The organism is Pseudomonas sp. DWP2-2, from assembly GCF_049897065.1.
Lineage (GTDB): Bacteria > Pseudomonadota > Gammaproteobacteria > Pseudomonadales > Pseudomonadaceae > Aquipseudomonas > Aquipseudomonas paracarnis.
Genome location: NZ_JAFCVN010000005.1, coordinates 391331 through 449001 on the forward strand (window position 1 = coordinate 391331; position 57671 = coordinate 449001).

The 57671-nt window shown below is 60.5% G+C and carries 43 protein-coding genes (2 of these 43 running past the window's edge); 24 read left to right on the plus strand and 19 right to left on the minus strand.

What is annotated here, in order from left to right:
• From pstA to ACP7CZ_RS14525, 4 genes are all read right to left on the minus strand, one after another.
• On the minus strand, positions 1 to 53 hold the beginning of the coding sequence (gene pstA, locus ACP7CZ_RS14510; RefSeq protein WP_034129126.1) for a phosphate ABC transporter permease PstA. It extends 1618 nt beyond the left edge of the window; 53 of the gene's 1671 nt are visible here — the first part of the coding sequence; its start codon is at positions 51 to 53; its stop codon lies off the left edge, out of view.
• A 15-nt stretch (positions 54 to 68) separates the two neighbouring features.
• Positions 69 to 2102, minus strand: coding sequence for an ABC transporter permease subunit (locus ACP7CZ_RS14515; protein ID WP_169918798.1), 2034 nt, complete (start codon positions 2100 to 2102; stop codon positions 69 to 71).
• Between the two features lie 483 nt (positions 2103 to 2585).
• A complete protein-coding gene (locus tag ACP7CZ_RS14520) occupies positions 2586 to 3572 on the minus strand; it encodes a phosphate ABC transporter substrate-binding protein PstS (RefSeq protein ID WP_003195633.1) in 987 nt (328 codons plus the stop codon).
• Between the two features lie 119 nt (positions 3573 to 3691).
• A complete protein-coding gene (locus ACP7CZ_RS14525; protein ID WP_034129128.1) occupies positions 3692 to 4981 on the minus strand; it encodes an MFS transporter in 1290 nt (429 codons plus the stop codon).
• 406 nt (positions 4982 to 5387) lie between these two features.
• On the opposite strand from ACP7CZ_RS14525, the gene ACP7CZ_RS14530 reads away from it, so the two are divergent.
• Positions 5388 to 5792 (plus strand): acyl-CoA thioesterase, encoded by a 405-nt coding sequence (locus ACP7CZ_RS14530; RefSeq protein ID WP_003176975.1) that lies wholly within the window; start codon positions 5388 to 5390, stop codon positions 5790 to 5792.
• A 58-nt stretch (positions 5793 to 5850) separates the two neighbouring features.
• Positions 5851 to 6750, plus strand: a complete 900-nt coding sequence (locus tag ACP7CZ_RS14535) for a D-hexose-6-phosphate mutarotase (protein ID WP_054896062.1) — start codon at positions 5851 to 5853, stop codon at positions 6748 to 6750.
• A 114-nt stretch (positions 6751 to 6864) separates the two neighbouring features.
• Here the strand turns inward: ACP7CZ_RS14535 and ACP7CZ_RS14540 are convergent, their stop codons facing one another.
• The 5 genes from ACP7CZ_RS14540 to ACP7CZ_RS14560 form a co-directional block, all read right to left on the minus strand.
• The gene (locus ACP7CZ_RS14540; protein ID WP_294188471.1) at positions 6865 to 7401 is read right to left on the minus strand and encodes a DUF3299 domain-containing protein; all 537 of its coding nucleotides are present in this window, start codon (positions 7399 to 7401) and stop codon (positions 6865 to 6867) included.
• Positions 7402 to 7478: 77 nt separating this feature from the next.
• Positions 7479 to 7724, minus strand: coding sequence for a GlsB/YeaQ/YmgE family stress response membrane protein (locus ACP7CZ_RS14545; protein ID WP_005792540.1), 246 nt, complete (start codon positions 7722 to 7724; stop codon positions 7479 to 7481).
• A gap of 105 nt (positions 7725 to 7829) precedes the next feature.
• Complete coding sequence (locus ACP7CZ_RS14550; protein ID WP_054896064.1) at positions 7830 to 8915, minus strand: 5-(carboxyamino)imidazole ribonucleotide synthase; 1086 nt, start codon at positions 8913 to 8915, stop codon at positions 7830 to 7832.
• Between the two features lie 11 nt (positions 8916 to 8926).
• Entirely contained in the window at positions 8927 to 9418 is a 492-nt protein-coding gene (gene purE / locus ACP7CZ_RS14555; RefSeq protein ID WP_003195648.1) for a 5-(carboxyamino)imidazole ribonucleotide mutase, read from the minus strand.
• Between the two features lie 333 nt (positions 9419 to 9751).
• Positions 9752 to 10660 (minus strand): LysR substrate-binding domain-containing protein, encoded by a 909-nt coding sequence (locus tag ACP7CZ_RS14560; RefSeq protein ID WP_019818139.1) that lies wholly within the window; start codon positions 10658 to 10660, stop codon positions 9752 to 9754.
• A gap of 181 nt (positions 10661 to 10841) precedes the next feature.
• On the opposite strand from ACP7CZ_RS14560, the gene aspA reads away from it, so the two are divergent.
• From aspA to ACP7CZ_RS14600, 8 genes are all read left to right on the plus strand, one after another.
• The gene (gene aspA, locus ACP7CZ_RS14565) at positions 10842 to 12266 is read left to right on the plus strand and encodes an aspartate ammonia-lyase (protein ID WP_003195657.1); all 1425 of its coding nucleotides are present in this window, start codon (positions 10842 to 10844) and stop codon (positions 12264 to 12266) included.
• A 392-nt stretch (positions 12267 to 12658) separates the two neighbouring features.
• Entirely contained in the window at positions 12659 to 14104 is a 1446-nt protein-coding gene (locus ACP7CZ_RS14570; protein ID WP_054916993.1) for an alanine/glycine:cation symporter family protein, read from the plus strand.
• Between the two features lie 76 nt (positions 14105 to 14180).
• Positions 14181 to 15158 carry an asparaginase gene (locus tag ACP7CZ_RS14575; protein WP_072445656.1) on the plus strand — a complete coding sequence of 326 codons (978 nt, stop codon included), beginning with the start codon at positions 14181 to 14183 and terminating at the stop codon, positions 15156 to 15158.
• A gap of 115 nt (positions 15159 to 15273) precedes the next feature.
• The gene (locus tag ACP7CZ_RS14580) at positions 15274 to 19911 is read left to right on the plus strand and encodes a hypothetical protein (protein ID WP_294188499.1); all 4638 of its coding nucleotides are present in this window, start codon (positions 15274 to 15276) and stop codon (positions 19909 to 19911) included.
• A 63-nt stretch (positions 19912 to 19974) separates the two neighbouring features.
• Complete coding sequence (locus ACP7CZ_RS14585) at positions 19975 to 20967, plus strand: AraC family transcriptional regulator (RefSeq protein ID WP_197900109.1); 993 nt, start codon at positions 19975 to 19977, stop codon at positions 20965 to 20967.
• A 127-nt stretch (positions 20968 to 21094) separates the two neighbouring features.
• Positions 21095 to 22129 carry a histone deacetylase family protein gene (locus ACP7CZ_RS14590; RefSeq protein WP_057975234.1) on the plus strand — a complete coding sequence of 345 codons (1035 nt, stop codon included), beginning with the start codon at positions 21095 to 21097 and terminating at the stop codon, positions 22127 to 22129.
• A complete protein-coding gene (locus ACP7CZ_RS14595) occupies positions 22126 to 23217 on the plus strand; it encodes a polyamine ABC transporter substrate-binding protein (RefSeq protein WP_054896069.1) in 1092 nt (363 codons plus the stop codon). The genes ACP7CZ_RS14590 and ACP7CZ_RS14595 overlap by 4 nt, the downstream gene beginning before the upstream one ends.
• A 115-nt stretch (positions 23218 to 23332) precedes the next feature.
• A complete protein-coding gene (locus ACP7CZ_RS14600; protein WP_252949192.1) occupies positions 23333 to 27943 on the plus strand; it encodes a dermonecrotic toxin domain-containing protein in 4611 nt (1536 codons plus the stop codon).
• 5 nt (positions 27944 to 27948) lie between these two features.
• Here the strand turns inward: ACP7CZ_RS14600 and ACP7CZ_RS14605 are convergent, their stop codons facing one another.
• On the minus strand, positions 27949 to 29487 hold the full coding sequence (locus ACP7CZ_RS14605; RefSeq protein ID WP_197900107.1) for a PLP-dependent aminotransferase family protein: 1539 nt from the start codon (positions 29485 to 29487) through the stop codon (positions 27949 to 27951).
• A gap of 87 nt (positions 29488 to 29574) precedes the next feature.
• Here ACP7CZ_RS14605 and ACP7CZ_RS14610 point away from each other — a divergent pair, with 87 nt between their 5' ends.
• The 3 genes from ACP7CZ_RS14610 to ACP7CZ_RS14620 are packed head-to-tail and all read left to right on the plus strand — an operon-like array spanning position 29575 to position 31338.
• Entirely contained in the window at positions 29575 to 30213 is a 639-nt protein-coding gene (locus ACP7CZ_RS14610; RefSeq protein ID WP_034129141.1) for an FMN-binding negative transcriptional regulator, read from the plus strand.
• Positions 30210 to 30656 carry a GNAT family N-acetyltransferase gene (locus tag ACP7CZ_RS14615; RefSeq protein ID WP_057975231.1) on the plus strand — a complete coding sequence of 149 codons (447 nt, stop codon included), beginning with the start codon at positions 30210 to 30212 and terminating at the stop codon, positions 30654 to 30656. The genes ACP7CZ_RS14610 and ACP7CZ_RS14615 overlap by 4 nt, the downstream gene beginning before the upstream one ends.
• Positions 30657 to 30666: 10 nt before the next feature.
• Positions 30667 to 31338, plus strand: coding sequence for a GNAT family N-acetyltransferase (locus ACP7CZ_RS14620; protein ID WP_054916941.1), 672 nt, complete (start codon positions 30667 to 30669; stop codon positions 31336 to 31338).
• Between the two features lie 126 nt (positions 31339 to 31464).
• On the opposite strand, the gene ACP7CZ_RS14625 is transcribed toward ACP7CZ_RS14620, so the two are convergent.
• The gene (locus tag ACP7CZ_RS14625; RefSeq protein WP_034129144.1) at positions 31465 to 32367 is read right to left on the minus strand and encodes a homocysteine S-methyltransferase family protein; all 903 of its coding nucleotides are present in this window, start codon (positions 32365 to 32367) and stop codon (positions 31465 to 31467) included.
• Positions 32368 to 32481: 114 nt separating this feature from the next.
• On the opposite strand from ACP7CZ_RS14625, the gene ACP7CZ_RS14630 reads away from it, so the two are divergent.
• The 5 genes from ACP7CZ_RS14630 to ACP7CZ_RS14650 all read left to right on the plus strand — a co-directional run bounded on the left by ACP7CZ_RS14630 (position 32482) and on the right by ACP7CZ_RS14650 (position 39901).
• Positions 32482 to 33303, plus strand: a complete 822-nt coding sequence (locus ACP7CZ_RS14630) for an ABC transporter substrate-binding protein (protein WP_034129145.1) — start codon at positions 32482 to 32484, stop codon at positions 33301 to 33303.
• Positions 33300 to 34070: an amino acid ABC transporter permease gene (locus ACP7CZ_RS14635; RefSeq protein ID WP_014720547.1), complete on the plus strand. Its 771-nt coding sequence runs from the start codon at positions 33300 to 33302 to the stop codon at positions 34068 to 34070. The genes ACP7CZ_RS14630 and ACP7CZ_RS14635 overlap by 4 nt, the downstream gene beginning before the upstream one ends.
• Positions 34071 to 34225: 155 nt before the next feature.
• Complete coding sequence (locus ACP7CZ_RS14640) at positions 34226 to 37192, plus strand: autotransporter outer membrane beta-barrel domain-containing protein (RefSeq protein WP_294188521.1); 2967 nt, start codon at positions 34226 to 34228, stop codon at positions 37190 to 37192.
• A 144-nt stretch (positions 37193 to 37336) separates the two neighbouring features.
• On the plus strand, positions 37337 to 38632 hold the full coding sequence (locus tag ACP7CZ_RS14645) for an autotransporter outer membrane beta-barrel domain-containing protein (RefSeq protein ID WP_426174548.1): 1296 nt from the start codon (positions 37337 to 37339) through the stop codon (positions 38630 to 38632).
• A gap of 333 nt (positions 38633 to 38965) precedes the next feature.
• Positions 38966 to 39901 carry a hypothetical protein gene (locus tag ACP7CZ_RS14650; protein WP_197900104.1) on the plus strand — a complete coding sequence of 312 codons (936 nt, stop codon included), beginning with the start codon at positions 38966 to 38968 and terminating at the stop codon, positions 39899 to 39901.
• Between the two features lie 74 nt (positions 39902 to 39975).
• On the opposite strand, the gene oadA is transcribed toward ACP7CZ_RS14650, so the two are convergent.
• Both oadA and ACP7CZ_RS14660 read right to left on the minus strand, forming a co-directional pair.
• Entirely contained in the window at positions 39976 to 41784 is a 1809-nt protein-coding gene (oadA, locus tag ACP7CZ_RS14655) for a sodium-extruding oxaloacetate decarboxylase subunit alpha (RefSeq protein WP_034129149.1), read from the minus strand.
• An 11-nt stretch (positions 41785 to 41795) separates the two neighbouring features.
• A complete protein-coding gene (locus tag ACP7CZ_RS14660) occupies positions 41796 to 43211 on the minus strand; it encodes an acetyl-CoA carboxylase biotin carboxylase subunit (protein WP_003195732.1) in 1416 nt (471 codons plus the stop codon).
• A gap of 194 nt (positions 43212 to 43405) precedes the next feature.
• On the opposite strand from ACP7CZ_RS14660, the gene ACP7CZ_RS14665 reads away from it, so the two are divergent.
• On the plus strand, positions 43406 to 44380 hold the full coding sequence (locus ACP7CZ_RS14665; protein ID WP_034129151.1) for a LysR family transcriptional regulator: 975 nt from the start codon (positions 43406 to 43408) through the stop codon (positions 44378 to 44380).
• On the opposite strand, the gene ACP7CZ_RS14670 is transcribed toward ACP7CZ_RS14665, so the two are convergent.
• The 3 genes from ACP7CZ_RS14670 to ACP7CZ_RS14680 form a co-directional block, all read right to left on the minus strand.
• Positions 44310 to 44507 carry a PA3496 family putative envelope integrity protein gene (locus ACP7CZ_RS14670; RefSeq protein ID WP_073526287.1) on the minus strand — a complete coding sequence of 66 codons (198 nt, stop codon included), beginning with the start codon at positions 44505 to 44507 and terminating at the stop codon, positions 44310 to 44312. The genes ACP7CZ_RS14665 and ACP7CZ_RS14670 overlap by 71 nt on opposite strands.
• Positions 44508 to 44769: 262 nt before the next feature.
• Entirely contained in the window at positions 44770 to 45636 is an 867-nt protein-coding gene (gene hexR / locus ACP7CZ_RS14675; protein ID WP_003177007.1) for a transcriptional regulator HexR, read from the minus strand.
• A 162-nt stretch (positions 45637 to 45798) separates the two neighbouring features.
• Positions 45799 to 48672, minus strand: a complete 2874-nt coding sequence (locus ACP7CZ_RS14680; protein ID WP_294188557.1) for a putative bifunctional diguanylate cyclase/phosphodiesterase — start codon at positions 48670 to 48672, stop codon at positions 45799 to 45801.
• A 277-nt stretch (positions 48673 to 48949) separates the two neighbouring features.
• Here ACP7CZ_RS14680 and uvrD point away from each other — a divergent pair, with 277 nt between their 5' ends.
• From uvrD to ACP7CZ_RS14695, 3 genes are all read left to right on the plus strand, one after another.
• Positions 48950 to 51133, plus strand: a complete 2184-nt coding sequence (uvrD, locus tag ACP7CZ_RS14685; RefSeq protein ID WP_014720554.1) for a DNA helicase II — start codon at positions 48950 to 48952, stop codon at positions 51131 to 51133.
• Positions 51134 to 51439: 306 nt separating this feature from the next.
• A complete protein-coding gene (locus ACP7CZ_RS14690) occupies positions 51440 to 52306 on the plus strand; it encodes a Tim44 domain-containing protein (protein WP_003195740.1) in 867 nt (288 codons plus the stop codon).
• Positions 52307 to 52441: 135 nt separating this feature from the next.
• A complete protein-coding gene (locus ACP7CZ_RS14695; protein WP_034129154.1) occupies positions 52442 to 52849 on the plus strand; it encodes an SMI1/KNR4 family protein in 408 nt (135 codons plus the stop codon).
• Positions 52850 to 52931: 82 nt separating this feature from the next.
• Here the strand turns inward: ACP7CZ_RS14695 and ACP7CZ_RS14700 are convergent, their stop codons facing one another.
• Positions 52932 to 54692 carry a cation:proton antiporter gene (locus ACP7CZ_RS14700; RefSeq protein ID WP_054896081.1) on the minus strand — a complete coding sequence of 587 codons (1761 nt, stop codon included), beginning with the start codon at positions 54690 to 54692 and terminating at the stop codon, positions 52932 to 52934.
• A 282-nt stretch (positions 54693 to 54974) separates the two neighbouring features.
• On the opposite strand from ACP7CZ_RS14700, the gene ACP7CZ_RS14705 reads away from it, so the two are divergent.
• Positions 54975 to 55460 (plus strand): acyl-CoA thioesterase, encoded by a 486-nt coding sequence (locus tag ACP7CZ_RS14705; RefSeq protein WP_003195747.1) that lies wholly within the window; start codon positions 54975 to 54977, stop codon positions 55458 to 55460.
• A gap of 133 nt (positions 55461 to 55593) precedes the next feature.
• On the opposite strand, the gene pdxY is transcribed toward ACP7CZ_RS14705, so the two are convergent.
• The gene (gene pdxY / locus ACP7CZ_RS14710; protein WP_003195749.1) at positions 55594 to 56466 is read right to left on the minus strand and encodes a pyridoxal kinase PdxY; all 873 of its coding nucleotides are present in this window, start codon (positions 56464 to 56466) and stop codon (positions 55594 to 55596) included.
• Between the two features lie 117 nt (positions 56467 to 56583).
• On the opposite strand from pdxY, the gene ACP7CZ_RS14715 reads away from it, so the two are divergent.
• Positions 56584 to 56979 (plus strand): DUF3301 domain-containing protein, encoded by a 396-nt coding sequence (locus tag ACP7CZ_RS14715; protein WP_003195752.1) that lies wholly within the window; start codon positions 56584 to 56586, stop codon positions 56977 to 56979.
• Here the strand turns inward: ACP7CZ_RS14715 and ACP7CZ_RS14720 are convergent.
• Positions 56973 to 57671, minus strand: the 3' portion of a protein-coding gene (locus ACP7CZ_RS14720; protein WP_054896082.1) for a CobW family GTP-binding protein. The gene runs 264 nt beyond the window's last position; only the last 699 of its 963 coding nucleotides appear in the window; its start codon lies off the right edge, out of view — the gene reads right to left on this strand; its stop codon occupies positions 56973 to 56975. The genes ACP7CZ_RS14715 and ACP7CZ_RS14720 overlap by 7 nt on opposite strands.

The following is a 57671-nucleotide window of genomic DNA, read 5'->3' on the forward strand; positions in this document are numbered from 1 at the left end:
CAGACGCCGGGGGCGCCGCTCTTGAACCATCCATTCAGGGAGTTCTGTTTCACAGACTTCTACCTTTCTTAAAGCGACGAGTATTTCTTGCGCAGACGCTGACGAATCAGCTCGGCGAGGGTGTTCATGATGAAGGTGAACAACAGCAGCACCAGCGCCGAGAGGAACAGCACGCGGTAATGACTGCCGCCCACTTCCGACTCGGGCATCTCCACCGCAACGTTGGCCGCCAGGGTGCGCAGGCCCTCGAACAGGTTCATCTCCATCACCGGGGTGTTACCGGTAGCCATCAGTACGATCATGGTCTCGCCCACGGCGCGGCCCATGCCGATCATCAGCGCCGAGAAGATGCCCGGGCTGGCGGTGAGGATGACCACGCGGGTCATGGTCTGCCACGGCGTGGCGCCCAGGGCCAGGGAACCCAGAGTCAGGCCGCGTGGCACGCTGAACACGGCGTCTTCGGCGATGGAGTAGATGTTCGGGATCACCGCAAAACCCATGGCCAGGCCGACCACCAACGCGTTGCGCTGGTCGTAGGTAATGCCCAGATCGTGGGAGATCCACATGCGCATGTCACCGCCGAAGAACCAGGTTTCCAGGTACGGGCTCATGTACAGCGAGAGCCAGCCCACCAACAGGATCACAGGAATCAGGATCGCGCTTTCCCAACCATCGGGAACGCGCAGGCGGATCGACTCAGGCAAGCGGCTGAAGACAAAGCCGGCGACCAGGATGCCAATCGGCAACAGCATCAACAGGCTGAAAATGCCCGGCAGGTGCCCTTCCACATACGGCGCCAGGAACAGGCCGGCGAAGAATCCGAGGATCACCGTCGGCATGGCTTCCATCAGCTCGATCACCGGCTTGACCTTGCGGCGCAGGCTCGGCGCCATGAAGTAAGCGGTGTAGATCGCTGCAGCAACCGCCAGTGGCGCCGCCAGCAACATGGCGTAGAACGCGGCCTTCAAGGTACCGAAGGTCAGCGGGGCCAGGCTCATCTTGGGTTCGAAGTCAGTGTTGGCGGCCGTGGATTGCCAGACGTATTTAGGCTCGTCGTAGTTCTCGTACCAGACCTTGCTCCACAACGCGCTCCACGACACTTCCGGATGCGGGTTGTCGAGCAACAACGGTTGCAGCTTGCCACCCGCCTCGACAATCACACGGTTGGCCCGTGGCGACATGCCGAACAGACCCTGGCCGTCGACCACCGGGTCCACCAGCAAGGTGCGGTGGGCAGTGCTGTGGAACACGCCGAACTGGCCAGCAGCATCCAGGGCGGTGAAGCCTTTGCGGCGCTCTTCAGCGCTGATTTCGACGATGGGCGCGGTGCCCATCTGGAAGGTGCGGATCTGCTTCAGGCGCTGTTCGCCATCGGGGTCGCGGGCCATGAACCACTGGGCCAGGCCGCCTTTGGAGTTACCTAGGATCAGCGAGATACCGCCGACCAACTGGGTGCTGGCGGTGATTTCCGTGTCGGCGTCTTCCAACAGTTTGTAGCGACCGTTGAGGCTCTTGTCGCGCAGGCTGAACACGTCGGCCAGGGCACGACCGTTGATCACATACAACCACTGCTGGCGTGGGTCGATGAAGATCGCCTTCACCGGCTCGGTCATCTGCGGCAGCTCGACGCGCTTCTGCTCGCTGGTGACCTCACCGGTCATCATGTTTTCTTCACGGCTCAGGGTCAGCACGTTCAAGTGCGAACCGGCGGAACCTGCCACCACCAGGGAGGTATCGGTGGCGTTGAGCGCAACGTGTTCCAAGGGACGACCGGTGTCATCCAGCACGATCGGCGTTTCGCCGTAGGGGTACTCGATCGCTGGGGTGATGGTTTTCTTGCCGTCCGGGTACGACACCTTATAGGTGTGGCGAAACACCAAAGACTGGCCATTGGACAAGCCGAGAATCACCAGCGGGCTGCCCGGCTGATCTTCACCAATGGAAGCAACGCTGGTACCGGCCGGAATCGGCAGGTCGACACGCTTGAGCTCGGCACCGGTGTCCACGGCAAAGAACAGCGCCTGGCCCTTGTCGGAAACCCGCATGGCGACCTGGTTCTGTTCTTCGAGGGAGATCATCAACGGCTTGCCGGCGTCCTGCATCCAAGCGGGCGTCAACGCGTCTTCCTTGGTCAACGAGGCGCCCTGGAACAATGGCGCAACCACATAGGCGAGGAAGAAGAAGATCAGGGTAATGGCGGCCAGCACGGCGAGGCCGCCGACCAGCACATACCAACGGGTGAAGCGATCCTTGAGCGCGCGGATGCGGCGCTTGCGTTGCAGCTCAGGCGTATTGAAATCAATGCGCTTGGGAGGGGAAGTCGTCGTCATGGTGGAATTGGCCAGATCATTCATGCGCACACCCTAGCGATCCTGTATGACAGAAAGATGACAGTGCAGTGACGCAACAAATCCGCCGCGAAGCAGGGCTGGCAGCGGATAAAAATTAGGGATGCAGACTGCTTATGTGGGAGCGGGCTTGCCCGCGATGCCATCAACACGATTTCAACGCTAAACCGCGTCGCCAGCATCGCGGGCAAGCCCGCTCCCACAGAAAAGCATGCGTCTACATCAGGTATCGCAGGCTTAGTTGCCTTCTTTCAGACCCAGGTCAGCCAGGGCCTTGGCGGCGACTTTGGCTGGCAGCGGGATGTAGCCGTCTTTGACCACCACTTCCTGGCCCTGCTTGGACAGCACCAGTTTCACGAACTCAGCTTCCAGCGGCGCCAGTGGCTTGTTCGGGGCTTTGTTGACATACACGTAGAGGAAACGCGACAGCGGATACTTGCCGTTCAGGGCGTTTTCTTCGGAGTCTTCGATGTAGTCAGTGCTGCCTTTCTTGGCCAATGGCACGGTCTTCACGCTGGCGGTCTTGTAGCCGATGCCCGAGTAACCGATGCCGTTCAGCGAGGAGCTGATCGACTGCACGACCGAAGCCGAGCCCGGTTGTTCGTTCACGTTTGGCTTGTAGTCGCCTTTGCACAGGGCTTCTTCCTTGAAGTAGCCGTAGGTGCCGGATACCGAGTTACGCCCGAACAGTTGCACTGGCTTGTTGGCCAGGTCGCCGGTCACGCCCAGGTCACCCCAGGTTTTCACATCGGCTTTGGCGCCGCACAGACGCGTCGAGGAGAAGATCGCATCGACCTGTTCCATGGTCAGGTGCTGGATCGGGTTGTCCTTGTGCACAAATACCGCCAGGGCATCCACGGCAACCGGGATAGCGGTTGGCTTGTAGCCATACTTCTGCTCGAAGGCCGCCAGTTCGGTGTCCTTCATCTTGCGGCTCATCGGGCCCAGGTTGGAGGTGCCTTCAGTCAGCGCAGGTGGCGCAGTAGCGGAGCCAGCAGCTTGAATCTGGATGTTGACGTTCGGGTATTCCTTTTTATAACCCTCGGCCCACAGGGTCATCAGGTTAGCCAAGGTATCGGAGCCGACGCTGGACAGGTTGCCCGACACACCAGTGGTCTTGACGTAAGCCGGGATTGCCGGATCGACACCAGCGGCCACCGCGTTGGCGGTCGCAACGCCAGCAGCGACAAAAGTCATTGCCGCCATCAAACGTTTCAGTTTCATGCCTTGCTCCTAGCAGATAGGGATAATTGGATCGGGGCCAAGTATCGGCAGGCCGTGTGAACACTCTATGTCTGAAATATGACAATTAGATGAAAGGCCACTATCTGAATGTGCAGGCTTCAGCGGCCGCGTTTCCACAGATACCCGCCCACCAGCATCCCCATCACACACAGGACGGCCACATAGTAAGCCGGGCCCATCGGGCTCTCCTTCATCAGCAGCGACACCGCCAATGGCGTCAACCCGCCGAACACGGCATAAGCAACGTTGTAGGAAAACGACAGACCGCTGAAGCGCACCACCGGCGGGAAGGCTTTGACCATCACGTAGGGCACCACGCCGATGGTACCGACAAACAGACCCGTCAAGGCATACAACGGGAACAGCCAGTCGGGGTGGGCCATCAGGCTGTGATACAGCGTCCAGGAAGTCGCCAGCAGCAGTGCGCAACCTGTGACCAGCACGCGACCGGCGCCAAAACGGTCGGCCAGCGCACCCGAGGCGATGCAACCCAGGCTCAGGGTCACGATGGCCAGACTATTGGCTTGCAGCGCAACCGTAGGGCTGAAGTGGTAGATGGTTTGCAGCACGGTCGGGGTCATCAGGATGACTACCACCACGCCGGCCGACAATAGCCAGGTCAGCAGCATCGACAGCACAATGGCGCCACGGTGATCGCGCAACACGGCGCGCAACGGCAGTTCAGCGGCCAGGCTCTTGCGTTGCTGCATCTCGGCGAAGATCGGGGTTTCATGCAGCCAACGACGCAGGTACACCGACAGCAGGCCGAATACGCCGCCGAGCAGGAAAGGAATCCGCCAGGCGTAATCAGAGACCTGTTCCGGTGTATAGGCGCTATTGATGGCGGTAGCCACCAACGAGCCCAGCAGAATACCGGCGGTGAGGCCGCTGGTCAGGGTGCCGCAGGCGTAGCCGATGTGGCGCGGCGGGACGTGCTCGGAGACGAACACCCAGGCGCCCGGTACTTCGCCGCCGATCGCCGCGCCCTGGATGATGCGCATCAGTAGCAACAGGACCGGCGCCCACAGGCCGATCTGCGCGTAGGTGGGCAGCAGCCCCATGATCAGGGTGGGTACGGCCATCATGAAGATGCTCAGGGTGAACATCTTCTTGCGCCCCAGCAGGTCACCAAAGTGCGCCATGATGATGCCGCCCAAGGGGCGCGCCAGGTAGCCGGCGGCGAAGATGCCGAAGGTCTGCATCATGCGCAGCCATTCGGGCATGTCCACAGGGAAGAACAGTTTCCCGACCACGGTGGCGAAAAACACAAAGATGATGAAGTCGTAGAACTCCAGCGCTCCACCCAGGGCAGACAGCGACAGGGTTTTGTAGTCGTTGCGGGTCAGCGGGCGCGAGGGTTGCGCACTGCTTGCGGGCACGGAGGACATGGCAAGGCTTCTCTTATAGTAATCATCGTAAAGGACTGCACGCCCGTGACTTGCGGCGGGTTTGGCAAGATAGCAAATCGCCCGAAAAAGCACAGCGCCAGGAGCACAGTTGCGCGCAAAAGCCCCGATACAGCATCTATTTACCGACCAAATGAGCGTCGGGAGGTCGTCGTGGCGCCAGGGTCTCGATATACTCGCCGGTGCAAGCGCCAGACCCGCTGTCTTGAGGGGCTGCTGTGCCAAAACGTTGTTGGGTGCCGTCCAGCCGGTTTGGCAGAGTTTCCCTTTAGTTCGCCTTACGAGAAACGCATCGAGCGGTGTATGTTGGTGCTGAAACGTTTTTCTGAGAAGACGGCTATCCACTTGAAATACCCATGAAGCGTCACGGGTCAGAGGCACCCTCGGCATGATCGAACTCGAACAAGAAGATCCTATCCCGCAAGGCGATCTCGCCCTGCAAATCACCGCGCTCCCGCGTGAAACCAACGGTTTTGGCGATATCTTCGGCGGCTGGCTGGTCGCGCAGATGGACCTCGCCGGCACGGCAATGGCCAGCAAGGTCGCCGGTGGGCGCGTGGCCACCGTGGCCATTGATCGCATGGCGTTTCTGGTGCCGGTGGCCGTGGGTGCGCAGCTTTCCTTCTATACCCAGGCCCTGGAAATCGGCCGCAGTTCGATCCAGATGATGGTCGAAGTGTGGAGCGACGATCCGTTGTCCAGCGAATGGCGCAAGGTGACCGAAGCCGTATTCGTGTTCGTCGCCATCGATGGCAGCGGCCGCACGCGCTCGGTACCGTCACGGGCGCGTTAAACCTCGCCGGGTTTTAACGGTCAATTGCCCCATTGCCTGCCACTAAGAGAGCTTTGTCATGCCTACGCCCCACGTTGAGACGGTAAAAATCGACGAGCTGGACTGCTGGCGCATCCGCCACAACGGCGCCGAGCTGATGGTGGCCCAACAGGGTGCGCATATCTTCAGTTACCAGCGCGAGGGCGAACAGCCGCTGATCTGGCCGAACCCTGAGGCAGTGTTCAAGCAGGGCAAAGGCATTCGTACCGGCGTACCGGTGTGCTGGCCGTGGTTCGGGGTGTTCGACCGCAACCCGCAAAGCGTCAAAGCCATGCGCCAGAGTGATCAGCCTGCCGGCGCCCACGGTTTTGTGCGCACCGCCCGCTGGGAACTGGCCACCACCGAACTCGACGGCCAGACGCTGCGAGTGGACTTGGTATTGCCGGTGCCGGCTGGCGGCTTTCCAGGCTGGCCCCATCAGGTAGACCTGACGCTGAGCCTGCTGTTGGATGACCAACTGCACATCCGCCTGACCAGCCACAACCGCGGCGCCGACACCGTGACCCTCAGCCAGGCATTGCACACCTACTTCGCCGTGAGCGATGTGCGCAAAGTGCAGGTCGAGGGGCTGGATGGCGTGGCCTACATCGATACCGCCGACGGGTGGACCGAGAAACAGCAAGCCGGGCTGCTGCACTTCAGCGCCGAAACAGACCGCATTTACCTGAATACGCCGGCCCAGTTGACCATCGTCGATAGCGATTGGCAGCGCCGTATCCAGCTCACCAGCGAAGGCTCGAAATCCACCGTGGTCTGGAACCCCTGGACCGAACGCGCCAAGGCTTTCGACGATATGGCCGATGACGGCTGGCAGAGTATGTTGTGCATCGAGACGGCCAACGTGCTGGACGATGTTGTGAACCTGGCGCCCGGCGAAAGCCACACTCTAGGCGTGAGCATCACGGCACTGGCCTTGTAAACCCAATCAAATGTGGGAGCCGGCTTGCCTGCGATGCAGGCAACTGGGTGTATCAGGAACACCGAGGCGTTGCTATCGCAGGCAAGCCAGCTCCCACAGATTATGCTCTGAGCTTTAGAGATCAGACTCCTTCACCACCCGCACCTTCCCCGCCTCCAGCGCATACGCGGCATCTGCCAAGTCGTTATTGACCGTCTCCACCTTCAGCGTGCCCCTGACCCACAGCGGCGTGTAGATATCATCCAGCTTCAACCCCTTGGGATAGCGCACCAGCACGAGTTGATTAGGCGGCGGTGGCGGCACGTGTATGCAGGCGCCCGGGTAAGGCACGAGGAAGAACAATGTGCTGCGGCCCTTGGCGTCCGTTTCAAGCGGCACCGGATAGCCGCCAATGCGGATATTCTTGCCGTTCATGGCCGCTACGGTCTTGGTGGAATACATCACCGCAGGCAGGCCCTTGCTCTGCTTCAAGCCACCCTTTTCGGTGAACGTGCCTTGAGCTTCGGGGGAGTTGTGGTCGATCTCGGGCATGGCTTCGAGAGCTTTCTGATCCGACAGCGGCATCAGGTCGAGCCAGTCGGTTTCCGGCAGTTCGCCAGCGTGCGCCAGGCCAGAGCCCAGCAGAAGAAGCGTTAACAGAAGACGGCGCATGGAGAGGCTCGGCAAATACAAGTGCCGAGCATTCTAGCCCTCTGCGCCTGCGCAGCGCAGAGGACTTTGTCGGCTGATTACTTCTTTTTGATCAGGCCGTAGATCACCAGCAACACGATGGCACCCACCAGCGCGCCGATGAAACCTGCGCCCTGGCCTGCCTGGTAGATCCCCAGGGCCTGACCGCCGTAGGTCGCGGCCAGGGAACCGGCGATACCCAGCAGGATGGTCATGATCCAGCCCATGCTGTCGTCGCCAGGCTTGAGGAAGCGCGCCAGCAGGCCGACGATCAAGCCGATAAAGATGGTTCCGATGATACCCATGGCATTTCCCTCTGATTGGTATGAGTCATGCCAAAGCCTAGTCAGGCTTTGGCATCCTGCAATCAGAGAGACGCAGAACCCCAATGGTTCCCGCCGTAGCCAGGCTTATTGTTCGGCGATCAGTGCTTCAACCTTGAGGATCTGCGCCTGCAGCGTCGCACGGTCCTTGCAACGCAGGTTGGCGTGGCCGACCTTGCGCCCGGCCTTGAAGGCCTTGCCGTAGTGATGCACGTGACAATCGTCGATCGCCATCACACGCTCCACCGGCGGTACAGAGCCGATGAAGTTGAGCATGGCGCTCTCGCCGACCTTGGCCGTGGAGCCCAACGGCAAGCCCGCCACCGCCCGCAGGTGGTTTTCGAACTGGCTGCACTCGGCGCCTTCGGTGGTCCAGTGCCCGGAGTTGTGCACACGCGGGGCGATTTCGTTGGCCTTGAGGCCACCGTCGACCTCAAAGAACTCGAACGCCATCACGCCAACATAATCCAGTTGCTTGAGGACGCGGCTGGAATAATCTTCGGCCAGGGCCTGCAACGGGTGGTCGGTGCTGGCCACGGAGAGCTTGAGAATGCCGCTGTCGTGGGTGTTGTGCACCAACGGGTAAAAGCGGGTTTCGCCATCACGGGCGCGTACGGCAATCAGCGAGACTTCGCCAGTGAACGGCACGAAGCCTTCCAGCAGGCAGGCAACGCTGCCCAGCTCGGCAAAAGTGCCGACCACATCGGCCGCGGTGCGCAGGACTTTCTGGCCCTTGCCGTCGTAGCCCAGGGTGCGGGTTTTCAACACCGCCGGCAGGCCGATGCTGGCGACCGCCGCGTCCAGGTCCGCCTGGGACTGGATATCGGCGAAGGCCGGGGTCGGAATGCCCAGGTCCTTGAACATGCTCTTTTCGAACCAGCGGTCGCGAGCGATGCGCAAGGCTTCGGCGCTCGGGTACACCGGCACGAACTGCGACAGGAAGGCCACGGTTTCGGCCGGGACGCTTTCGAATTCGAAGGTCACAAGGTCAACTTCATCGGCCAGTTGGCGCAGGTGGTCCGGGTCGCTGTAGTCAGCGCGCAGGTGTTCACCCAGAGCTGCAGCGCAGGCGTCCGGCGCCGGGTCCAGGAAAGCGAAGTTCATCCCCAGCGGCGTACCCGCCAAAGCCAGCATGCGGCCCAGTTGGCCGCCACCGATTACACCGATTTTCATCGTCAACAACCTCAGGCGATGCGTGGGTCTGGATTGTCCAGCACGCTGTCTGTCTGCTCAGCACGGAATTTTTTCAGCACCGCATGAAACTGCGGGTGCTTGGCGCCCAGGATGCTGGCGGACAGCAAGGCTGCGTTGATCGCGCCGGCCTTGCCGATCGCCAGGGTTGCCACCGGAATGCCAGCCGGCATCTGCACGATGGACAACAGCGAATCCACGCCCGAGAGCATCGACGACTGCACCGGCACGCCAAGCACGGGCAGGTGAGTCTTGGCCGCGCACATGCCAGGCAAGTGCGCCGCGCCGCCGGCACCGGCGATGATCACCTCGATGCCACGGGATTCTGCTTCATCGGCATACTGGAACAGCAAATCCGGGGTGCGGTGGGCGGAGACCACCTTCACTTCGTACGGAATGCCGAGTTTTTCCAGCATATCGGCGGTGTGGCTAAGGGTGGACCAATCGGACTTGGAGCCCATGATCACGCCAACCAATGCACTCATCGTCGTGCCTCTTCTCTCTGGGCGCCCGCAGGCGCGTCAAAAAACAACAAGCCACGCGGGAAATCCAGCGTGGCTTGGTGTACGAATTAAGGCCGGTTTGGACCGGCCGAAGGCCGCGCAGTATACCGTAATAATCCAGATAAACAGCCCCTGGGATGACCATCTGTCTAGCGGCGCAAAGTGGCTGTTTTATTGACTTAAGAGTCAGCGAATACACCACGAAATCCTGTGGGAGCTGGCTTGCCTGCGATAGCAGTGGATCAGAGCCAAATAGGTTGGCTGACACACCGCTATCGCAGGCAAGCCAGCTCCCACATGTGTTATGCGCTGGGCTCAAGCGCTTTGCGCTGCCCCACCTTCCAGCTTCCTCCACAACAACCGCACATTCGCCTTGCGCACCAACGCGCAGCGATACAAGCGAATCTCCAGCGGCACATGCCATTGCGGCCCGCCGCACACCACCAGTTCGCCACGTGCCAACTCTGCACGTACGCTCAACTGCGGCACCCAGGCGATCCCCAAGCCTTCGAGCGCCATGCTCTTGAGGCTGTCGGCCATGGCGGTTTCATAGATGGTGGTAAAGCGCAGAGCCCTCTGGCGCAGCAGCAAATTCACCGAGCGGCCCAGGAACGCGCCGGCGCTGTAGGCCAGCAGCGGCACGCTGCCCTCGCCCTCCAGGTCGAACAGCGGCTTGCCCTCGGCATCGGCGGCGCACACCGGGAGCATTTCGGTGTTGCCCAGATGCAGCGACGGGAAAATCTCGGCGTCCATTTGCATCGCCGCGTCCGGGTCGTAGAACGCCAGCATCAGGTCGCAACCGCCTTCGCGCAGGGCGTGCACGGCGTCGCCGACGTTGGTGGCCACCAGCCGCGTGGCGATATTCAAGCCCTCGTTGCGCAACTGCGCGATCCACCGCGGGAAGAACCCCAAGGCCAGGGAGTGCGCGGCCGCCACTTGCATGACTTCGCCCTGCCCGCCTTCCAGGTGATGCAAATGGCGCAGTACTTCACCGAGCTGTTCGACCACGGTGCGCGCCGTCACCAGAAACAACTGCCCGGCCGCCGTCAGCTCCACCGGCGTACGTGAACGGTTGACCAGCGTCAGCCCCAGCGCGGCTTCCAGGCTGCGGATACGCCGACTGAACGCCGGCTGGGTGACAAAGCGCCGCTCAGCCGCCTGGGAAAAACTACGCGTCGCCGCCAGGGCGCTGAAGTCTTCCAACCACTTGCTCTCAAGGTTCATCACTGCCTCCCACGGAATGCACCATTTTGGCACACACGCCCGCCAAGATAACCGGGTCACATCCACATTATGCCGTTTGTGCATAGGCCAGTGTTTAACAGCATTGGCCCAAAAAGTTCTACAAGCCTAGCATTCGCAGCGTTCCGGCCAGTTCCGGGTCCATATTGAGATGATTTCCGTCATGTCCTCTGCTGCATCATTCCGTACCGAAAAAGACCTGCTTGGCGTACTCGAAGTACCGGCTCAAGCGTATTACGGCATCCAGACCCTGCGAGCGGTGAATAACTTCCGCCTCTCGGGCGTTCCGATTTCGCATTACCCGAAATTGGTGGTCGGTCTGGCAATGGTCAAGCAAGCGGCCGCTGACGCCAACCGCGAGTTGGGCCAGCTCAGCGAAGCCAAGCACGCTGCCATCAGCGAAGCCTGTGCTCGTCTGATCCGCGGCGATTTCCACGAAGAGTTCGTGGTGGACATGATTCAAGGCGGCGCCGGCACTTCAACCAACATGAATGCCAACGAAGTCATCGCCAACATCGCGCTGGAGGCCATGGGTCACCAGAAGGGCGAATACCAGTACCTGCACCCCAACAACGACGTGAACATGGCGCAGTCGACCAACGACGCCTACCCGACCGCGATCCGCCTGGGTCTGCTGTTGGGCCATGACGCGCTGCTGGCCAGCCTCGACAGCCTGATCCAGGCGTTCGCCGCCAAAGGCGCCGAGTTCAGCCATGTGCTGAAAATGGGCCGCACCCAGTTACAAGACGCCGTGCCGATGACCCTCGGCCAGGAATTCCGCGCTTTCGCCACTACCCTGGGCGAAGACCTGGCGCGCCTGAAGACCCTGGCACCGGAGCTGCTCACCGAAGTGAACCTGGGCGGCACCGCCATCGGCACCGGCATCAACGCCGACCCACGTTACCAGGCCCTGGCCGTACAACGCCTGGCCACCATCAGCGGCCAGCCGCTGGTACCGGCGGCCGACTTGATCGAAGCCACCTCCGACATGGGCGCCTTTGTACTGTTCTCCGGCATGCTCAAGCGTACCGCCGTGAAGCTGTCCAAGATCTGCAACGACTTGCGCCTGCTGTCCAGCGGCCCACGCACCGGCATCAACGAGATCAACCTGCCGGCACGCCAGCCAGGCAGCTCGATCATGCCCGGCAAGGTCAACCCGGTGATTCCGGAAGCGGTTAACCAGGTGGCATTCCAGGTGATCGGTAACGACCTGGCCCTGACCATGGCAGCCGAAGGCGGACAATTGCAGTTGAACGTGATGGAGCCGCTGATCGCCTTCAAGATCTTCGACTCGATCCGCCTGCTGCAACGCGCCATGGACATGCTGCGCGAGCACTGCATCGTCGGCATCACCGCCAACGAAGCACGCTGCCGCGAACTGGTGGAGCATTCCATCGGCCTGGTCACCGCGCTGAACCCGTACATCGGCTATGAAAACGCCACCCGCATTGCGCGTATCGCTCTTGAAAGCGGGCGCGGCGTGCTGGAACTGGTGCGTGAAGAAGGCTTGCTCGACGACGCCATGCTCGACGACATCCTGCGCCCGGAAAACATGATCGCTCCACGCTTGGTCCCGCTGAAGGCCTAAGCGTTTGTTGCACCGCTCACCAGGTTGAGGGACTAGACACCTCTCACCTTTTGAGGGCCTGAAGGCTCGTTCTTCAGGCCCTTTTTTTTGCCTTGAGGTTGCTCCATGACGCCCATAAAAAATCTAATATCGCACCGCAAACCTTCCTCCCCTTCCGCGACCGCGCTGAAACCTTTAATCGCCCCGTGCAGACGGATCACGCTCGCCTAGGTATAGTGCCGCCCCTCTTCGCGTCTGCGGCTGTCGGTAACGAGGCCCGGGAACCACGCGAAAGCGCATGAATAACAACACCCGCAAAAGGATGGGGATCGAGCGTCGTGCACTGCCTGGTGCCGAGCGATGCGTCGGACCGTCCTGCGTTTGCCATTAGAAAAATCAGCGAGGAACACTCCATGCTCGAAGTCATCAACGACTTCCTCTCAGGGAAAGTACTGATCGTGCTCATAGTCGGGCTCGGCGGTTATTTCACGATCCGCTCGCGTTTCGTGCAGTTGCGTCACTTTTTCCACATGTTCTCGGTGTTTAAAGACAGCCTCAAGAGCAGCGCCGGCCAACTCAGCTCGTTCCAGGCGCTGATGCTCAGCCTGGCCGGCCGCGTGGGTGCCGGTAACATCGCCGGTGTCGGCATTGCCGTGACGTTGGGTGGCCCGGGTGCCGTGTTCTGGATGTGGGTCACCGCGCTGGTGGGCATGTCTTCGAGCTTTATCGAGTGCTCCCTCGGCCAGTTGTACAAGCGCACCGACGCTGAAGGCACCTACCGTGGCGGCCCGGCGTATTACATCCAGCACGGCCTGCACAAGCGCTGGCTGGGGATGGTCATGGCGTTCCTGCTGCTGGTGACCTTCGGCTTTGCCTTCAACGGCCTGCAAGCACACGCTGTCACCCACTCGCTGAACAACGCCTTCGGCCTCGACACCACCTACACCGGCCTCGCGCTGGCGGTGTTGCTGGGCCTGGTGTTCATCGGCGGGATCAAGCGTATCGCCTCGATCGCCGACCTGCTGGTGCCGGTCAAGACCCTGGTCTACATCGCCGTGACCCTGTACGTGATCGTGCTGCAATTCGACCACGTACCGGCCATGCTCGCGACCATCGTCAAGAGCGCGTTCGGCCTCGACCAAGCCTTCGGTGGCCTGGTGGGCAGCGCGATCATCATGGGTGTAAAGCGCGGCGTGTTCGCCAACGAAGCAGGCTTGGGCAGTGCGCCTAACGTGGCGGCAGTGGCGTCGGTAGAACACCCTATCGCCCAAGGCGTGGTGCAAGCGTTCAGCGTGTTCCTCGACACCTTCGTGATCTGCACCTGTACTGCGTTGCTGATCCTGCTGTCGGGTTTCTACACCCCAGGCTTTGAAGGCGACGGCATTGCCCTGACCCAGAACTCCCTGGCGGCAGTAGTGGGTGACTGGGGCCGCATGTTCATCTCGGTGGCCCTGGCGTTGTTCGTGTTCACGTCGATCATGTACAACTACTACTTGGGCGAGAGCAACCTGCGCTTCCTGGTCGGCAACAACCGCAAGGTGCTGATGGGTTATCGCGCTTTGGTGCTGGTGCTGATTTTCTGGGGCTCCATCGAGAACTTGAGCACGGTGTTTGCCTTCGCCGACATCACCATGACCATGCTCGCGTTCGTCAACCTGTTCGCGCTGGCGTTCCTGTTCAAGATTGCCATGCGCATCCTCAACGACTACGACAACCAGCGCGCGGCGGGTATCAAGACCCCGGTGTTCGATTCCAGCCAGTTCCCCGACCTGGACCTGGACCGCAAGGCCTGGCCGGCCAACCCGGTGAAAACCGAAGCGGCCCCGGCAGTTGAACTGAGCGCTCAAGCGCAACGTTAATCACGGCTAGATGACACGCCGCCCGGCCTTGGGCATGCTCTGGGCCCGGCGGCGTTTTTCGTTCAGGAGATTTTCGATGCAATCAGCTAATAACGTGATGGTGCTCTATACCGGCGGCACCATTGGCATGCAGGCCAGCGCCAATGGCCTGGCACCCGCGTCTGGTTTTGAAGTACGCATGCGTGAACAGTTCGCCGACGCCGACCTGCCCGCGTGGCGCTTCCGGGAAATGTCACCACTGATCGACAGCGCCAACATGAACCCCGCTTACTGGCAGCGCCTGCGCAGCGCCGTGGTCGAGGCGGTAGACGCCGGCTGCGATGCCGTGCTGATCCTGCACGGCACCGACACCCTGGCCTACAGCGCGGCGGCCATGAGCTTCCAACTGCTGGGCCTGCCGGCACCGGTGGTGTTCACCGGTTCGATGCTGCCCGCCGGTGTGCCCGACAGCGATGCCTGGGAAAACGTCAGCGGTGCGTTGACAGCCTTGGCCGAAGGGTTGGAGCCGGGTGTGCACCTGTACTTCCACGGCGCGCTGATGGCACCGACCCGCTGCGCGAAGATTCGCAGTTTTGGGCGCAATCCGTTTGCGGCCTTGCAACGCAAGGATGACTTCGCCCGTGCCGAAACCCTGCCGGCAGCGCTGGATTACCGTCAGCCCAAAGCCTTGGCGAACGTCGGCGTACTGCCGCTGATACCCGGTTTCGACGCTGCACAGCTAGACGCAATCATCAGCAGCGGCATTCAGGGCTTGGTGCTGGAGTGCTTCGGCAGCGGCACCGGGCCGAGCGATAATCCGCAGTTCCTCGCCAGCTTGCAGCGTGCGCAAGATCAAGGTGTGGTGGTGGTCGCCATCACTCAGTGCCATGAAGGCGGTGTAGAGCTGGATGTCTACGAGGCCGGCAGCCGCTTGCGGGGCGCCGGCGTGTTGTCCGGCGCAGGCATGACCCGCGAAGCCGCGTTCGGCAAGTTGCACGCCCTGCTCGGTGCCGGCCTTGCCGTCGAGGAAGTGCGGCGCCTGGTAGAGTTGGACCTGCGTACCAACCCAGCTTGAACGCCCAAGACAGCCCTACATAAGCACTGCTATTCCCTGCTTGCTGATACCTAACATGGAAAACCCGAGCCTGCTCTCGGCTTTTTCCATTGATCGGCAAGACAGGGATGCCCGCATGACAACCTCCAGCTCCACACCCTCGCAGCAAACGCCTCCAGACACTGAAACACACAAACTGGCCACTCAACTGTCCGTCGGACCTTCGTTCCGTGAAGCCGCTCGCGAACTGCTGCGCCAGTCTTTACTGGAGAAATACCCAGACCTGGACATCGACCCGGCCATGACACTGATGGGCACTCCTACCTGGGAGCTCATCGATGACCAGATCGTGCCAGGGCCAACACGCTATGAAACCTTGAGCAGCATCCTGGCCCGGCAGGCCATCCTCAAGGTGCCGACGCTGTGCGTCGAGGGCAATCACTTCCTGACCCTGAAGCCGTTGACCACCCCCCCGCTTCATTTACCCGTGCGTATTGTCGAAATCGCCAATCTGATCAATACCCTGGCGCCGGTGGTCTACCGGGCCTTTCAGGAACAGCTGGTAACGTTCTGGAACCAGAGCAACGGCAACGGTCCTCGCTGGCAAACACTCACCCAGAGCCTGCGCGGGGCCTGGAATGTGCAACACGTCGATGCCTGGACCGACGAAGACTGCACGATGGCCCGAACGCTGTTTCATGCACCCACCCGCTCCGCTCGCCAAGGCAATAACCCTTATGGCAGCCGCGCTTATCTGATTGATGCCGACCTGGTAAAAGGTTCCAAGACGCAGCACACCGACCAAGTATTCATGACCGTGCTCGAGGGCAAATCCGAAGACAAAACCCTGATCCTCTGTTACTCACCCTTCAAGGGATACGAGAAATACGACACCTACCAACAGCTAGGCGATTCGTTGAAGGATCACCTGGAGCAACCGGAGGCTTTTGATCGCCTGGAGTGGCGCCTTTATGAACCTGACGGCGATTTTTTCGAGCACGCTGCCTGCAAGCTGATCGCCCTGCAACTTGAGACTGTGGAAAACCTCAAAACCGGGGATTACAAACAGCCCAGCGCGAAACACCCGCCCCTGCAAACACTCCCGATGCCTGCCGAAAAAGCCATCGCCAAAGGGCCGGGCCCAGGCTGGTATCAAACCCAACTGCCGGACTGGCTGACCGATGCCTCTGCCAGCGATCAGTCGCTTTATTCACGCCACCTCAAGGACTTGGCCTCGCTCAATAGCCTGAATGCCGGCAAGACCTACGATGACGGTATTCCCAGCATTCATCAGTTCGCCTTGGACCAGTTGAAAATCGAGCTGCTCAAGGACCACCCGACGCTGCATTACCTGAAGCTCGACAAGCTGAAAATCCAGGTCAAGAGCCTGGTGGTATGGGGCCTTTTCACCGTGCCCGGGCAGTTCGAAACCACCACGTTCAGCCTTGCCGAACTGGCCCTGCAAAACCTGATTGCACTGCCCACCGGTAATAAAACGTTGCTGAGCGACATCCGCCAATCCATACCGGATCGGATAACCGTGGCTTACCTCGAAACACTGATCAGCCGCTGTAATATCGGTGTCACGTACCCTGCATTGATCCGCAGCAAACTGCTGGATGACCCGGCCGAGGCGTCACGTCGCAAAAAACTGTACCGCGATCACCTGCGAGTCCAATTGCCGATGCTGGCCTTACAGCACAAGATTCGCCGCATGGGCGGGATTGACGAGCGCGGCTACCGCTACGTTGTGGCTGTGATGCAGCCTGAAAGCGGCGACCATTACGTCGACGGCAAAGCCATCATGGTGCGACGCCTGAGCTTCAACCCCAAGCGCCGGCTCATCAACGGCAACGATGACGTCACCAATATGTACATCATCGGCCCAGAAAATGCTCAAGACGGCCCTTGCCTGCTATACCGCCCGTTGTTTGAACCCGCGTTGCTGCAATACCCATCACCGGCAAACTTGCTGTATGCCATCAGCCAGTCGCGCACGTTGCGCGATTCGGTGATTAGCTGGCTACCGGACGCGGTGCGTAACCACTACGCCAATTATGTCTTTACCAGTCATTGGCCGTCGCCGTGGGTCATCGCCGACTTTCTGGTAAACCCCATCGAGCTATGGACCTATAGCGGTCCCGTGAGTCTTGGTGAGGAGAGCCTCAACGGGGATATGTTCAAGACGCTGTTCGAGAGCAACGCCAAAGCGCTGATTGAACTGGCGGACCGCCAATCGGTATCGAATGCCGAAAGCCGCTGGGACACGCTAAAGCAGGCCGGTTGGGTGCTCTTCAATGCCGCACTGCCCTTTATGGGGCGCGTCGCAAGCACTAGCGCGTGGATCTGGCAAATCGTCGAACAGCTGGAAACTTTTGCCCAGGCCCATGAGGAGGGCGACAAGCCTGCACAATGGTCTGCGCTGACCGATGTGCTGCTTAACCTGGGTATGGCGATCACCTTACACAGCGCACAGCGCAGCAGACCTAAGTTCGAGCCGGCCAGGATCGAGCCCACCAAAGTCAAGACGACCGAGCTTGCGCCTGAAACGCCGGGCCCCTCCAGCACGATAAGCTTCACCGTCGAGCAACTGCCTGAGCGAACCTCGCTGGCCCCGCCTCCCGATCACGAGATCGCACTGAACACGAGCGGCGCAATCAACCGCACGCCAGCGCTGGAAACCTCGATGCTTGAAAGCTTTAAAACAGAAAAGCCCGCTGACCTCGGCGCCGTCATAGACCAGCCGGCTGCTGACCGCTACCTGTATCAGTCAGGAGAGCAGCACTACGCTCCCGTCGGCGAAAACTGGTTCATGGTGAAAGTGGACGACGATAAAAACATTGTTGTCATTGACCCCAACCAGGCCAACCGCATCGGCCCCATACTGATTCACAACGCTCAGGGCGAATGGTCCGTCGACCACCGGGTGCGCCTGCGCAAACCCAGTACCGATCGGTTGAAAAATACCGCCAAGGACCTTGCGATCACCGAAGCCGACGCATCGCGCAGTAAATTGAAAGCGTTTGAAAGCGCGAAGAAAACCCAGCAGCGCCTACTGCAAGAAACCCGCAAAGCAATGGACGAGGCCCCCAGTACCAGTGCCCAAGCCAAACGCCAGGCCTACCTGGACACGCTCGATGGCCAATCGGAAGACTACGAACAAGCACGGCAACACCTGATGACCATCGCCGTCTTCACCTCGGAGCCTGAATTCCAAGTAAAAGCCATTGGCTATCTACAGGCCCAACTGGCGCTCAATGAAGCAGGGGTAAACGAAGAACTCGTCCCCTTTACTTCAAAACTTTCGCCCGTTCTGGAACAGCTCCCAATCCATGCACCGCCACCTCATACCAGCGATATCGCGGACTACCAGCAGATCGTCGAGATGAGCGACAGCATGATCAAACGCCTGGATTACGCTCAGTCACGCTTCACCGAACTACGCAAATTCGGCCCGGCCGGATTCGACGTGATGAGGGAGAGCAAGCGCAAACTGCCCCGCTATATGAGCGACGATCTCAGGGCCCTGCAGGTGACGTTGGCGCGTCACTTGTGCCTGACCCCTGAATCCCTCGCAACCGAACCCCATGCCTGGGAGATGCTCAACAACACGCTCGACAGTGCCGACGTCGCGGTACAGACCCTGCGTGACACCCTGGATGAGCGAAGCGAATATCGCCTGGACGAGCGTATCGATGCCTTGAGCAATCTAGTGGAGCAGTTCAAGTTCATCGATGAGCGCTTGAAGGACTTTTCTCAAGAGTTCTCCGAACAGATCCAGGCCCAACCCCTGGAGCGCCTGAGTCGATCGCTGCAAGGGTTCGCCAACCGCGCCAAGGCGGCACTTGTCCCTCTGCACGAAGAACAGAAACTGACGCGAATCAGGCCCACCCCTCCCCCTGCGCTACCCAGGCCGCTGAAAAAATTTATCCAGACACGCTACAACGGCGTGTTGATTGGCGAACCCCGCTTGGACCCCATAGGGACCGTATCAAGGTTCGTTGATATCAAGACCCCGATAACCGGCCAGGTCCTGGCCACCTTTCATGAGAAGACTCCGGGTATGTGGGTCGAACACATCGAAACGCCCACGGCACAGGCCACATCCACAACGCTCACGCTCCACGACGCCACCACCGCGGGCGAGAAACTACTCGCCCAATTGCCGAAGTTTCAAGAACGCGCCAGCCAACAAGCCAACGATACCTCGCGCACGGCCATCGGCATCGAGTACATGTTTCACCAGCACGCCTGGTTGCTCGAGCGCAGCGAGCAAGATATTGACGAGGCATTGATCAAAGCCAAAGTCACGGCACAAACCAAGCAATCCAGCGCAGACCTGCGCAAACGACTCAAGGCTGCCACAAAAGCACTTTACGCACGAGCCACTGAAACCGTGGCAAAGCTGATCAAGCAACAGCCGCCGACCATTGCCCATGTCGACTGGCTCATTAACCACCGCGAAATTGCGATCAAAAAGGTCACGACCCGCCAGCCCCTCAAGGGCGCCACTTGGAGCTATCAAGATGAGTATGCCGTCATTGATCTGTCTACCAGCAAACCCCTCTGGTATGCACATTTCCAATACTCGAGCGCCCACGCTTCACTTAACAGATTTCTCCATGCACGGTTGAAAACACCAGCAGAACAACAGCTCAAAGAGGTGGCTGACACGATCACCGACTTGAACGCAGAGGAACAACTCAACTACTACCGCAGCTCCATCAACCTGACGCAAGCCCAGCGCTTGTTTTTCCCGCCAGAGGTCTATTGACCATCCCCTCGCGCAACGGCACATAACTTGCTCCAGCCTGGCAAACCCAGGCTGGAATCGATCATGCTGCATTCACACCTGACCACCCTCAATGCGGTCTCGCTGATACTGGAGACGTTCAAGCCTGACGGCATACCCAGCCAAACCCTGCTGGCCGGCAGTGGCATCAGCAGTGCCGACCTGGGCCGCGCCGATACGCGTATTACCACTCATCAGGAAATGCGCGTATGCGCCAACGCCGTGGCGTTGCGCCGGGGTATCGGCTTGGAACTGGGCCGGCGCATGCATGTGTCATCCTACGGCATGCTCGGTTATGCACTGCTCACCAGTGCCACCTTCGGTGACGCTTTGCGCCTGGCCCTGCGCTACCCGGCGCTGTTGGGAACACTTTTTGAACTGAGCCTGGAGGAGGACGGCGAGCGTGTTTGGTTCAGCGCCAGTGACTATCGCGAAGATCAAGCCCTGCACGCCTTCAATGTCGAGTTCTGCCTGCTCTCGCTGAAAGTCATCGGCGACGATCTGCTCGGCCAACCACTGCCATTACTCGGCGCGCGCTTTGAATACCCAGCGCCCGACTATCGAGCACGCTACGCCGAACGCTTCGACTGCCCGCTGCAATTTGGCGCCGCCAGCAATGCCTTTGCGTTCGACCGTGACTGGCTCGATCAACCCCTGCCGCTGGCCGACGCCGTCACCCACTGCGCCATGGTGGAACGCTGCCGGCGGCAGAATGCCGAGTTCACCGGTCGCCAGGCCTGGCTGGGGCGTGTGCGCCTGTTACTGGCCGCGCAACTGAATGCCGCTCCGGGCCTGGAGGGACTGGCAGGGCAGATGAACTGTTCAGCACGTACCCTGCGCCGGCATTTGCATGATTTGGGCTGCAGCTATCAGGAGTTGCTCGACGAACTACGCTTCGAACGCGCCAAACATTTGCTGGGGGAGGATGAACTGCCGATCTACCGGATCGCCGAGCAACTGGGCTTCAGCGAGACCGCGAGCTTCAGGCATGCGTTCGTGCGCTGGAGTGGTGTGGCGCCGAGTCAGTTCAGGCCTTAGCAAGGGGCGAATAGCGGACAGACACATTGGCCATATCGATCCCCTTTTGGCCGCTCCTGCCGTTCTCCAAAACCCGGCGTCTGGCAACACTGCAAGGCATACCCCAAAGCCTTCGGAGAACAACAACATGCTGACGATCTACTCGGACGATCATCATTTGCACCATGGCCGCTGTGAACTGATGGACGGGCAACTGATGCCCTGCTTCGAAATGCCCTCGCGCGCCGACCATGTGCTGCAACGGGTCAAGACGCGGGAGCTGGGGCCCGTGCAAGCGCCGCTGGACTTCGGCCTGGCACCGCTGCAACGTATCCACAGCCTCGACTACCTCGACTTCTTCAAAGGCGCCTGGCAGCGCTGGACCGAATACGGCCAGGACGGCGATCTGTTGCCCTACACCTGGCCTGCGCGCACGTTGCGCCGCGTGATGCCCACCAGCCTGCACGGCCAGTTGGGCTATTACAGCTTCGACGGTGGTGCGCCGATCACCGCCGGCACCTGGCAAGCGGCCTACAGCGCAGCACAAGTTGCCCTCACCGCCCAGGCCGCTATCGCCCAAGGCGCCCACAGTGCCTTCGCGCTGTGCCGCCCGCCGGGGCATCACGCCGCCAGCGATTTGATGGGCGGTTATTGCTACCTCAACAACGCGGCCATCGCAGCCCAGGCATTCCTTGATCAGGGCTGCAAAAAGATCGCGATCCTCGATGTGGACTACCACCACGGTAACGGCACGCAGTCCATTTTTTACGCGCGCAGCGACGTGCTGTTCACCTCGATTCACGGCCATCCGGAGGCAGAGTTTCCGTTCTTCCTCGGTTATGCCGATGAGCATGGCGAAGGCGAAGGCGCGGGTTTCAATTTCAACTATCCGTTGCCGGCCGGGTCCGGCTGGCAGGCCTGGAGCGCCGCGCTGGAACAGGCCTGCGCCGAAATCGAGTGCTACGCCGCCGACATCATCGTGGTGTCCCTGGGCGTGGACACGTTCAAGGACGACCCTATCTCGCAGTTCAAGCTCGACAGCCCGGACTACCTGACCATGGGCGCACGCATTGCCCGCCTGGGCAAACCCACGCTGTTCGTGATGGAGGGCGGCTACGCGGTGGAAGAAATCGGCATCAACGCCGTCAACGTGCTGGAAGGTTTCGAGGAAGCAGCCCAATGAACATACTCAAGTCGCTCGCCCTGTGCGCCGTGGTTGTCAGCGGCGCAGCCCAGGCCGAAGAAAAAACCCTGAAGGTCTACAACTGGTTCGACTACATCACGCCCAAGGCGCTGGAAGACTTCAAGGCCCAGCACCCGTCGATCAAGCTGGTGTACGACATCTTCGACACCAACGAAGCCCTGGAAGCCAAACTGCTCACCGGCAACTCCGGCTATGACGTGGTGGTGCCGTCCAACGTTTTCCTGGCCAAACAGATCGAAGCCGGCGTGTTCCAGCCCTTGGACCGCAGCCAGTTGCCGAACTGGAACCATCTTGACCCCAAACTGATGAAGCTGATCGAAGCCAACGACCCCGGCAATCAATACGCCGTGCCCTACATGTACGGCACCATCCTGATCGGCTTCAACCCAGCCAAGGTCAAGGCGGCCCTGGGCGACAACGCCCCCGTGGACAGCTGGGACCTGATCTTCAAGGAAGAGAACATCAGCAAGCTCAAGCAATGCGGCGTCGCACTGCTGGACTCGCCCTCGGAGATCCTGCCCCTGGCGTTGCAGCACTTGGGCCTGGACCCCAACAGCAGCAACCCCAAGGACTACGACAAGGCCGAAGCGCTGTTGATGAAGATCCGCCCGTACATCACTTACTTTCACTCGTCCAAGTACATGGCCGACATCGCCAATGGCGACATCTGTGTCGCGGTGGGTTATTCCGGCAGTTTCTCCCAGGCCGCCAACCGTGCCAAAGAGGCAAAAAACGGCGTCTCCGTGGACATGCGCCTGCCCAAAGAGGGCGCGCCGATCTGGTTCGACATGCTCGCCATCCCCAAGGGCGCGCAAAACCCACAGGACGCCTATACCTTTATCAACTACTTGCTACAGCCCGAGGTTATTGCGCCCATCAGCGATTTTGTCGGTTATCCCAACCCTAACAAGGACGCGACCGAACGAGTCGATCCGACCATTCGCAACAACCCCAACCTCTACCCGACCGAAGCGGCGATGGCGACGTTGTATACGTTAAAGCCTCTGGGGCGTGATGCGGAGCGCGCCAGGACCAGAGCCTGGACCAAGATCAAATCCGGCACGTGAAACACTGGCGGGCGTAGATGCGCCTCGACGTATCTACCGCCCTCGACGCAACGCAGCTCGCTACTTTGCTCATTTGCGAAGCCCGTCCGGGCCATCGAATGCAGAGGAGCTGCACATGCCCAATGACACCGCTAATAATCACCGCCCGCCCAGTACCTATGAACTGCTTACCCAGTTAACCACCGGCCCCACCGCCCGGGAAGTTGCCGCCGCCACACTGCGCTCTGCACTCAAAGAGCTGTATCCCAACCTGAATATCGACCCCGATCTGGCCGTGGTAGTCAGCCCTCAATGGGAGGTGGTCGGTAACGCCGTCGAGCGCGCGCCCGCTACTGTGGAATCACTCACCTCGGTGCTTGCTCATCAGGCACTGTCCAGCGACAGGGTGACCTACCTCGACGGTCAACACTTCCTCACGCTACAACCCAACGCTACGGCTCCCGTACACCTCGCGGTGAAAATCGATGCCATTGCACGTCTGATCAACGAGTTATCAGACCTGCTGTTCGCCGCGTTCCAGGAGCAGCAGCTGGACTTCTGGAACGCGTCCAATGGCGCAGCCGGCCCACGCTGGCAGGCCTTCTCCAGCGCGTTGAGAAACGTGTGGAACATCACCGAAGAGCAAGGTCTGGATGAGCACGAATGCGCCATGGCCCGCACGGTTTTTCATGAGCCCGACCGAGCCAGGCGCTCGCTGAAAGACCCCTATAAAACCCATGCCTACCTGGTTGACGTGGATATTCTTGAAGATGGCCAGTCTACCCACCTCTACTTCCTGGACCTTACCGTATTGGTGGGCGAACACGAGAACCGCCCGATGGTGCTGACGCACTCGCTTGTGAGCGGGTATGAGACGTTCGAGTCATTGGCCCAGTTCGGTGCTTCGCTGCCGGCAAGGCTGAATGCACCAGAGCAGGACGCTACCTTGCAATGGCGCTTGTACGAGCCTGATGGCAACTTCTTCGATGCGCTGGCCTGCACGCTGATCTCGCTGCAAATCCAGGTCATTGGCAGCCTCGGCGGGGCCGGCCTGCAGGATCAGCCGCCCGCCCCAACTGTCGCCCGGATCGTGCCGAGCATCGAAGAGATGAGCGATCACCAGTTGTCGAATATTCGCCAGATTCACCAACAACTCCCGGACTGGCTGACCTCGGCGACGGACTCCGATACCGCCGCCTACAGCCGCTATATGATCGACCTGGCCCAACTGCACACCCATTACCACGGCGAAACATTCCAGGACGGCATTCCGTCTATTCGTGACTATGCCCGGACTCAGTTGCACAGCCATATCCGCGTCCCGGAAAAGGGCGTGAGTCTGAATCTGGATAAGGTCGAGGTTGTGATTGAAAGCCCGGTTCTGTGGGGCACATTTGTCATTCCGGGTGCCGTCGACATCACTCGTCGTGACCTGATCGACCTGGCCCTGGAAAACCTTACCGGCTTGCCTACCGGCAACGCGACCGTGCACTACAACGGCAAGGACAACGGTGTACCCACCTGGCTGACTTACCGCTTTCTGAAAGACGTCATAGAAGACATTGATATAGGCCAGAACTACCCAGCCCTGGTCAAACAAAAACTGCTCGATGATCCGCTGCAATCGCGCCATCGACAGCAGATCTACACCCGCCACCTTCAGGTGCAACTGCCACTGCTGGCCTTGCAGATGAAAATCCGCGGCCAGGGCGGCGTCGATGAACGCGGTTACCGCTACATCGCCGCGGTGATGCACAACGAAGAACAGGAGCGCAAAGTAGATGGGCAGCCCATTGTCATTCGCTGCCTGGCCTTTGTGCCCACCTTGCGCCCCGGCCATGAGCAAGACGTGGTCGCCAATATGTTCGTGATCGGCCCGAGGCATTCCGACGCCGGCCCCTGCGTGCTTTATCGGCCCCTGCTCGAACCGACGCTGATGCAATTTGCATCGCGGCAAAACCTGCTGTACGCCATCAAACATGACCGTACCTTGCGCGAGTCAGTGCTGGCCTGGCTGCCCGACGCGCAACGCTTCAACTATGCACAATATGTGTTCCCCGACACCCTTCCCTCGCCCTGGACCGTGGTGCGCGCACTGGTCGAGCCGCTTACCGTGCTGTACATGAGCGGCCCCGTGACGCTGACCAACGAAGAAATAGGCAATGACGCGTTAGCGACGCTGTTCAAGGCCAATGCCAATGCCATGGTCGAATTGGCAACACGCCAGTCGGTATCCAACGTACAGAAACGGTGGGCGACCTTTCGACATGCAGGTTGGCAAATATTCAGTGCCGCGCTGCCGTTCATGGGCCGCACCCTGGGAGTCGCCGCCTGGATCTGGCAAATCATGGACGACCTGCAAGCTGCCGAGGAGGCCGTGAACAAGGATGACCACTCAACGGCCTGGACTGCGTTGGTGGATGTATTCCTCAACCTGGGAATGGCGCTGACTCTGCATATAGCCCTGCGCCATCCGCGACCTCGAAAGCAGTTCGATGCGGCCAGGATTGAGCCTGAATCCGAACAAACGACAATCGAAACGGTGAGCAAACCGCCGGTTGCCGAGAAAAAATATACCTGCGTGCAGCAACCGGATATTCCCGACAATCAACTACCTGCCAAGCATGAAGGTGCCGTACACACGCGCGGCGCCCTGAGCCATAGTCGCCTGGGACTGGCCAGAACACTCGACAGTTTTAATGTTGCCAAACCCGATAAGCTTGGCGAGCAAAATAAAACCCCCGGCCGCCACCTCAATCTCTATCCACTCGCGGATCGGTGGTTTGCACCCGTTGGTGAGCGCTGGTTCGAAGTCATCGTGGATGACAACGACAGTGTCATTATCATCGACTCCAAATCTCCCTTGCGTACAGGCCCGCCGCTGATCGGCAACCTGGCGGGCCAGTGGTTTGTCGACATCCGCCTGCGACTGCGCGGCGGCGGTCTTAGAAACCGCCGGCGGGCGGTCAAGGTCGATCAGCCTGCGCGCATTGCAGCACTCAAGAGGCAGCTCAACGCCTTTGACGCCGTCGCCGCCAGTCAACAACTGGACGTGCTTGAATCAAAGCCCGCGCTGGACGCTACCCCGGGGCCGTCCACGGACCTGCAGCGTACAGCGTTCATCGACAAGGTCGACAGGCGGCTGGCGGCGTACGACGAAGCGATCAGCCAGCTGAAGTCCTTGAGCATCATCGACACCGTACCCACCTACCAGAGCAACATGAGCGGTTACCTGAAACAACAGGTGCAACTGACACAAATAGCCATGGAGCAACAGGTGAAGAGCTACAAGAAAGCCTTGAAGGCGTCGTTGCCGGTTCTTGATGCCGAGGTAGACATTGACTATAAAAACCAGGCAAAAATCGCAAAAACCCTGTCCACTCAGAACCTTGGCATCATCAGGCGGCTGGAATTCATCAACGACCGCTTCAACGAACTTAAAACCCTGGGAGATGAAGGCGCGGCTATCATTCGTAAAACCATACGAGAGTTGCCGCAGCTCACGCTCATTGAACTCAAATCTCTTGAGATTGGCTTGGGTCGTTACTTGTGTATCGATGAGACGCAAAGCCAGGTTCCAGCCACCGTGCGTGAGCGAATGGGCCAGATCGTCGATTCAGCCGAAATCAACGTTGAAAGTTTCAGTGAGATTATTGAACGCGGTAATGGCGCCTCGCTGGATAATCGTATCGAGGTGCTCAACAGCCTCGTTGAGCAATTTTCCAGCGCCGACCAACGCCTGCTGGATCTGCATGCCGATTACCCGCAGCACTTGCTCAAACCCCGCCTCGAACGTTTTCGCCTGCAAATAAGCGAGTTCAGCCAACGGGCCATCCACGACCTGGCCTACCTGCTGCGAGAGAAAAAAGCCCAGCAGCCCAAGCCCGGCAGCTCCAGGGCCGAGCCCGCCCCAAGGCGTAAAGTGATCAAGACACGTCATCACGGCTTGGTGATGGGTGAGCCCCGCGAAGCAGACAGTTCGTTGGTCGACGTCAAGGCACACATGACCGGCAAGGTGCTCGCCACGTTTCATGAGAAGGCACCGGGAGTCTGGGTTAAACGGCAGAAAGCCCCATCGCAGCCAAGCGCACCGGTAGCTGTGGATCTGGACACCAGCATCAACACGGGGCAAGCGCTATTGGATGGCGAACAAGCTGAAACCCGTAAATACCAGGGTTTCTCCAGGAAACCCTGGCATGCGCCGCAGGATATTCAAGACATGTTCGATGATCATGCAAAGGCGCTGGAAAAAGCCTCAAACGATATCGAAGAAGCCCTGACCCAGCGCAATCTTACTGAAAGCGATCACGCTTCTGCCGCCTCAACCAAGCGCCAGCTCAACGACGCGGCGCAACGCCTCTATCGGCTTGGTAAAAAACACTACATCGACATGATCAAGCATCAAGCGCCAACCGCCGAACGGGTTGACTGGCTCAACAGCCAAGGGTTGATCCGCATCGTCAAGGTCATCAGCCGCCGCCCCCTCAAGGGGCCCAAAAAGGACTATCTGGACGAGTACGAGATTCGCGACAAAGAAAACGGCACTGTGCTGTGGTACGCGCACTTTCACTATGAAACAAAAGATGCCGCGCTGGAAAACTTCACCAAGGATCACCTCAAGACCCGCGAGCAACAACGTCTAGGCGGTGCCTATCAGCGCACCGGCCCCAGTGACTGGGACATGATTGAAATCCATCGCAGCAGCATCGGCGCCCAACTGGCCCAATCGCTGTTCTTCAACACCTGATCGGCTTATGGCAGCCAAGCCAGACGCAAACGCTCCAGCGCCTGCGCAATGCCCGACTCAGGCATGGCAGCAAACCCCAGCACCAGGCCGGCGCGTTGGTCCGGCGGTGTGCTGGAGTCTGGCAGCCAATAGGTGCTCAAGCCGTTGATCTCTACACCGACTGCATGAGCTTGCTTTAGCAATTGTTGCTCGCGGGACACGCTGTCGACACGCACCGTCAAGTGCAGCCCCGCTGCAACGTTGGGCAATGGGCCAACACCGGCTAATGCCTCTGGCCATCCAGCCAACAAGGCATTGCGTCGGCTCAACGCAGCACGGCGCATCCGACGAATGTGCCGCTGGAAATGCCCCGCCGCCATGAACTCGGCCATCACCGCCTGGGTGCTGACTTCGGAGTGACGCACATCCACCGCGCGGCGCCGGGTGAAGGCTTGCACCAGGCCCGGTGGCAACACCAGGTAACCCAGGCGCAACGCCGGGAACGCCACCTTGCCGAAGGTGCCCACGTACAGCACGCGGCCACTGCGATCCAGCGCGGCCAATGGTGACAGCGGCGCGCCGCTGTAGCGGTACTCGCCGTCGTAATCGTCCTCCACGATCCAGCCGCCTGAACGCTCGGCCCAGGCCAGCAACTCCAGGCGGCGTGCCAGGCTCATCACCACGCCCAGCGGATACTGATGGGAAGGCGTGACATACGCCACGCGGCAATCATTGAGGGCACTGAGCACCTGGCAATCCATGCCCTCACCGTCCACCGGCACGCCGTGCAGTCGCCCCCCGGCCAAAGCGAATGCATGGCCGGCCGCGCGATAGCCAGGGTTTTCCACCGCCACGCCATCCCCAGGCTCCACCAGCAACTGTGCACAAAGGCTGATGGCCTGCTGTGCGCCGCTGGTGATCACAATTTGTTCAGCCGTGCATTGCATGCCACGCGAGCTGCGCAGGTACGCGGCGATCAAACCGCGCAGGCGGCGATCACCTGCCGGGTCGCCATAGCACAGCTGTTCCAGGTCGGGTTTGCGCCAGAACGCCCCATTCAGCTTGGCCCATACCTCAAACGGGAACAGATCGAAGGCGGGTACGCCCACGCGAAATGCCCGAGGCGGCCCCGAAGGCGGCTGAGGCAGGTGGTGGTCTTTTACCCGCGCCAACCCGGCACTGTGGATAACTTCGTCATCCAAATCCTCGGGTAAATTTGCCCATTTTGTGGATAACCCTGGGGATAAGCCTGTTGACAACCCTGTGGATACTTTTGTGGATAGTTTTTGGGGCATCGGCAATTGGGCAACATAGGTGCCATCACCCACCCGGCTCTCGATAAACCCTTCGGCATACAACTGGTCGTAGGCGCGCACCACGCTGTTGCGGGAAATCGACAAGGCTGTCGCCAAATCTCGGGTTGCGGGCAACCGCGTGCCGCTGACCAATCGCCCATCCAATACCCGCTGGCGCAGGGCCTCATAAAGCTGGCGCGTGAGGCCCTGGCGGCGGTCCAGCTCGATACCGGCGGGGTTGAAGGACAGCGGTGGCGAAACAGGCGGCATATTGGACCTATGAAAATAGCGCGAGATGGCTCTTACAACGAACCAATAGCCTGCCTAGGATGCAGGCATTCGCCAAGGAATATCTCCATGTACACACCCCGAGCCTTTGCTCTCGATGACTTGCCCGAAATCCAGCAACTGATCCAGCACACCCGTCTGGCGCAGTTGGTAACCGTGGGTGAAAACGGCCTGCAAGCCAGCCACTTGCCTTTGCTGCTCAACCCCGATGAAGGGCCCAATGGCACGCTGTACGGTCACCTGGCCAAGGCCAACCCGCAATGGCGCGAGCTGCAAAATGGCGGTGAAGCGCTGGTGATCTTCGCCGGTGCCGACGCCTATATCAGCCCGGCGTTTTACCCCGCCAAGGCCGAGCACGGCAAAGTGGTCCCGACCTGGAACTACATCGCCGTGCACGCCTATGGCACGCCTGCGGTATTCAGCGACGCCGAGCGCTTGCTCAAGGTGGTCACCGCCCTCACCGACCGCCATGAAAGCGCCCGCGCCCAACCCTGGCGTGTCAGCGACGCACCGGCGGACTACATCGACGGCATGCTCAAGGCCATTGTCGGCTTTGCCCTGCCGATCGAACGCCTGGTGGGCAAACGCAAACTCAGCCAGAACCGCAGCGCCGCCGACATGGCCGGTGTCCGTGACGGCCTGGCCGCCAGTGCCGATGTACGTGACCAGACCCTCGCCCGCTTTATTCCCCAAGGAGTTTCAGAATGAGCTTGATCGACATTCGCCAGGTCACAGCCGCCGACCAAGCCGCCTGGCTGCCGCTATGGCAGGCCTACTTGGCGTTCTACAACACCGAATTGCCGGACGCCGTCAGCCAAAGCACCTGGCAACGCCTGATCGACCCCAGCGAGCCGACCCATTCGGCACTGGCCTGGGAGGACGGCAAGGCGGTGGGCATGGTCAACTTCATCTACCATCGCTCCAACTGGAGCATCGAGAACTCCTGCTACCTGCAGGACTTGCTGGTTGACCCAGCCCAACGTGGCACAGGCGTCGGTCGCAAGCTGATCGAATTCGTCTACGCCACCGCCAAGGCCGATGGCTGCTGCAAGGTGCACTGGTTGACCCATGAGACCAACGCCACGGCGATCCAGCTCTATGAGCGCATCGCCGAACGCCCAGGCTTCATCCAATTTCGCAAAGGTCTTTAAGGAGCACTGCATGATCAATTCCCTCGCTGATTGGAAAGGCGTCCCGGCGCCGACTGCGCAACTGCTTGAAGGGCGTTTTATCCACCTGGAAAAGCTCGACCCGGCGCGCCATGCCGATCAACTGTGGCAAGCCCTTGACGGCCCAGGGGCCGATCCGAAGCTGTGGGATTACTTGCCCTACGGCCCGTTCACCGAGCGCAGTGCCTTCGACGCCTGGTTGAACAATCACGCAGCCCACAGCGACCCGTACTTTTTCAGCGTGATCGACCGTGCGACGGGCCAGGTTCAGGGCATCCTCAGCCTGATGTCCATCGTCCCGGCGCAAGGCCGTATCGAAATCGGCCACGTCACCTTCGGCGCACCCATGCAGCGCTCGCCGAAAAGCACCGAAGCGGTGTACCTGCTGGCCAAGTATGCGTTCGAGCAGGGCTACCGTCGGCTGGAGTGGAAGTGCAACAACGGCAACGCGCGGTCCAAGTACGCAGCCGAGCGCTTGGGGTTCAGTTTTGAAGGGGTGTTCCGCCAGCACATGGTGGTCAAGGGGCAGAACCGCGATACGGCGTGGTATTCGATCCTGGATTCGGAATGGCCGAAGGTCGGTGCCGGGTTTGAGGCGTGGTTGTCGCAGGCGAACCAGAGTGGTTCGGGCCAGTTGAAGACACTCACAGAGTGTCGGGATTAATACTCACATGTGTGGGAGCTGGCTTGCCTGCGATACAGACACCTCGGTGTATCAGGCAAACCAGTTGATGCCATCGCAGGCAAGCCAGCTCCCACATTGGAGGGTGGCGACTCTCGGAACTTAGGCTCAGCCAGCCAACTTCTGGGCCAGCACCGCAATATGCTCGGGTCCGATGCCGCAGCACCCACCCAAATGGCTAGCGCCGCGCGCTTGCCAATCGGCCGCCCATTGCAAGTAGCCGGGCGGGTCGAGGTCGTCGCGCAACGGGTCCAGACCATCGTTGGCCGTGGCTTCCTTGGGTTGCGGTGGGAAAGCGTTGGCGTAGGCGCCGATCTGAATCGCTACACCCAATCGTTCGAAAGTTGCCCGCGCCGCATCAATGGCCGCGCCGATCACTTCCGGCTGGCTGCAGTTGAACAGCAATACCTGCACGCCCAGTTGCGCCGCCGCCTCGGCTGCGTCCGCCACCGGTTCGCCGGAGCGCAAGCGCGGCACCTCGTCGGTGTCTTCGTCTTTCAAGGTAAACGACAGCCAGAACGGCTTGCCATCTTTCGGCAACCCGGCATGGATCGCACGCGCTTCAGCGATTGAGCTCTGGGTTTCCGCCAGCCACAGATCGACATGCGGCGCCAGGCCGTTCACCAAGGGGGTGAGCAACTCACTGACGCGCTCGGCCTGGAACAGATCTGGGCGATAAGAGCCAAACAGCGGTGGCAGTGAGCCGGCTACCTGCACGGCTTTACCGGAGGCCTGCACCGCCCGTCGCGCCAACTCACCGGCCAGGGCGGCGAGCGCCTGCCCTTCTTGGGCAAACCGCGCTTCGCCAATGTGGAACGGCACCACCGCGTAACTGTTGCTGGTGATCACATTAGCACCACTGTCGATGTAGGCCGCGTGCACCGCCTCCACCGCTTGCGGCGCTTCGCTCAAGGCCAGTGCCGACCATTCCGGCTGACGGAACGGCGCGCCACGGCGTTGCAGTTCACGGCCCATGCCACCATCGAGAATTACTGTGCTTACTGCGCCCATATGCTTTTTACTCATATGCTTATGAAAATAACTCACTATGAGAGTCGTTCTTATAACTATTTAATGCGTACCGTTCGGTTAATAACAACCTCTTTTTTATTCAGGTGTTCGATTTTGAAATTCAGACCGCTGTTGGCCCTGGGCCTGACGATGTTGGCTGCTTCAACCCAAGCCTTTGGCGGTGCCACGCTGGATCGTGTCGAGCAGAAGAAAGAGCTGGTCGGCGTGCTGATGGAAAGCTATCCACCGTTTTCATTTCTCAATGACCAGAATCAGCTCGACGGTTTCGACGTGGACGTGGCCAAGGCCGTGGCGCAAAAACTGGGCGTGAAGTTGCGCCTGGAAACCCCATCCTGGGACGTGATCGCCGCCGGCCGCTGGAGCGGGCGCTACGACATTTGCATTTGCTCCATGACCCCAAGCAAGGCACGCGCCGAGGTGTTCGACTTCCCGGTGGAGTACTACGCCTCACCCGCCGTGATCGTGGTCAATGCCAAGGACGATCGCATCCACGAAGCGAAGGACCTGAGCGGCAAGAAAGTCGGCCTCACCAGCGCCTCGAGCTACGAAAGCTACCTGAACAAGAACCTGGTGATCGAAGGCGCCGAAGACACGCAGTTGCAGTACCCGTTCGAGGAGGTGCAGATCGCCCCGTACGACACCGACAACGTGGCGTTCCAGGATCTGGGCCTGGGCGCTGGCGTGCGCCTGGATGCGATCCTCACCAACCTGGTCACCGCGCAGCCGCGCCTGACCCAGGACAAGCGTTTCAAGCTCGCCGGTGCGCCGCTGTACTCGGAGCCCAACTCGGTGGCCATCGAGAAAGGCGACCCGCAGTGGGACAGCAAAGTGCGTGAGGTCTTCGCCCAGCTCAAGCAGGACGGCACCTTGAGCGCGCTGTCGCAAAAATGGATCGGCGCCGATATAAGCCGATGAGTTTTCGCCTACGGCTTTACCTGACCTGGGCGGCGCTGTTCGCGCTGTTTGCGAGTTTCTTCCTTAGCTTTGACCTGAAGTTCTCGATCATCCTCGACAAGCTGCCCAACCTGGTCGGCCTGCACCTTGCGCCCAACGGCTTCCTGCAAGGCGCGGCGCTGACGCTGTTCTTGTGCCTGTGCGCCATTGTCGCGTCGTCGGTGCTGGGCTTTATCACCGCGTTGGGGCGCCTGTCCAAAAGTGCCGTGGCGTTCGGCATTGCCAGTTTCTACGCCTCGTTCTTTCGCGGCACGCCGCTACTGATCCAGATCCTGTTGATCTACCTGGGCCTGCCGCAATTGGGGCTGGTGCCAGGCGCCATCGTCGCCGGGATCATCGCGTTGTCACTGAATTACGGCGCCTACCTGAGCGAGATTTTCCGCGCTGGCATCCTCGGCGTGCCCCATGGTCAACGCGAGGCTGCGCTGGCCCTGGGCATGCGCGACAGGGCGATCTTCTGGCACGTGACCCTCCCCCAGGCCATGCGCACCATCATCCCGCCGGCCACTAACCAGTTCATCTCAATGCTCAAGGATTCGTCGCTGATCTCCGTGATGGGCGTGTGGGAAGTGATGTTTCTGGCGCAGTCCTATGGCCGCTCAAGCTACCGCTATATCGAGATGCTCACGACGGCGGCGATCATTTATTGGGTGATGTCCCTGGGGCTCGAATTGATCCAGGCGCGGATGGAGCGGCATTTCGGCAAGGGCTACGTGCGGCGCGGTTGACGTGCAGAATGTGCAATATATTGCAGCGCTCAGGCTGAATAGGCTCAAGGATCTGCAATAGATTGCATATTCATTGTCGTCATCTTTTCGACACATTCCTGCAACTCCCCTCCGCTATACAGGTCGACTCGCTTGCCATAACAAGGTCGCCCAGCATGCCCCCGTCTCCTCAACGCCTCGCGCTCGCCATCACCCTGTTGGCCAGCGGTGGTTTCATCGAAGCAGCCGCAGCCAAAACCCTGCAGATCGACACGCCTACCACCCAGGGGCAAACCTTGGGGGACAGTGATACGTTGACCACGTCGGCGCCTGGCAGCATTACAACCTCTGGGGTGGCGGTGACGCTCAAGGACGGCACCCGCGGTGCGGGGGTGGTGGTGACTAACGCGGGCAAGCTGGTCTCCAGTGGCGGTCGGGGTATCGACAGTTCAGGAAGTGTCAGCGGGGAGCGCAGGTACGGCATTTACAACCTTGCCGGCGGGGTGATCCAAGGCGCCAATGATGCGTTGCGCATCAACAGTAACTTTGCCAGCGGCAGCGTGCTGATCGACAACAGCGGCACCATTCGCTCGGCCACCGGCCAAGGGCTGGACCTGGATGCGCTGCGCAGCAGCAACGTCACCACCACCATCATCAACCGTGCCGGTGGCTTGATTCGCGGGGAGGCCAGCGACGGCATGAAGACCGGCGCCAACGCCACTATCACTAACTACGGCGAGATTTCCACCGGCAACACCTTCTCCCGCGATGACAAGTTCGATGGCGTGGACATCGACTCCGCCAGCGGCGTAACGGTCACCAATTACGGCCTGATTTCCGGTGGCCGCCATGGCATCACCACGGACGAGGGCGCCACGCTGACCAACTACGGCACGGTGATCGGCCGCAACGGCTCGGGCTTTGGTTCCGATGGCGACGGCACTGTGATCAACCACGGCACCATCACCGGCGCGTTCTCCGGGCTGCAACCGGATGGCGACGGTGACGGCGTGGACATCGACAAGATCGCCCATATCGAAAACTACGGCGTCATCCAGGGTGTCGGCGCCGGGGGTGTCGACAAGAACGGCTTTGCCAACGGCAGCGACGGGATCGCCCTGGGCGGCGGCGCTATCTACAACGCCCAGGGCGCGCTGATCAGTGGTGCCAACAATGCCATCCTGGTGGACGACGGCAGCGACGGGCCCGGGCTTGCGACTACCACCCTGGAGAACCACGGCACGATTCAAGGCCTGGATGGCTTTGGTGTGAAGTTCGTCGGCAATTACGCCGACACAGTCATCAATAGCGGCACGATCAGTGCCAGCAATGGCCTGGCCCTGGACTTGGGCGGCGGTGACGACCACGTGATCTTGCGCAATGGCAGCCGCTTTATCGGCACAGTGGACGGCGGCAGCGGTTACGACCGACTGACCCTGGACGACGTCGCAGGGGGCAGTTTTGGCGACAGCCGCAACCTTGAATGGCTGGAGGTCAAGCAAGGCATCTGGACGTTGACCGGCCAGGGTGATTTCAGCGACGGCGGCGAGATTTCCAGCGGTGCCAAGCTGGTCAACCAAGGCGGCATTGCCGGTAATGTGACGGTCGATGCAGGCGGTGTGTATGCCGGCGGCGGCTCGGTGGGCAGCCTGCTGATGAACGGCACCCTGCAGACCAACACCGCATTGGGTACCGCCAGCATCAGCCGTGACTTGCGCATGGGCAGCGGCTCGACCCTCGCCTATGGCGTCAACGCCGACGGCAGTAGCGCACCGATCAAGGTCGGCGGCACCGCTTACCTTAATGGCGCGACCCTGGCGGTCAACCCCGGCGAAGGCACCTACCCGTGGCAAAGCCATTACAGCGTGCTGCAAGCCGGCAGCATCAACGGCACGTTTGGCAAGGTCACCAGCGACTACGCCTTCCTGACCCCAACCCTGGATTACAGCGCCACTCAGGTCGGCCTCACGTACACACGTAACGACATCGCCTTCAACCAGTTCGCCAGCACCGCCAACGGTGCCAGCGCCGCCAGCAGCCTGGCGGGCCTGGGCACGAACAATCCGCTGTACAACGCCCTGCTCAATACCACCACCGCCACAGCCGGTGCAGCCATCGAGCAACTGGCGGGCAGCAGCACTGCCAGCCTCACCAGCGCCACCCTCAATGCCAGTGCTCAAGTTGGCAACAGCATGCTCGCCGCCATGCACCAGGTGGGCGGCGGTGCGGGACTGCTGGTGGGGCTGGACGGCAAAGACACACCCGCACTGGCGGCCACCGGCGTACCCGCCGAGGTGCGCAACCTCAATGACCCGAACGCCCGCGGCCGCCTGTGGCTGCAAGGTATCGGCAGCTACGGCAAGCTCGACGGCGAGCACGGCAGTGACGGTTTGACCCAACGCACCAAGGGCACAGTGCTCGGTGCCGATTGGGCGCTGGACGGCGACTGGCGCCTGGGTGTGCTGGGGGGTTATTCCAAGACCGACCTGGACACCGCCGGTGTGGACGGCAGCGTCGACAGCTGGCACGCCGGCGTCTATGCCCTGCGCCAGAGTGGCCCACTGGCCTTGCGCCTGGGTGCTGCCTACAGCGGGCACCAAGGCGACAGTAAACGCACGGTGGCCTTCAACGGTTTTAACGACCGCCCCAAAGGCGACTATGACGCCAACAGCCAGCAGGCTTTTGCTGAACTGGGCTACGCCCTTTGCACAGGTCGCTTGAGCGCAGAGCCGTTCGCCAACCTCGGCTACCAGCGCTACCAGCGCGACGGCTATAAAGAAAAAGGCGGCGCCGCTGCGTTACACGTCAAGGGCCAGACCCAGGACAACTTCAGCAGCACCTTCGGCCTGCGCCTGGCGCACCTGAGCCAGCTGGACAACGGCGTCAGCCTCACACCCCGCGCCAGCGTTGGCTGGAAGCACACCTATGGCGATGTCGACAGCACCACCGGCCAGGCTTTCCTGGCGGGAGGCACGGCGTTCAATGTGCAAGGCAGCGCCCTGGATCGGGACAGCCTGTTGCTGGAAGCGGGCCTGGACCTGGGCTTATCCGCCCGCCATCGCCTGGGCCTGGGCTATACAGGCGAAGTGGGCGGCAACAGCCGCAACCATGCACTGACCGGCCAATGGCAGATGAGTTTTTAATCGCACCGTACTAGAGACAACTCCCGCAAATCAGGGGTCGATGGCCTGACAGTTATCCCCCCCTCACCTCGCCTAAATTCCCGGCCTCATTAATCAAGAGGTTGGGACTGCATGCCATTCACCTTACAGCGACTCGTGCTCGTCATGTCCTTCGGGCTGGCCGCCAGCAGCATTCAATTTGCCCAAGCGCAGGGAAGCGTGGAACACGTGTTCGATCGGTCCGGGATCACAGAACTGACCGGGTCAATCAATCGTGACGGCGTCTTGCATCGCCTTTCGACAGACGCCCCCGTCGATTTTTACCTGGCCGAACACACAAACACTCGCAACGGCCAGCGCCTGGCGCTGGCCGTGGACGCGGCGGTCAAATCGCTACTTGAATCAGACAAACTCACCCCCTGGGACAGGTACGAACTGGGCAATATCGGCGAATACCTCAATAACCTCGCACCGGGGAAGGTCGCTCAGGCCCTCGAACAACTCGCGGGCAGCCAGAATGCCAACCTTGCCGCAGCCACCCAAATGAGCACGCAACAGGTCAGCGACACGCTGCTCTCGGTCCTGCGCGACCTGCCAGCAAACGTCGCAGACGATGCCGATGGCCGCATCTGGGTAAAAGGCCTCAGCCACAACGGCAAACTTGACGGCCAATATGGCAGCGTCGGGTTGCAGCAAAGCACCAAGGCCGTTGTTCTGGGCGCCGACTGGGCAGTCGATCACGCTTGGCGTGCCGGTGTGGTGGGAGGCAAATCCGAAAGCGAGTTTGAGCACAAGCGTTTCAAAGCAGCGCTCGACAGCTGGCATCTGGGCGCATACGCCGTACGCCAGGACGGCCCGCTGGCTCTGCGCCTGGGTGCCATCTACAGCAACCATGACGGGCAAAACAAACGCGGTGTCGATATCGACTTCTTGGGTTATCGCGAGCAACTCAAAGGCAAATACACGGCCCAAAGCCAAACCGTGTTTGGCGAAATGGGCTACCAGCTGGGCAAGGATACGTTAAGCGTCGAGCCGTTCGCAGGCTTGGGGTACCAGCGCTACCATCGTGAAGGCTTCAAGGAAAAAGGCGGCTTTGCGGCGTTGAATGTCGGTGCGCAAACCCAGCAAAACCTCAGCAGCACCCTGGGGCTTCGCTTGGGCAGCCTTTATCGTTTTGATAACAACATGAGCCTGTCCCCGCATTTGAGCACCCACTGGAAGCACCTCTACGGCGACGTGCAAAGCAGCGTGAAGCAATCTTCCCGACTGATTGACCTGACCGGAGAAAAGAGTGATTTCACCGTCGATGGCGTCTCGCTGAACCGCGACAGCCTGGCCCTGCGCACGGGGTTGGACATAGGCCTTTCTGCTCATCAGGCACTGAGCGTCGCGTACACCGCTGAGGTCGGCAGTAACAGCCGTAACCATGGGCTGGTAGGCGAATGGAAGATGGGGTTTTAAGACAGCAACTGAGGAAACTTCACGCTCAAGCCGGTTACAACGCCTGACATTAAGCCGGTGATTGTGCTCGCTACACTCCGGCCTCCTACACCGAAGAGGCCGGAAACCATGATCTCGCCATTCTCGTATATCCCTTCCATGGGCATGCTGTTTGCCCATGGCACCCAGTCCCTCGCCGCTGCCGTCACCCCGGCCACACCAGCAGAGCCACCTGCACACCCGCCAGCGTTGTCTGGCGAGCTCAAGACTGCCCATAGCCAACCGTCCAATGGCTTGCTCAATACCCATACCATCAAACTCATGACTACCCCAGGCTCAGCGAGCAGTCACGGTATGAATATCGACCACTTGGCCAAACTGACCCAAAGCGACGCCAATCTGGCTAACCCCCACCTCATGACAGCCGTTGAAATCGTCAACAGCCCGGATGTACAGATCAAGGCGCCTGTTCATGGCTTGGTCAGCTCCGGGCTCACCTCCGTCTGGCTGGATAACCGAGGGGTCATCACCGGTGCAACAGGCACGGGTGTGAAGCTGGACGGAAATAAAGCCGATGAAGTGACCAATCAGGGCGTTATCACCGGCGGCAACGGCGTAGCCCTCGACATGGGAGGCGGTGACGATCTGTTGATTATCAAGAAAGGCAGCCGTTTCAACGGCGAAGTGGATGGGGGCAGTGGCACCAATCAGGTGATTCTCGACGACGCTGAAGGAGGGACTTTTGAAGGGGCGACAAGAATGCAGCATCTGTGGGTCGGCAAAGGCTCCTGGGAGCTGACCGGTGCACTGCACGCCAACCGACAAGGCAAGGTGTACAGCGACGCGACGTTGATCAACCGTAGTGGGATCAAGGGCACAATGGATATCGAGCCGGGCGCGAGCTATTCCGGCGGTAACGTCGACAATCTTAACGTAGCCGGCACCCTGCTGCTCGACCCCGCGATTACGGCGCGGACAAGGATCACCAACGATCTGAATCTGAAACCAGGATCGAGCGTGAATTTCAAAATCGGCGTGGATCAACAGCACTCCGTGCTGAACGTCGGCAACACATTAACGTTGGGGAACCCCACCCTGCACCTTGACGTACAGCCAGAGAGCGACGAGTTGCTCAAGCGCCAGCTACCCATCGCCAAAGCGACCACCATTGATGGGAGGTTCGGCGCCATCAGCAGTAACCTGACCACCCTGGAACCTGAATTGATCTACACCCCGAAGGGCATTTTTGTCGAATTCAAACGCAAGGAGAGCCCGGCAATCACCGCCTGATGGTCAAAAAATCAGCAAAAAAAAGGGGGCACATGCCCCCCCGAGGTTAAAGCGGTAGTTGGAAGGCTGAGTAATCAGCCTTCGATCTCGATCAGGATTTCCCCAGGGTTCACCCGGTCGCCCTTGGCCACATGAACAGCGGCGACCTTGCCGGCAATCGCTGCCTGCACTTCGGTCTCCATCTTCATGGCTTCGGTAATCAACACGGCCTGGCCGGCCTTGACCACGTCGCCGACCTTGACCAGCACATCGACGATATTGCCCGGCATCGCCGTGCTGACATGGCCCGGTTCGGTCGCGTGCTTGCGCTTGCTGCCGCCGCTGCTGACAAATTCGTTTAGCGGCTCGAACACCACTTCTTCCGGCATGCCGTCGATGGACAGGTAGAAGTGACGCTTGCCTTCGGCCTTTACACCGACACCGGTGATATCCACACGGTAGCTTTCGCCGTGCACGTCGATAACGAATTCGGTCGGTACACCTTCACCGCCAGCACGGGCCACGCCGCCCGCTTCCGGGATCGGCAACAACACTTCAGGGGCCAGGGTGCCGGCATCGCGTTCTTCGAGGAACTTGCGCCCGATATCCGGGAACATGGCGTAGGTCAGCACGTCTTCTTCGGACTTGGCCAATGCGCCGATTTCGCCACGCAGCTTGGTCATCTCCGGCTTGAGCAAGTCCGCCGGGCGCACGTCGATCACGTCTTCGCTGCCGATGGCCTGGCGGCGCAGTTTTTCGTTCACCGTGCCCGGCGCCTTGCCGTAACCGCCTTGCAGGTAGAGCTTCACTTCGTTGGTGATGGTTTTGTAGCGCTCGCCGGCCAATACGTTGAAGAACGCCTGGGTGCCAACGATCTGCGAGGTCGGCGTTACCAGTGGCGGGAAGCCGAGGTCTTCACGCACTCGTGGAATCTCGGCCAGCACTTCGCTCATGCGGTTCAGAGCGCCCTGCTCTTTGAGCTGGTTGGCCAGGTTGGAGATCATCCCGCCCGGCACCTGGTTGACTTGCACACGGGTGTCGACGGCGGTGAATTCGCTCTCGAACTGGTGGTACTTCTTGCGCACGGCGTAGAAGTACAGGCCGATCTCTTGCAGCAGTTCCAGGTCGAGGCCGGTGTCGAACTCGCTGCCTTTAAGGGCTGCGACCATCGACTCGGTGCCCGGATGGCTGGTGCCCCAGGCAAAGCTGGAGATGGCCGTATCGATGTGGTCGGCACCGTTTTCGATGGCCTTGAGTTGGCACATCGCGGCCAGGCCGGCGGTGTCGTGTGAATGGATAAAGATCGGCAGGTTCTGCTCGGCTTTGAGTGCCTTGACCAGTTCGCCAGTGGCGTAGGGCGTGAGCAGGCCGGCCATGTCCTTGATCGCGATGGAGTCGCAGCCCATGGCTTCCAATTGCTTGGCCTGGGCCACGAACGCTTCCACGGTATGCACTGGGCTGGTGGTGTAGGCGATAGTGCCTTGTGCATGTTTGCCAGCGGCTTTCACCGCTTCAATGGCCACGCGCAGGTTACGCACGTCGTTCATTGCATCGAAAATGCGGAACACGTCGATACCGTTGACCGCCGCCTTGGCCACGAAGGCTTTGACCACGTCGTCGCTGTAATGGCGGTAGCCCAGCAGGTTCTGGCCGCGCAGCAGCATTTGCAGGCGCGTATTGGGCAGTGCGGCACGCAGTTGGCGCAGGCGCTCCCACGGGTCCTCCTTGAGGAAGCGCACACAGGCGTCGAAGGTCGCGCCGCCCCAGACTTCCAGGGACCAGTAGCCAACTTTGTCGAGCTTGTCGCAGATCGGCAGCATGTCGTCGGTGCGCATGCGGGTGGCCAGCAACGATTGGTGGGCGTCGCGCAGGATGGTGTCGGTTACGAAGATCTTCTTGCTCATTGTTATATTCCTCACAGGCCTGCGTGGGCGGCGATGGCGGCGGCGATGGCCAGGGCCAGCTCTTCGGGTTTGCGCTTGATCGAGTAGTTGGTCAGCTCAGGGTGGCTTTCCACAAAGCTTGTATTGAACTGGCCGCTACGGAATTCCGGGTTGCGCAGAATTTCCTGATAATAGGCGGCAGTGGTCTTCACGCCTTGCAGGCGCATGTCGTCCAGGGCACGCAGGCCGCGGTCCATGGCTTCTTCCCAGGTCAACGCCCACACCACCAGTTTCAGGCACATGGAGTCATAGAACGGCGGGATGGTGTAGCCGGTGTAGATCGCCGTGTCGGTACGCACGCCGGGGCCGCCAGGGGCGTAGTAACGGGTGATCTTGCCGAAGCTTGGGAGGAAGTTGTTCTTCGGGTCTTCAGCGTTGATACGAAACTGCAACGCGAAACCACGGTGCTGGATATCTTCCTGCTTGACCGACAACGGCAGGCCGGAGGCGATGCGGATTTGCTCGCGAACGATATCGATGCCGGTGATTTCTTCGGTGATGGTGTGTTCCACCTGCACCCGCGTGTTCATCTCCATGAAGTACACCTCGCCCTCTGCGAGCAGGAACTCCACGGTGCCGGCGTTCTCGTAGCCCACGGCCTTGGCGGCGCGCACCGACAGATCGCCGATGTAGGCGCGCTGTTCCGGGGTCAGTTGCGGGCTGGGGGCGATTTCGATCAGCTTCTGGTTGCGACGCTGGATCGAGCAATCACGCTCGAACAGGTGCACCACGTTGCCAAAGCTGTCACCGAGGATCTGCGCCTCGATGTGCTTGGGGTTAACAATGCATTTTTCCAGGAACACTTCCGCCGAACCGAAGGCCTTGGTGGCTTCGGAAATCACGCGGGGAAAGGCTTGTTCAAGTTCTTCGCGACTGTTGCAACGACGAATGCCACGGCCGCCACCACCGGAGGTGGCCTTGAGCATCACCGGGTAACCGATACGGTCGCCTTCAGTGAGGGCTTCGTGGATGTCGGCAACGTTGCCTTCGGTGCCCGGCGTGACCGGCACACCGGCCTTGATCATGCTGCGGCGCGCTTCGGTCTTGTCGCCCATGCGGCGAATCACTTCTGCCGAGGGGCCGATGAACTTGATGCCGCGCTCGGCACAGATATCTGCCAATTCGGCGTTTTCCGACAGGAAGCCGTAGCCGGGGTGCAGCGCATCGCAGCCGGTTTCCACCGCCAGGTTCACCAGCTTGCGCGGGTTCAAGTAACCGGCCAGTGGCTCGGCACCGATGCTGTGGGCTTCGTCGGCACGCTTGACGTGCAACGCATGGCGGTCGGCGTCCGAATAAACCGCGACCGAGCGAATGCCCATCTCGGCGCAGGCACGCACGATTCGTACGGCAATTTCACCACGGTTGGCGATCAGGATCTTTTTTATCACTTGGAAATTCCCTTGAGCCGATTTGCGTGCTTCGACCCGTTGCAGCCGGGCCGGCGCGTGACCAAATGTTTCATGACAGTCGCGAGACACACACTATGCGCACAGGAGAATTAACAAAAATCAATAATTATTGGGTTGTGTATAAGTAAAGACTTATAGTTGGCTGGAACACCAAGGGGCCGAGGCTTTATAAAATGCGTAAGTCATTGATGCGTATGACATTGCGTCAATTGCAGATCTTCAATGAAGTGTGTGATTTGCGTTCCTACAGCCGTGCCGCCGAGGAAATGTCCCTCACCCAACCGGCGGTCAGCCTGCAAATTCGCCAGCTGGAAGAACTGATCGGCCAACCGCTGTTCGACTATGTCGGCAAAAAACTCTACATGACCGAGGCCGCCGAAGCTTTGCAACGGGCCAGCCGCGACATCTTCGGGCGCCTGGAAAACCTCGATATGCAGCTGTCGGACATGCAGGGTTCACTGCAAGGCCAACTGAAACTGGCGGTGGAGTCCAGCGCCAAGTATTTCGTGCCGCACCTGTTCGCCGCCTTCAAGCGCCAGCATCCGGAAGTGCAATTGCAGCTCACGGTGGTCAACCGTGCCCAGGTGATCCGCCGGCTCTCGGACAACCGCGACGACCTGGTGATCATGTCCATGGTGCCCCAGGACATGGGCCTGGAATTCCTGCCGTTTCTCAACAATCCTATTGTCGCCGTGGCGCTGCCAGATCATCCGTTGAGCCTGCAAGGGCCACTGCGCTTGCAGGACCTGGAGCCTTATACCCTGCTCATCCGCGAGCCGGGCTCTGGCACGCGACTGGCCTGCGAGGAATACTTCAAGGAAAAACGCGTGCACTTCACCCAGACGGTGGAAGTGGCCTCGGCCGAGGCGCAGCGTGAATGTGTGAGTGCAGGGTTGGGCGTGGCATTGCTGACGCGCCACGCCTTGAACCTGGAGCTGGCCACCGGCGGGCTCAAGGAGCTGCCGGTGGAAGAACTGCCGCTGTACCGCAGTTGGTGCCTGGTGCAGGCCAAGGCTAAACGCCTGTCACCGGTGGCCCATGCGTTCCTGGGCTTTATTCGCAGCGAACGGGTGCAGATCAGCGCGCTGGCTGAGCGTTTCGCTGGGCAGCCACGGGTGCCTGCCAATGCAGTTCCGGGTAGTCACTGATGCTCTGGAGCAACTGGCGCTCCTCGCAACGGTCTTCGATGGCGCGACGGAACGCCATGCGGCGCTGGTCTTCCTGCTGACGACGGGTCTTGACGGTGCTGTTGCTGTCTTCGTAGGGCCGGGTCATTTGGAGTCTCCCAATGCGAGTACGGGGAGTACAGGATGGGCGTGGGGGATGACGGTTTGGCGGCGCGGGGATTACAGGATGATGAATCTTGCGAAATTGACGCAAACTCCCTGTAGGAGCTGGTTCGCTGTGGCGAGCAAGCTTGCTTGCGCTGGGGTGCGAAGCGCCCCCAAAAAGCCGGAGACTGCTGCGCAGTCAGCGGGAGCAAGCTCCCTCGCCACAGCAAGCCAGCTCCCACACTTTGACCGAGTATGGCCTGGGCTTAGTCGTCGAGGGCTTTGACGGATTTTGGCGAGAGGCGAAGGCTACGCAAGCTGCGCTTCACGCTCTTGAGGTGGTTGACCAGGCTCGGGCCACGGGCCATGGCCACGCCCATCGCCAACACGTCGATGACCACCAGGTGGGCAATGCGCGAGGTCAGCGGCGTGTAGATTTCGGTGTCTTCATGCACGTCGATCGCCAGGTTCACCGTGGACAACTCCGCCAATGGCGTCTGGCTCGGGCACAGGGTAATCAACGACGCGCCGCTCTCACGCACCAGGTTGGCGGTGATCAGCAGGTCTTTGGAACGACCTGATTGGGAAATGCAGATGGCCACGTCAGTGGGCTTCAAGGTCACCGCCGACATCGCCTGCATGTGCGGGTCGCTGTAGGCCGCGGCGGTCAGCAGCAGGCGGAAGAACTTGTGCTGGGCATCGGCCGCCACCGCGCCGGACGCACCGAAGCCGTAGAACTCGACGCGCTGGGCCTGGGACATTGCGGTCACGGCCTTTTGCAGCTCCACCGGGTCGAGCTTCTCACGCACTTCCATCAAGGTGTGCAAGGTGGTGTCGAAGATTTTCAGGCTGTAGTCGGCGACGGAGTCGTCTTCATGGATTGCAAACTGGCCGAAGCTCGCACCGGCAGCCAGGCTTTGCGCCAGCTTGAGCTTGAGGTCCTGAAAGCCGGAGCAACCAATGGCGCGGCAGAAGCGCACGATGGTCGGCTCGCTGATGCCCACGCTGTGGGCCAAGTCGGCCATGGAACTGTGCATCACGGCCGCAGGGTCAAGCAGCACATGATCGGCAACCTTGAGTTCCGATTTGCGTAACAGGTGGCGCGACTGGGCGATATGTTGCAACAGGTTCAAAGGGCAGGACTCTTGTTATTGGCAGGCGCCAGGGATGTAGCAAGCTTGTAGTTATACTACAAGAATTGTCGTTTTGCCCGTTAGATGCATCACTAAATCGCCCTGCTCCCCTCTGATTCAGCGGGCAGGCGCTATGTAGCCATAAAGGCGGCCTACGCTGCGTTAAGAAAAATCTGCGTTTTTGCGTAACAAATCCGCCAGCCCTTCGGCCCTCATGGGCGGGCTGATCAGGTAACCCTGTACCTCGTCACACTGCTCACCGCGCAGGAAATCCAGCTGCTGCTGATCCTCCACTCCTTCGGCCACTACCTTGAGCGCCAACCCGTGGGCCATGGCGATGATCGCACGGGTGATGGCCGCATCCTCGCGCCCCTGGCCAAGCCCCCGGATAAAGGCCTGGTCGATTTTTACGTAGTCCACCGGGATACGCTTGAGGTAGCTGAGGGACGAATAACCGGTGCCAAAGTCGTCGATGGCCAGCTTCACCCCCAGGTCGCGCAATTGCTGGAAGGTGGCGATGATGTGTTCAACGCTGTCGAGCAACTGGCTTTCGGTCAGTTCCAGCTCCAGGTACTGCGGGTCCAGTGCGGTTTCCTCCAGCACTTGGCGCACCAGGCTGACCAGCTTGCCCTGGCGCAGCTGATGCACCGACAGGTTGACCGACACGCGAATCGGCGCCAGCCCCTGACGCTGCCATTCGCAGGCCTGCCAGCAGGCCTGGCGCAGCACAAATTCGCCCAACGGCACGATCAAGCCGGTTTCTTCCGCCAAACCGATAAAGTCACTCGGCGGCACCATGCCCCATTGCGGATGCTCCCAGCGGACCAACGCCTCGGCAGCCTTCAGCTTGCCAGTGACCAGGCACAGCTTGGGTTGGTAAAACACCGTGAGCTGACGCTCGTCGATGGCTTTGCGCAGGTGGTTTTCCAGCTGCAAACGCTCCAGGGTGCTGGCTTGCAGGCTGTCGGTGAAGAACTGGAAATTATTCCCGCCCAAATGCTTGGCGTGCTGCATCGCCATATTCGCCTGGCTGACCAGTGCAGAAATCTCCCGTGCGTTATCAGGCAGCAGGCTGACGCCCATCGAGGCGCTGACCACCAGTTCATGCCCCTCCACATTCACCGGCACGCGCAATTTCGCCAGCAGCCGGGTCGCCACCCGCGCCAGGCTCGATAGGTTGCCATAGGCGTCAAACAACACGGCGAATTCATCACCGGACAGGCGCGCAATGGTGTCGGCCTCCGGCAGCGCGTTGATCAAGCGCCGCGCCATTTTCTGCAGCAGTTGGTCGGCCACTTCATGGCCCAGGCTGTCATTGAGCAATTTGAAGCGGTCGAGGTTGATATGCAGCAGCGCGAGGCTGCGACCGCCTTGGCGCACCCGCTGGTGAGCTTCGCGCAGCCGTTCGCGAAACAGCGAGCGGTTGGCCAGGCCGGTCAACTCGTCGTAGTGGGTGAGGTAGCGCATGCGCTCTTCCGACTCGCGCCGGGCGGACAGATCGGCGAAGAATCCTACGATATGACTGACGTTCCCCCGTACATCACGCACCACATTTAGCTGTAGCCATTGCGGGTACAGTTCGCCGTTCTTGCGCGTCTCCACCAATTCGCCCTGCCAGGTGCCGTGGCTGAGCAATGCCTGGCGGATCAGCGGGAAGTGGCGCCGCGCATCGCGACTGCTGGGCAGTTCCACGACGTTGCGGCCAAGCATGTCGTCGATGTCGAAACCGGTGACGCGGCTGAACGCCTGGTTCACGGCGATCAGCGCGTAGTTCGGGTCGAGGATCACAATGCCTTCGCTGGCCGCCTCGAACACCGTCGAAGCCAGGCGTTGCTGCTCCTCCACCGCCTTGCCGGCGCTGATGTCGCGGCGCGTGCCCAGCATACGGATGACGCGGCCACTGGGCGTGCGCTCCACGGCGCGCCCGCGGTCTTCGATCCACACCCAATGCCCATCGCCATGACGTATCCGGTACTCCACCTGATAGTCCTCGCTGCGGCCTTTGAGATGCTCTACCAGTGCGTGCTTGAGCAGTGGCAGATCGTCGGGGTGCAGGCGCGGTTTGAGGTGGCTGAGCATCGCCGTGACGTATTCGGGCTCCAGGCCAAACAACTCCTTGAGTTGCGTGTGGTGGACCTCGTCGGTTTGCAGGTTCCAGTCCCACAGGCCCAGTTCACTGGCTTGCAGGGCCATAGCCAGGCGCGCTTCGCTTTTACTCAAGGCGAGGCTGGCAGCATCCAATTGCTGGCTGCGTTGCGCCACACGATCTTGCAGACCGACCTGGGCTTCACGCAAGTTCTGCTCCACCTCGCGGCGCTGCTCGACTTCGCGCACCAGGTCCTGGTTCAACTGCTCACTGCGTTGCTGCGCCTGCTGTAAATGCTCGATCAGGGCCTGGTTCTGGAAACGGCGCAACAACCCGCGCTGGATGAGGCGGTTGACCTGCCACGCGACCAGGCTCAGGGACGCCAGCAGGATCAGCCCGAGCACGCCCCAGCCTTGTTGCTGCGGGGTGCCATCCCAGAACAGGTAGACGATGGCCGGCACCAGGCACGGCAAGGCAAACGACAGGTAAGCCCAAAAGCTCACGGCATAGGCCACGCTGGCCGACAAGGTGGCGGCGCCGATCAGGCCAAACACCCAGGCCTGATGCATGAAGCTGTCCGTGGGCACCAGGGCAATGGCCGCAACGGAGAGGGTCAGGCCACTGACCGCCGAGCCGAGCATGAACATACGGCGCCACACGGGCTGGGCCTGCCGGCTGGGCATGGCCGAATCAAAGGCTGCCACTTGAATCACGCGCATCGCCACCAGGGCAAGCAGCCAGAGCAGCCAGACGCTGTCCAGCAGGTACTGATTGGGGTTCCACAGCAACCAGGCGCAGACCAGGCCGTTGACCAGCATCAGCAGCGTCGGCAGCAACGAACCTTGATACAGCAGGCGCGTGCGCTCAACCGCGATTTCGGTTGCATAGTGTTTACGGATGACCTGCGCTGGGGCCGGCGAGGGGCCAAACAGGTCGGTGCTAAGGGTCATAGGCGGTGTTCTTATAATGGTGAGCCCGAAACGTCGACGGAGCATACACAAGCAAGCGCCTGGGCCAAACTGCTACAAGTCATAAAAAACCTGCTGCGATTGGCCGCAAACCTTTGGCCCAGACCGCTTGAGCAAGACACAGCATGGGCTGCGGGCGATGACCAACCGGTCATCACCCCCGTCAGAATGTTCGCCCGTCGGTAGCTTGCAGGCGTTTTGCATCGACCATCCGGCATTGGGATTTGCCCAGGCCCCCCAAGGCCCATAGAATGCGTCGATGCGCGATGATCTCTCTCTTTTGCTGAACTCCCTCAACGATGCCCAACGCCAGGCCGTAGCGGCCCCCGTTGGCCGTCAGTTGGTCCTGGCCGGTGCTGGCTCCGGTAAAACCCGAGTGCTGGTGCACCGTATTGCCTGGTTGATCCAGGTCGAAAACGCGTCCCCGCATTCCATCCTGTCGGTGACCTTCACCAACAAGGCTGCTGCCGAGATGCGTCATCGCATCGAGCAGTTGATGGGCATCAGCCCGGCCGGCATGTGGGTGGGCACCTTCCACGGCCTGGCGCACCGCCTGTTGCGGGCGCATTGGCAGGAAGCCGGACTGAGCCAGACCTTCCAGATTCTCGACAGCGACGACCAGCAACGCCTGGTCAAGCGCGTGATCCGCGAACTGGGCCTGGACGAACAACGCTGGCCGGCGCGCCAGGCACAGTGGTTTATCAATGGCCAGAAAGACGAGGGCCTGCGCCCGCAACATATCCAAGCCAGCGGCGACCTGTTCCTGGCCACAATGCGCAGCATTTATGAGGCCTATGAAGCGGCCTGCGTGCGCGCTGGCGTCATCGACTTCTCCGAACTGCTGCTGCGTGCCCTCGACCTGTGGCGCGACAACCCCGGTTTGCTGGCCCATTACCAGAAACGCTTCCGCCATATCCTGGTGGACGAGTTTCAGGACACCAACGCCGTGCAGTACGCCTGGTTGCGTCTACTGGCCAAGGGCGGTGACAGCCTGATGGTGGTGGGCGATGACGACCAGTCGATCTACGGCTGGCGTGGCGCGAAAATCGAGAACATCTACCAGTATTCCGAAGACTTCCCGGACGCGGTGACCATCCGCCTGGAGCAGAATTACCGCTCCACCGCCGGGATCCTCAAGGCGGCCAACGCCTTGATCGCCAACAACACCGGGCGCCTGGGCAAAGAGCTGTGGACCGACGGCGGCGAAGGCGAAGCGATCAACCTGTACGCGGCGTTCAATGAGCACGATGAAGCGCGCTACGTGGTCGAAACCATTGAAAGCGCACTGAAAACCGGCCTGGCCCGCAGCGATATCGCGATTCTGTACCGTTCCAACGCCCAATCGCGGGTGCTGGAAGAGGCCTTGCTGCGCGAGCGCATCCCGTACCGCATCTACGGCGGCCAGCGCTTCTTCGAACGTGCAGAAATCAAGAACGCCATGGCCTACCTGCGCTTGCTGGAAGGCCGGGGTAACGATGCAGCGCTGGAGCGGGTGATCAACATCCCGGCGCGTGGCATTGGCGAGAAAACCGTCGAAGCGATCCGCGACCATGCGCGCCATGCCGATGTGTCGATGTGGGAAGCCATGCGCTTGCTGATCGCCAACAAAGGCCTGACTGGCCGTGCTGCGGGGGCGTTGGGGGTGTTTGTCGAGCTGATCGAGAACCTGGCCGCCAAGTGCGCAGAGATGCCGCTGCACCTGATGACTCAGACCGTGATCGAGCAGTCCGGGCTGATCGCCTATCACGAAGCGGAAAAAGGCGAGAAAGGCCAGGCCCGGGTAGAAAACCTTGAGGAACTGGTCAGCGCCGCCCGCGCGTTCGAAAACACCGAGGACGACGAAGAGCTGACGCCGCTCGCCGCCTTCCTGGGCCACGCCTCGCTGGAAGCCGGCGATACCCAGGCCGACGAGCATGAAGACAGTATCCAACTGATGACCTTGCACAGCGCCAAAGGCCTGGAATTCCCTTATGTGTTCCTGGTGGGCATGGAAGAAGGCCTGTTCCCTCACAAGATGAGCCTGGAAGAACCCGGCCGCCTTGAAGAAGAACGCCGCCTGGCCTACGTGGGCATTACCCGGGCGATGCAGAACCTGGTGATGACCTACGCCGAGACCCGACGCCTGTATGGCAGCGAAACCTACAACAAGGTGTCGCGCTTCGTACGTGAGGTGCCGAAGGGGCTGATCCAGGAAGTACGCTTGTCCAACAGCGTCAGCCGCCCGTTCGGCGGTGGCCAGCAACAGAACTCCAGCAGCATGTTTGCCGGTTCCGAAATACCGGAAACCCCGTTCAGCCTGGGCCAGCAGGTCAAGCATGCGATCTTCGGCGAAGGCGTGATCCTCAACTTCGAAGGCGCAGGCGCCCAGGCGCGGGTGCAGGTGAACTTCGCCGAGGGCAGCAAGTGGCTGATGATGGGTTACGCCAAGCTCGAAGCGGTCTGAGCTGATCACCTGTGGCCATAGATTGCTTCCGCTGGCGTGCGCAGCGCGCCCGTTTTTTGGGGCTGCTGCGCAGCCCAGCGGGAGCAATCTCTGGCCACAATAAGCCCACCATCATGAAACACTGCGTAACATGAAGATTATTGGCCCAGCCTTGTTTTAGAGGCGTGCGGGCCAATATCTGTAATTGGTCCTACAGACCCTTCGGATTTGGTCTTACGCAAAAGCCCGAAACATTATGCCGCTAGCCACTGCCACGACACCTGTGCAACATGGCGCGCGTGCAATCCACAAATGGGAATTCCCTATATGAAACGTTTTCTTAGCATCGCCATGGCGTTGTGCATCGGCCTGACGATGAGCCTCGACGCCAACGCCAAACGCTTCGGTGGCGGCAAAAGCTCGGGCGCGGCACCGACTCACCAGACCAGCCAAATGGCTCCATCCGCCGGTGCCGGCGGTGCTGCGGCTACTGCAGGCGCAGCCGGTGCCGCTGGCGCTGCTGCCAAGGCCGGCGGTGCTTCGCGTTGGCTGGGCCCACTGGCCGGCATCGCCGCCGGTGGCCTGCTTGCGTCCATGTTCATGGGCGACGGCTTCCAGGGCATGCAGATCTTCGACATCCTGATCATGGGCGTCATCGCCTTCCTGGTCTTCCGCTTTATCGCCGCCCGTCGCCGCAAGCAGCAGGAGCACCTGGCTCCAGCCGGCGCGCCGATGCAGCGTGAAGCGTTCGAACAGAAGCCTGCCATGGGTTCGATCTTCGGTGGTTCGGCAGCCCCTGCCGCCCGTCCGGTGATCAACGCACCGGCTTGGTTCAACGAAGAGCGTTTCGTCGAAGCGGCCCGCAGCCACTTCCAGTCCCTGCAACAGCACTGGGACGCCAACGAAATGGACAAGATCTCCGAGTTCGTGACCCCGCAGTTGCTGGAGTTCCTCAAGCGCGAACGTGCCGAGATCGGTGACGCCTTCCAGTCGACCTACATCGACGACCTGCGCGTACAGCTCGATGGCGTGGATGATCGTGCCGACAAGACTATCGCCACCCTGACCTTCAGCGGCGTGTCGAAGTCCTCGCGCTTCGACCAGGGCGAAGTGTTCAGCGAAAGCTGGAATATGGAACGCGCCCAGGGCGACGACCAGCCATGGCTGGTCGCCGGTATCCGCCAGAACGGCTAATACCTGCGCGTTTGAGCAAGCGGTAACAAAAACCCCGGACATGTCCGGGGTTTTCTATTTCACGGTTGCACTTATAGCGAGCTACTGTATAAAACGCCCCTATAAACCGCGCCATCTAGCAAGAGGATCCCGGCCGTGGAAGAAATCATCGAACAACTGCGTGAAGCCAACGAACCGGTCCCGGTGCCTTTGGAGCTGCCTGACGAAGACCTGCTGGTGGAAATCGAGGAACAACTGTTCATCGACATCCCCTTTGTCTTCCGTGAATTCTTGCTGACCGTCAGTGACGTGGTCTACGGCAGCCTGGAGCCGGTGACCGTCACCGACCCACAGTCCCACACTTACCTGCCAGACGTTGCCGCCAACGCCTGGGATGCCGGTGTTGATCGCAGCCTGATCCCTATCTGCCAGGACGGCGACGACTACTATTGCGTCGAAGAAGACGGCACCGTCGTGCTGTGGTCCGGTGAGGAAGAACTGGTTACTGAAGAAACCTGGGAATCGGTGTGGCACTGGGCACGGGACGTCTGGCTGGAAAGCTGAATCCCCTGACCTCTGGCAACCGGCTTTTGTGGCGAGGGAGCTTGCTCCCGCTGGGCTGCAAAGCAGCCCCCGCCAACGCCAGTCAGTGTTCCGTATCCTTGTGGTTATCCAGCGTCTCCAGCAACGCAACCTGCATCCGCGTATGCACACGGATAAACCAGCGCCAGAGCACTGCAGCCACCGCCGCCGTGACCACGGCAATCAACACCAGCAACTTGTTGGTCGGCAGAATACTGGCCGACAAGGCTGCCAATAGCAGGAAGATCACCAGCAGCGACAAGAGGGGGATCAGCTCCGCAATCACCCTTCGCACACGCTGGGTATGACGCCCGGCCATCTCTGGCTTCACGCTCATCTCCGCCAGCAGCATCGACAGCGCCTTGAGCTTGCGATACGCCGCAATCAGAAACGGCAACGACACTAGCAGCGCCCCGCCCCAGATCAACGCCTTCTGCCAGCTTTGATCGCTGACCCAGCCTTCCAGATACCCACCGATGCGCCCTGCGAAAAAGCTGCCGGCAAAGAAGATTGCGATCACCAATGCCAGGTTTACCCCGACTTGAAGGATGATCTTGCGGATCATCGCGGCCAACATCGCCCCCTCGCCCTGGGGCTGAATGCTGCGCAGCCATTCGCCATACATGCCGAACACTCGGCTCATACGCTTGGGCATCACCGCCGCGATCTTCAATGACAGTGGGTCCGCGCCACGAATCAGGTAGGGCGTCAGCAGCGTGGTGATCGCCGAAACGGCCACCGCCACGGGATACAGAAAGTCGCTGGTGACCTGCAGGGTCATCCCCAGCGCCGCGATGATGAAAGAAAACTCGCCAATTTGTGACAGCCCCATACCCACCCGCAGCGAGGTGCGACCATCATTGCCGGCGATAAACGCACCCAGCCCGCAAGACAGCATCTTGCCCAGCACCACGGCCACGGTGATCACCGCAATGGGCCAGGCGTATTGCAACAGGATCTGCGGGTCGATCATCAAGCCAATCGCCACGAAGAAAATCGCGCTGAACATGTCGCGAACGGGTTCGATCAGGCGTTCGATCTTAATCAACTGCCGGGATTCAGCCATGATCGCGCCGATCAAAAAGGCCCCGAGCACCATGCTGTATTCCAACTTCACCACCAGCAGGCAGAAACCAAAGCACAGCCCCAATACCGTGATCAGCAGCATCTCGTTGCTTTCAAACTTGGCCACATAAGCCAGCAGGCGCGGCACCAGCAAAATACCAATCACCAGCGCAACGATCATGAACAGCGAGAGCTTGCCGACTGTGGAGAACACCTCGCCGGAGCTGACCGTGCCACTCACGGCGATGCTCGACAGCAAGGCAATGATGCCGATACCCAGGATGTCCTCGACAATCAGCACACCGAAAATCAGCTGGGCGAACCGCTGGTCTTTCATCTTCAGGTCGTTGAGAGCCTTGACGATAATGGTGGTCGAGGAGATTGCCAGGATCGCGCCGAGGAACAGCGAGTCCATGGTGCTCCAGTCGAACCAGCGGCCGATCTCGTAGCCGATCCAGATCATCAGCACGATTTCCAGGAACGCCGCGATAAACGCCGTGGCCCCGACTTTGAATAGCTTGCGCAGGCTGAATTCCAGGCCCAGGCAAAACATCAGGAAGATGACACCCAACTCCGCCAGGGTCTTGATCGTGTCTTCATCGTGGATCAGGCCAAACGGCGGGGTGTGGGGGCCGATAATGAAGCCGGCGACGATGTAGCCCAACACCACCGGCTGCTTGAAGCGGTGAAACAGGATGGTGACCACCCCTGCCACCAGCATGATCACGGCCAAGTCCTGGATAAAGCTGATGGCGTGCATGGCGAGGGGCTCCTTGAGGGTGCCGGCGCTTTTCCCACTTCCGGCCTCGCCTTTGAAGGGTCGGAAAAGTCTGCCTTGATCGTAAGAAAAGCCCTGAGAAGGGCTTTTGAAGGGTAACACCGGGACTTCTGCTGGAAAGCCGGTGCAATATATGGAAACAGATCGCTGCGCGCGTGACGGCAAGCCGCCTGACGGCGTCCCGTTAGGGATGGCGCTGCAAAGACTTTGAGTACCCGCAGAGGTGCCTCCCCCCAACCAATGCCTACAACCCGTGAGTGTGCTATGGAACCCGGAAACGCCCAGCTGTCGATGACGGTACTGATGACCCCTGACATGGCCAACTTCTCTGGCAATGTGCACGGCGGCACGCTGCTCAAGTACCTCGACGAAGTGGCCTATGCCTGCGCCAGCCGTTATGCCGGTCGTTATGTGGTCACGCTGTCAGTAGATCAGGTGATCTTTCGCGAGCCGATTCATGTCGGTGAGCTGGTGACCTTCCTGGCGTCAGTCAACTACACCGGCAATACGTCGATGGAAGTGGGCATCAAGGTGGTGACCGAGAATATCCGTGAACGCTCGGTGCGCCATACCAACAGCTGCTTCTTCACCATGGTGGCCGTGGACGACCAGCGCAAACCTGCCGCCGTACCGCCGTTGCAGCCGCAGAACAGCGAAGACAAGCGCCGCTTTGTGCAGGCTCAGCAGCGTCGGCAGATTCGTCAGGAACTGGAAAAGCGCTACCGGGAGATCAAAGCCGACGCGCCGTAAACTCCAAGCGGCGACTCAACTCAAAAACGTGTGGGAGCGGGCTTGCCCGCGATAGCAGTGGTTCAGTCGACATCGCTTTGACCGAGACTCCGCCATCGCGGGCAAGCCCGCTCCCACATTGGGTTCTTTGTGCTTACAGGCTGATCGGTGTGGCTTCGAAGCGCACACGAGGGTGGGCAATACGGTCCTGGGCCCGCACCAGTTCCAGTTCATAACTGGCGCAAGCCTGGGTTTCCAGCAGCACTTCATGCACGGCCGCGGCGGTGAATTCAAAGGCAGCCACCAGGCTATCACCCAACAGCACCCGCGCCAGAAACAGGCCCGACGTCAGGTCGCCCACGCCCACTGGCTGACGCGGAAACGCCAGCAGGGGCCGGCGCAAGTGCCAACTGCCATCAGCCGTCACCAACAGCATTTCAAACCCTTCTGGCAGTTTGCCTGGGTAATCCAGGTGCTTGACCAACACCGCTTTGGGTCCGCGCGCCAGCAAGGCCTTGGCCATCGCCAGGCAATCGAACAGCGATTGCGGCTTGCGCCCGGCAAAACTATCCAGCTCCAGTTGGTTGGGGCACAGGAAGTCCGCCATGGCGGCGGCTTCATCCAAGAGGAAATCGCTGACCTCCTGCGGCACGATGCAACCCTTTTCCGGGTGGCCCATCACCGGGTCGCACAGGTACAGCGCCTTGGGGTTGATCGCCTTGATGCGCGCCACACCGCTGAGGATGGCGCGGCCCTGGTCGGCACTGCCCAGGTAACCGGACAGCACCGCATCACAGTTGCCCAGCTCGCCAATCGCGGCAATACCCTCCACCAGCGCAGGAATTTGCTGCGGCGCCAGCACTTCGCCCGCCCACTGTCCATACTGTGTGTGGTTGGAGAACTGCACCGTGTTGAGCGGCCAGACGTTCACCCCGACCCGCTGCATAGGGAACACGGCGGCGCTGTTTCCGGCGTGGCCGAAGACCACATGAGACTGGATCGCAAGCAGGTGAGGTGTACGTTTCATGCGGGAGATTTCCGTAAAACCGTTGAATTTCTGGCCGAGCAGTATGCGACTAAACGCAGCCTGTACGACAGACCGGCGACACAGTTAAGCTGCGCTCACTTTGTTGGAGTTCATGGAATGCTGACCCTGGGAAACATCTTCGTCTTGATGCTGCTGGCCACCGGCGCCGCCTGGGTTTGGCACAACCACGGCCTGCGCGAACGGGCGCTGGCGCGGGTCAAGCAGCATTGCGCCAAGCTCGATATCGAGCTGCTTGACGGTGCCGTGGCGCTCAAACGCATCGGTTTCGTCAAGGATGCCAATGGCCGCCGACGCCTGGCGCGTATCTATAATTTCGAGTTCACGGTGACCGGCGAAACCCGGCATGCCGGGGTCATCACCCAATTCGGCGCCCACAGCGCGCAGATCGAACTGGCGCCCTACCCGTTCGAAACCAAGGAGCCGCTGCCCAGCGCCGAGATCATCGAATTGAGCCAGTGGCGCCAGGACCACGCCAGCAAGAAACATCAGTAACGGCAGGCTGCCAGGGCGCTTTGCAATGCGGCCACGTCCTGTGGTGCGCTGAAGATCAACTCAACACGTGAATCGCGCCGCCAAGCGCTGGGTTGCCAGTGCAGTGGGCTGTTATCCACAGCGTTGGCGGACACCCAACCGTCAACGCTGTGGATGACCAATTTGGCACGGCGCCAGTCGATACTCGATAGCCACTGATGCAGACGGCTGACATCGAATCGCTGGCTTGGGTGCCAGCGCCAGCCAATGCTCCAGCCGCCCTCCTGGCCCTGACTCAGACAGATCGGCAACCCAGGGTCACTCCAGATCGCCGGCATTTGCCCCACCGCTTCAGGCACGCCGAGATTATCCACCGCTACTTGGGCCTGCGCTTTCAAACCAGGCAACTGGTCGAGTGGCAATCGCGCCTGGCGTGTCCAATGGAGCGGGCAATCGGGTAATTGCGCTTCAATCGCCTGACGTTGCACCGCAGTCAGCGTCTCGTCCTTGTTCAACAGCAGCAGACCGGCACTGGCCAACGCCTCCTGTTGTGCCTGCGGCAACGGCCTGCCCGCCGCCAACGCCTGGGCATCGAGTACCAGCACGCAAGGCTGCACGGCCAGCACGTCTTGCCATGGTGCGTGCCGCAGTTGCTTGAGCAATTGCGCCGGATGGCCCAAGCCTGAGGGCTCGATAAACAACCGGTCCGGCTT

Excerpts from the sequence above, each read along its gene's own strand:
- ACP7CZ_RS14530 (WP_003176975.1), top strand. The coding sequence starts at position 5,388 with ATGATCGAACTCGAACAAGAAGATCCTATCCCGCAAGGCGATCTCGCC.
- ACP7CZ_RS14560 (WP_019818139.1), bottom strand. The coding sequence starts at position 10,660 with ATGAACCTTGAGAGCAAGTGGTTGGAAGACTTCAGCGCCCTGGCGGCG.
- uvrD (WP_014720554.1), top strand. The coding sequence starts at position 48,950 with ATGCGCGATGATCTCTCTCTTTTGCTGAACTCCCTCAACGATGCCCAA.
- ACP7CZ_RS14700 (WP_054896081.1), bottom strand. The coding sequence starts at position 54,692 with ATGCACGCCATCAGCTTTATCCAGGACTTGGCCGTGATCATGCTGGTG.
- ACP7CZ_RS14635 (WP_014720547.1), top strand. The coding sequence starts at position 33,300 with ATGAGTTTTCGCCTACGGCTTTACCTGACCTGGGCGGCGCTGTTCGCG.
- aspA (WP_003195657.1), top strand. The coding sequence starts at position 10,842 with ATGTCCTCTGCTGCATCATTCCGTACCGAAAAAGACCTGCTTGGCGTA.
- ACP7CZ_RS14690 (WP_003195740.1), top strand. The coding sequence starts at position 51,440 with ATGAAACGTTTTCTTAGCATCGCCATGGCGTTGTGCATCGGCCTGACG.
- purE (WP_003195648.1), bottom strand. The coding sequence starts at position 9,418 with ATGAGTGCATTGGTTGGCGTGATCATGGGCTCCAAGTCCGATTGGTCC.
- ACP7CZ_RS14705 (WP_003195747.1), top strand. The coding sequence starts at position 54,975 with ATGGAACCCGGAAACGCCCAGCTGTCGATGACGGTACTGATGACCCCT.
- ACP7CZ_RS14550 (WP_054896064.1), bottom strand. The coding sequence starts at position 8,915 with ATGAAAATCGGTGTAATCGGTGGCGGCCAACTGGGCCGCATGCTGGCT.
- oadA (WP_034129149.1), bottom strand. The coding sequence starts at position 41,784 with ATGAGCAAGAAGATCTTCGTAACCGACACCATCCTGCGCGACGCCCAC.
- ACP7CZ_RS14540 (WP_294188471.1), bottom strand. The coding sequence starts at position 7,401 with ATGCGCCGTCTTCTGTTAACGCTTCTTCTGCTGGGCTCTGGCCTGGCG.
- ACP7CZ_RS14645 (WP_426174548.1), top strand. The coding sequence starts at position 37,337 with ATGTCCTTCGGGCTGGCCGCCAGCAGCATTCAATTTGCCCAAGCGCAG.
- ACP7CZ_RS14580 (WP_294188499.1), top strand. The coding sequence starts at position 15,274 with ATGACAACCTCCAGCTCCACACCCTCGCAGCAAACGCCTCCAGACACT.
- ACP7CZ_RS14650 (WP_197900104.1), top strand. The coding sequence starts at position 38,966 with ATGAATATCGACCACTTGGCCAAACTGACCCAAAGCGACGCCAATCTG.
- ACP7CZ_RS14605 (WP_197900107.1), bottom strand. The coding sequence starts at position 29,487 with ATGCCGCCTGTTTCGCCACCGCTGTCCTTCAACCCCGCCGGTATCGAG.
- ACP7CZ_RS14620 (WP_054916941.1), top strand. The coding sequence starts at position 30,667 with ATGATCAATTCCCTCGCTGATTGGAAAGGCGTCCCGGCGCCGACTGCG.
- ACP7CZ_RS14525 (WP_034129128.1), bottom strand. The coding sequence starts at position 4,981 with ATGTCCTCCGTGCCCGCAAGCAGTGCGCAACCCTCGCGCCCGCTGACC.
- ACP7CZ_RS14680 (WP_294188557.1), bottom strand. The coding sequence starts at position 48,672 with ATGACCCTTAGCACCGACCTGTTTGGCCCCTCGCCGGCCCCAGCGCAG.
- ACP7CZ_RS14640 (WP_294188521.1), top strand. The coding sequence starts at position 34,226 with ATGCCCCCGTCTCCTCAACGCCTCGCGCTCGCCATCACCCTGTTGGCC.
- ACP7CZ_RS14570 (WP_054916993.1), top strand. The coding sequence starts at position 12,659 with ATGCTCGAAGTCATCAACGACTTCCTCTCAGGGAAAGTACTGATCGTG.
- ACP7CZ_RS14600 (WP_252949192.1), top strand. The coding sequence starts at position 23,333 with ATGCCCAATGACACCGCTAATAATCACCGCCCGCCCAGTACCTATGAA.
- ACP7CZ_RS14545 (WP_005792540.1), bottom strand. The coding sequence starts at position 7,724 with ATGGGTATCATCGGAACCATCTTTATCGGCTTGATCGTCGGCCTGCTG.
- ACP7CZ_RS14590 (WP_057975234.1), top strand. The coding sequence starts at position 21,095 with ATGCTGACGATCTACTCGGACGATCATCATTTGCACCATGGCCGCTGT.
- ACP7CZ_RS14615 (WP_057975231.1), top strand. The coding sequence starts at position 30,210 with ATGAGCTTGATCGACATTCGCCAGGTCACAGCCGCCGACCAAGCCGCC.
- ACP7CZ_RS14520 (WP_003195633.1), bottom strand. The coding sequence starts at position 3,572 with ATGAAACTGAAACGTTTGATGGCGGCAATGACTTTTGTCGCTGCTGGC.
- ACP7CZ_RS14610 (WP_034129141.1), top strand. The coding sequence starts at position 29,575 with ATGTACACACCCCGAGCCTTTGCTCTCGATGACTTGCCCGAAATCCAG.
- ACP7CZ_RS14515 (WP_169918798.1), bottom strand. The coding sequence starts at position 2,102 with ATGCAGGACGCCGGCAAGCCGTTGATGATCTCCCTCGAAGAACAGAAC.
- pdxY (WP_003195749.1), bottom strand. The coding sequence starts at position 56,466 with ATGAAACGTACACCTCACCTGCTTGCGATCCAGTCTCATGTGGTCTTC.
- ACP7CZ_RS14595 (WP_054896069.1), top strand. The coding sequence starts at position 22,126 with ATGAACATACTCAAGTCGCTCGCCCTGTGCGCCGTGGTTGTCAGCGGC.
- ACP7CZ_RS14575 (WP_072445656.1), top strand. The coding sequence starts at position 14,181 with ATGCAATCAGCTAATAACGTGATGGTGCTCTATACCGGCGGCACCATT.
- ACP7CZ_RS14625 (WP_034129144.1), bottom strand. The coding sequence starts at position 32,367 with ATGGGCGCAGTAAGCACAGTAATTCTCGATGGTGGCATGGGCCGTGAA.
- ACP7CZ_RS14670 (WP_073526287.1), bottom strand. The coding sequence starts at position 44,507 with ATGACCCGGCCCTACGAAGACAGCAACAGCACCGTCAAGACCCGTCGT.
- ACP7CZ_RS14665 (WP_034129151.1), top strand. The coding sequence starts at position 43,406 with ATGCGTAAGTCATTGATGCGTATGACATTGCGTCAATTGCAGATCTTC.
- ACP7CZ_RS14585 (WP_197900109.1), top strand. The coding sequence starts at position 19,975 with ATGCTGCATTCACACCTGACCACCCTCAATGCGGTCTCGCTGATACTG.
- ACP7CZ_RS14535 (WP_054896062.1), top strand. The coding sequence starts at position 5,851 with ATGCCTACGCCCCACGTTGAGACGGTAAAAATCGACGAGCTGGACTGC.
- ACP7CZ_RS14715 (WP_003195752.1), top strand. The coding sequence starts at position 56,584 with ATGCTGACCCTGGGAAACATCTTCGTCTTGATGCTGCTGGCCACCGGC.